This window comes from Streptomyces prunicolor NBRC 13075 (assembly GCF_000367365.1).
Lineage (GTDB): Bacteria > Actinomycetota > Actinomycetes > Streptomycetales > Streptomycetaceae > Streptomyces > Streptomyces prunicolor.
The window spans coordinates 1-55809 of sequence record NZ_BARF01000092.1; the positions used below are offsets into that span (position 1 = coordinate 1).

Consider the following 55809-nt stretch of genomic DNA (forward strand, 5'->3'; position numbering starts at 1 on the left):
TCCAGCGCTGCGGATCTCGCCGCGAAGGCCGTCGACGAGACCACCGCCATCGATCTCAACGCCGGTTGGTTCCGGGACAACTACGAACTCCTGCTGCCCATCGGGCTGGCGCTGACCGTCGGCACGTTCTGCATCCAGTTGATGTCCGCGGCCTGGCGGCGGGACGAACGTGCCCTCGCTCAGGCGGCGATCGGCACGATGACGGGGGTCCTGTTCTCCTTCTGTGCCGTCGCCTTCACCTCCGTCGCGATCACCGTGGTCGACGCGCTGTCCGACGGTCTGTTCCAAGCGGCCAACACCTCGGTCGACGACGCGGTCCGGCGTGTGGTGAAGGTCAGTGAACTGGGGGCGATGTACAGCCTGGGCTGGGGCGTCCCATCCCTGGTCGCCCTCGGATGTGCGATCGGCGCGTTCATGTACTGGGGAGTGATGGTCGCCCGGAAGGTCGGCGTCCTGGTCCTGGTCGCGCTCGCCGTGTTCGCCGGATCCGGCGGCGGCTGGGAGGTCGCCAAGCGATGGCGGCGCGGCTGGATCGAGGCCACCGCCACGCTGGTCGTCTCGAAACTCCTGATGACCGTCGTCTTCCTCATCGGCGTCTCGGCCATGGGCAAGTCGGACACCCACGACGGCATGGCCGCACTGTCCGACGCGATGGCGGGCATCGTCGTGATGGTGCTAGTCCTGCTGTGCCCGTACGCCACCTACAAGTTCGTCCACTGGGCCAGCGACGGCGGCGGCCACGACGACGTACACCGCACCGGCGTCGCCGGCCTGGCGGTCGCCGCCGGAGCCGCGAAGACCGCGGGCAGCCTCGCGATGCAGACCCGGACCGGCGCCCCTGCTCCGCAGGGTCCCAGTCAGGTCCCCGGCGCGGGCAGCGACGGTGTCGCCTCCGGGATCAACCCCTCTGGCGGCAACCTCAGCAAGGAGGGCATCGACGGCGGAACGCCCAAGCCGCAGACCCGGTTCCGGTACGGCGAGGACTCGAACGCCTCCGGCGACAAGGGTCGGGCCCTGATCCAGCGCCCCGGCATCCCGCCGCTCGTCACCCGGCCCGGCGAGGGCGAATCGGGAGGTTCCGAACGGGAGGCCCAGGGTGGGCAGTTCGCCGGTGCTTCGGCTCCGGGCGGCAGTGTAACCCGCGCTGGTACCGCAGCATCCGAGAGCGCCAGCGGTCCTGCCACGCCGTCGGCAGCCGGTTCCCCGACGCCGACAAGCTGGGTGTTCCCCACCCAGCCGCCTTCGGAGTCCTGACCAACTCCCGGGCAGGGGGCGGGCTGCACCCGCAGCCCGCCCTCTGTCCCCCCGCACCACCGATCACCACAGACGGAGGCCCGCAGTGACTTCCAGAAGAGCGCCACACGCCTCGCCCTCCGCCCGCACCCACTGTCTGGAACCACCATGCCCGACAAGCCCCAAGTCACCACGGCCACCGTGAAGTTCCCGCACCGCAGCAGGCGCGGCATCCTGCTCGGACTGGCCGCCCCGCAACTGATCGCCGTCACTCTCACCGGCGTCCTCCTGCTCGCCGTGATCCTCACCCGCGGTGTGGCCGGTGCTCTCGAACTCGTCCCCCTCTGGGCCGCCATCGCCCTGTTCGTCTTCGTCCGTCACCGAGGCCGCGCCCTGGCCGACTGGGCTCCGATCGCAACCCGCTACGTCCTGCGCCGGATGCGCGGCCAGCTTGTCTGGCTCACCCGTCCCTCCCGCCGCCCGGTCCGCGAAGGACTCCTCCACCTGCCCGGCACCGCGGCCAGCCTGCGGGTGGTCACCGCCCCCGACCGCCGCTACGGCGCGGTCCACAACCCGCACACCGGCACCCTGACCGCCGTCGTCAAGGTCTCCTCCCGCGCCTACGCGCTGCTCGACCCGGGCACCCAGAACGCCAACGTCACCGGCTGGGGCCGTGCCCTCGCGGCGCTCGCCCGCACCGGCCACATCGCCCGGATCCAGGTGATCGAGCGCACCGTCCCGGACTCCGGCGACGCCCTGCGCCGCTACTGGGAGGACCACGGCCGCCCCAACGCCCCCGTCGCAGGCTCGATCTACGGCGAGCTGATCCAGAGCGCGGGCCCGGCGGCAGCACCGCACGAGGCCTACGTCGCGATCTCGCTGGATGCGAAGGCCGCGCGGCGTCTGATCAACCAGGCCGGAGGCGGTCTGACCGGGTCCTTCAGCGTCCTGGCGCAGTTGACCTCGACCTTCGACCAGGCCGCGCGCACGGCCGGGCTCAACCCCACCGGCTGGCTCACCGCCCGCGAGATCGCGGCCGTCGTACGCACGGCGTACGACCCCAAGTCCCTTGCAGCCCTTGACCGTTGGTCCACCGCCGGGCGTCCCGAGGCAGAGCCCGCCGCTGCCGGACCCGTCGTGGTCGTCGAGAAGGCGGACCACATCGCGACCGACTCGGCCCTCCACGCCACGTACTGGGTGGAGAACTGGCCCCGCACCGAGACCTCGGCAGGCTTCCTTCACCAGCTCCTGTTCACAGCCGGGAATCCGGCGCACGCTSTCSCTGTCGTACGARCCGAAGGGACTGGACGCCGCCCTGCGCGACGTCCAGCGCAAGAAGGCCAGCGTCATCGCGGATGCCGCCGAGCGCGCCCGGCGCGGCCAGGTCGACTCCGAGGCCGACTCGATCGAGTACCAGGACATCAAGTCCCGCGAGCGCCAGCTCATCGCGGGCCACGCGGATGTCGCCCTGACCGGCCTGCTGACCGTCTCGGCCGACAGCGAGGAGGAACTGCGTTCCGCCTGCGCGGTCGTGGAGACCGCGGCCGTCGGCGCCCAGCTCGACCTGAGGCCGCTCACCTGGCAGCAGGCCGAAGCGTTCACCGCCGCCGCCATGCCGCTCGCCCTCGCCGCCTGACGCAGGCCGATCTCCCGCCGAAAGAGCACCCTCATGTCCCGCACTCCCAGCCCGACGCCGCAGGACTTCGTGCCCTTCGCCACCGCCGCGCTCGACTTCCACCGCGCGCTCAACATCCCGGGCGGCCCCCTGGTCACCACGCGCGCCGAGTTGGACGCCCTGCACTCCCATCTCGTCTCACTGCACGGTCTGCTCGACGCCCATACCGGCCGCACCGGACACCTCGCCCCGGCCGAGGGCGACCACCTCCACGCCGCCCGCACGCGGATCTGGCAGGCCGCCGACCACATCCACTCCGCCTACCACGCGGCACCCCGCCCGGACTCCGACGAGGTGCCCGGCCGCGAGGCGTGCCAGGCACAACTGCCCGAAGGCGCACCGGAGTTGACGATCTGCCAGCGCCATCAGCGAACCGCGCACCTGGTGCGCCGCCGCACCACCCCGGCTGACCTGTACGCGCCGTTCACCGGCCTCGTCCGTCGCTGACCCGCCTTTTCTGTCTGGAGAACTGTTCATGCCCCGCACCCGCGCCAGTGCCTCTCCCCTGTTCGTCCCCCGCAAGACATCCCGCGCCGAGCAGCGGGCCGCTCGCGCCGGTTTCGCCGCAGCCCGCCACAAGGCCCGCCGCGCCACCGCCCCGCCGAAGCACCGCGCCGAGCAGGCCCTCGACCCGCAACTGCGGCCGGCCTACCCGCTGTCCGGACGCCCCGGCCCCTCCTCCGCTCGGGGCGGCAAACTCAGCCTGCCCGCCCACCGGATGACCACCGCCACCGTCTCCGGGGCCTACCCCTTCCTCGCCGAGGGCGGCCTCGGCGCGGAGGGCATCTTCATCGGCAGGGACGTACACGCCGAAGCCGCCTTCTGCTACGACCCGTTCTCCCTCTACAGCAGCGGCCGGATCGAGGGCTTCACCAACCCCAACGCCGTCCTGGCCGGGATCATCGGCATGGGCAAGAGTGCGCTGGCCAAGTCCATCGCCACCCGGGCGATCGCCCACGGCTACCGGGTCTACGTTCCCTGCGATCCCAAGGGAGAGTGGACGCCCGTCGCCCAGGCCCTCGGCGGCTACAGCATCGCGCTCGGCCCGGGACTCCCCGGCAGGCTCAACCCCCTGGACGCACCGGCGCGACCTGCCTCGGTGAGCGAAGGCGATTGGTCGACCGAGGTCCGCAAGCGCCGCCTCCTGCTCCTGGCAGCCCTGGCCCGCACCGTGCTGAAGCGCGATCTGATGCCGATGGAGCACACCGCCCTGGACCTCGCGCTCGACTTGGTCGTCGCCGAGGCCGACGCCGACGGCACGGTGCCGCTGCTCGGCGACATCGCGCACGCCCTCGGCTCCCCCGAGCGTCTCGACCGCGCCCTTGGCGACCAAGCCGGACGCATGGGGCCCGCCGCACAGGACCTCGCTCACGCCCTGCGCCGTCTCGTGCACGGCGACCTGAGCGGCATGTTCGACGCCCCCTCGACCGTGGCCTTCGACCCGACCACCCCCATGCTGTCCATCGACCTCTCCCGCCTCGGCGGCTCCGGCGACGACACCGCCCTGGTCTTGGCGATGACCTGCGCGAGCGCGTGGATGGAGTCCGCGCTCGCCGACCCGGACGGCGGCCGACGGTGGGTGATCTACGACGAGGCCTGGCGGGTGATGCGGCACGTCGGCCTGCTGGAGCGCATGCAGTCCCAGTGGAAGCTCTCCCGTGGCCTCGGCATCGCCAACCTCATGGTCATCCACCGCCTCAGCGACCTGCTCAGCGCGGGCGACGCGGGCTCACGCGGCCGGGTACTGGCCGAGGGCCTCCTGGCCGACTGCTCCACCCGCATCATCTACCGCCAGGAACCCGACCAACTCGCCGCTGCCGCCTCGCTGTTGGGCCTGACCGGTGTCGAGACACAGGCGGTGTCCGCCCTGACCAAGGGCCGGGGCCTGTGGAAGGTCGCGGGCCGCAGCTTCATCACCCAGCACATCCTGCACCCGGCCGAACGCGAGCTGTTCGACACCGACGCCCGCATGGCCGCCTAGCCCATGCCTGCCATCGAAGGGAGTTGGGACATGGCGTCATCTGTATCGCGGGCAGACCAGCGAGTGCACAGGGAAGGCCAGGCCGTCAGCCCGGGCACCGCCGCTCCGGCCGTCGACTGGAACGACCGGCTCGCCACCGCCCGGCCCGAGGAGTTCTCCGAGCTGTTCCACCAGGCGATCACGGAGGACTTCGGCGCGGTGGCCCGGCTGCACCAGATGCTCGAAACCGCCTCTCAGTGGTGCCGCGCGAACGGCGCCCGCGGCAGTGCCGTCGAGCTGGACGTCCTCGCCGACCGCCTGACCGACCTCGGCGAAGAGCTGCACCTCGTGGGAGAGGCCGTGGGCCAGGAGATCCACGCCCGCTCGCGTCGAACGGCAGCAGCCGCCCGTCTCTCCCCCGCCGTGTCAGTCCGCGGGACTTTCGTCGGTCGGCAGAGCGAGGCTCCTGCTCCTCTCCCACCGAACACCCTCCGCTCACTGCCGCGTTCGCGGTGAACACCGGCACAGGAACGAGGACAACCGTGCCCACCCCTCCCGCTTCCCACGAAACCCAGCCGTCGGTGAGCACCGACCCCCTGGCGTGGCGCCGGCACATCCCGGCTCTGGCCTCCGCCGCTGCCGGCATCAGGCAAGCCTCCAATGCCTGGGACGCGGTCTCGGACTCCTTCTGCGACCACGACGGCTGGCCCACCTACGAGGAGGACTATGCGGACGGCAAGGTGACACGCGACGCCGAAGCGTGGAAACACGTCGAGGTCTTCCTCGCCCACGGCCCCGAGGTCCTGGCCGGTGTCCGCAACGCCGCCAGCGGCGCCGACTACGTCGAGGGACCAATCAGCAACGACCTCCGGCGGCTGCGCGGAATCGACACCACCCTCGAACGAGCAGGCCAGATTCAACACGAGTGGGACCAGGTCATGGCCCTTATGGAGGGCTCGCAACCCGGCTCACTGGAGCTCTATGAGAGCCGGGCCAAGGAGATCCGCAACTCCGAAGGCTGGCACCACGCGGACGAGCTGTCCTTCCAGGGCCCGGCGCTTGTTCGGGCTGCCGACTACCTGGCCAACCGGATGGATGCCGACCGGCTTTCGCAGACCGACCGCGTCCAGGTCGCCCTCGCTCGATCCGCCTCCGGCGACCGCGCGGTCCTGCCTGCTTCCCCGTCCGCGCCCGCAGTGCCGAACCCGCCGGTCCCTCGCCGGTCCCGCTGACGTTGTTAGCACCGATCTGCGGCGCGGCCCAACCGGCCGATCGCCGGATCCTCGTGGAACGCCACCACCTCGACCCGCCCCCCACTCCGCGCCTCACGCCCTCAACCGCTGGAGTACCCGGCCACGGAGAACACTCATGCACGCCGATCAACCCCTGGTCACCATCCAGCAGGAGGGCTCAGCCATCACCACGCGGACCAGCGGACCTCCACCCCAGCACGCCGCCGACTCTCCGGAACGAGAACACGGATACGGACACCTCACCGCGCTCCTGCGCCAACGCGGCCTGAAGTGCACCGTCGAGTACGGCCTCAGCGACTACATCGTCTATGCCCAACTCCCCGACGGCAGCTCGCTGTTGATCTCGCCGCCCCAGGAACCGCCTACCGATCACCCACCCGGGCACCCCGAGAGCTGGATGGTGACCCGCGCGCACCCCGACAACTCCGCAATTCACGAAGTGCTCTACGACTCGGAACCCGACGGCCCCCAAGCCCGGCACGGTGGCAGCGTCCCGAGCCTGCTCACCGCCATCGACGCGCGCCTGGATCAACTCGGTGTGCCTCGACGGGCGGAAGCTGCCTCACCGCGAGTGAGTGCTGCTCTCGCGCCCTCGCCGTCCGCCCAGCGCACGGTCCCAGCCCACCTTCCAGCGGCCCCGTCCGCCCGCCCGACGCTGCCGCCCACCCATCCCTCGTCCGCAGCCGCTCGCTGACCGCGTCCCGCCCAGGAGTCCTCCATGTCCCTCACCAGCAGAACCATCCCGGCCCTCGACCGCCCTGCTCCCCGAGCCCGCACAGGATGGATCAGCCATGCCCGCCCCCGATCACGACTCGCGTCCCGACGTCGCAGTCGGCCACCACCCCGACTACGGCATCGTCGCCGCGAACCCCAAGCAACTTGCCGCCAGCACATGGATGTTGAAGCGTCTCGACTTCCATCCCGTCCCGGGCCGGCCGACGCTGTACGCACTGACCGACCAACAGCGTGACGGACAGGAGCGTGCCACCCGGGCCGTCGCGCTGCTGCGCAAGGCCGACTACCACGTTGATGCGGACGCCGCGTTCGACCCCTCACTCGCCTCCGAGGCACCTGCCACCCGTCACCAGCTTCCGCACGCAGAAGCAGACATCGCGTTCGCCGAGCATCCACAACTCGGCATCGTCGCATCCGCCGGCCACCGCTTCTCCGCGACCGGCGGCCGACTCGCCCTGCTGGACGAGGGCTGGCGGCACGATCCGAACGCGGGCGTCTACACCCTGCCCACCGCCATCGGGCGCACCGAAGCCTTGAGGAAGGTCGCCGACGTCACGTCGTCGATGCACCGGGCCGGCCTCCGAGCCGTAGCGGAACCCCTCCTCGCCCAGGACCTGGCGCCCTATCGGCAACCTGCGTCCACGCCGGCCGCACCCCGCGAACGCGGCCAAGGGCCCACCACCGGCAAGTTCTCCATCAGCGTGGCCGCGCTCGCCGTCAGCCCAGCCCGCGACGGCCTCGCGGACAAGGCGCCGGGTCCCGCTCCCGCCACAGCTGCTCCCGCGTCCCGACCGGTCGACCCGCGCATCGCCTTCTCCCGCAACCGCTGACCCAACTCCCGTAAGGAGCAGTTCCCATGGCCGTGTTGGTACACCCGGCTATCAGAACGTGCGGAAAGGCGAGTCAGGTAGCTGCGGGGCGGTGAGGCCCGCCCTGGAGCATGTCGGCAGTCATTGCCCATCGTTCGTGGTCCAGCCACGCACCGTTGATGTGCTGGAAGTTCCGGGCCCGCCTCGCCTTCGCCCAACACCCCACCGCTTTCCCGCCACCACCGATAGGAGATCCGCCTTGCCCGAAGCACCAGCAGAGCCGTTCATGACGATCCGGCACGCCATCACCGGCGAGATCACCACCACCGGCTACAACGCCGCCGCCCGGCGGATCCTGCTCCAGGACGGCTTCGAAGAGACGCCAGGCTGCGCCTGCCGAGCGACGGAACCCGGTACGGAGCGGACGCACGGGCCTGCTCGGCAGCCAGCGAGCTGCTCGTCGCCGGCCATCCCCTGCACCTGGACCGAGCCCTCGGTCGGCCGGTGAGCGCCGACAATACGCCCCGGTTGGCCCGGTCGCCGATGTCGGCAAAGTCCGTGATCCGCTCCGAGAGCGGCCAGCCTCTTCAGCGCATCGCCAACCCCGCCCGCACCCGCACCTGTTGAAAGGGGCCTCGTTGTGACCACACCCGGAACGCGCAAGAGTTCAGCGCGCACCAAGGGCGGCGAACTACGGGCCAAGGTGGCCCGCCTGCTGGCCGACCGGCCGGCGGACACGCTCACCATCGGGGACATGGCCAGGCAGCTGGGCCACTCCCACGGCGCCGTCCGCAACGCCGCCCTCACCCTGGTGCGACGCGGCGAGGCCGACCAAGGCGGAAGGGGACAACCGGAGTTCCGCGCGAACGCGAAAACCGCCGCAGCCGCGCAGACCGCTGTGATCAGCCCACCGGGCACCCACTCTCCCCGCGCCCAGGCGGCCACGGCCCGCACGACCATTCCCGCAGCAGCCACGCCCAGGCAGACCGGCCCGATCCGCCGCGCGGGGGGCCAGGTCTACCACCCCCGGGAGCTGGCCGATCTGCCCGATGTCGAGGCGTTGAATCGCTTGCGCGACGCCGACGTGCCGGTGCTGCTCTACGGCCCTCCGGGCACCGGCAAGACGAGTCTGGTCGAGGCGGCGTTCGAGGACCTGCTCACCGTCGCCGGTGACGGCGACACCACGGTCGGCGACTTGATCGGCGAGTACACACAGGACGACGCGGGAGGCTACGTCTTCCAGTACGGTCCGCTGGTCACCGCGATGACCGAGGGCCGCGCCCTGCTGATCGACGATGCCACCTTGATCTCACCGAAGGTCCTGGCGGCGCTGTATCCCGCGATGGACGGGCGCAGGCAGATCCAGGTCAAGGCCCACAAGGGCGAGACCATCAAGGCCGAGCCGGGCTTCTACGTGGTGGCGGGCCACAATCCCGGCGTCCACGGTGCGGTTTTGACGGAGGCGCTCGCGAGCCGGTTCAGCGTGCAGATCCAGATCGGCACGGACTATGACCTCGCCCTGGCGCTGAGGATCGATGCCCGGGTGGTCCGGGTCGCCCGACACCTCGCCCACCAGGTCGAACTCGGCGAGCTGGGCTGGGCCCCCCAACTGCGAGAGCTGCTCAGCTACCAGAAGACCGAGGCCGTCCTCGGCACCAAAGCCGCGCTCGCGAACCTGGTCGGCATCGCTCCTCTGGAGGATCGCGACGCCGTCGCCGCCGCCGTCATCAAAGCTGCCGGCGTCAAGAAGATCGCGCCCCTCACCCTCGGCAAGCAGCTCTCCGCCCCGGCCGTCCGGCAGCCCCCGGGCAGCACCGGCTCCGCGCACCGGGGCCGCTCGCGATGAGCGCCCACCACCACGTCCAGTCCCCCGCCACCACGCCGGACGACGACGCCGACCTCGCGCGATGGGACGACGACGGCGCCCCGCCCGCGCAACCCCGTTCCTCCCCGGACGCGTGGCTGCGCGTGGGAGCCGAACTCGGCGATCGGCTGGTCGCCCTCTCCGGCCGCCCAGACCTCCTCGTCACCTGCCGCCCCGGCACGCGCAGCGGCGCACCGGCCGCGTTCTTCCCCACTCTGGGCGAGGTCGAGTTCGACGCCGGCCTGTTCGCCCCGCTCCAGCCCCACGAGATCCATCCGCGGATCGTGGGCGACGAGGAGCGGTATCCCGCCGCCTGGGGAGTGTTCGTCCACGAGGCCGCGCACGCCGCCCACTCCGTCTGGACGGCACCTGCCGGAGCGAACCCCCGTGTCGTCGAGGCCGCGCTCCTGCTGGAGGAGAGCCGCGTCGAAGGCGCACACCTGAACCGGCGGCCCACGGACCGCACCTATCTGCGCACCAGTGCCCGAACCCTGGTCATGCCCGACACCGCCCACCCCACCCTCCAGGGCATCGAGCACGCCGCCGCCGTGGCGGCCCTGGTCCTCGGCCGCCGTGACGTCGGCATCCTGGACGCCGGCGAGACCCGGGCCGTCGCCGATCTGTGCGAACAGGTGCTGGGCGCAAACCTGCTGGCCACACTCACCCGCATCTGGACCGCAGCCCACCAGTGCGCCGACCACGACGCCACGACCATGCTCGCGCACGCTCAACAATGGTGCGACGCTCTGGACACCGCGGCCCCCGCCCTGCCCGTGCCGGAGAACCTCACCGATCTGCTGTCCGGCGCCGTGGGGGTCGTCATGGACAGCACGGCAGCCACCGACACCGCCGACCTCGCGGCACAGGCCGCAGCGACCAACGCCATGGCCGCGCAGTCCAAGGCGCAGGCACAGGACCGCGCCCAGCGGGCCGGCCAGCGACGCAAAGCCGCCGCCACCGCCAAGTCGGTCTTCAACGCCCGTGGCACCACCGTCACCCCCGACGGCACACCGGCGCCCTACGGCAGCCCGGTCACCGGCACCCGCAGGCCCACCGCCGCCGAGCAGAGTGCCGCCGCGCGCCTGAGCCGCGCCCTGCGTGCCGCCGCCTACCGCGAGCGGACCGAGGAGCGGACCACCAGCCCCACCCCGCCCGGCCGCCTCAACATGCGCGCGGCCCTCGCCCGCGACGCTCAGCGCGCAGCCGGGTCGGTCCCCACCGCGGAACCGTTCACCCACACCCGCCGCCGCAACTCCCCCACCCCACCGCTGCGTGTGGGTATCGCCGTCGACGTCTCCGGCTCCATGCGTGCCGCCTGCGCGCCCGTCGCGTCCGCTGCCTGGATCGTGGCACGCGCAGCAGCCCTGACCGACCCCGACTCCCTCACCGCCACCATCGCCTACGACAAGCACCTGACCGCATTGACCCGACCCACCCACCGAGCACCAGAGCGCGTGACGACGTTCGATGCCAACGGCGGCCACCACAACCTCGGCGACGCCATCGACGCACTCGACCACGGCCTCGAACTCAGCCACCCCGGCGCCGGCCGCCTCCTCGTGATCGTCACCGACGCCCGGTACGGCAACGACGAAACCACTCAAGCCGTCACCCGCGTCAAGCAGCTCACGACCGCCGGCTGCGCCGTACTCCAGCTCACCCTCACCGCGAAGTCCCGCCACTTGCCGGGGACCACCTTGCTGCACCTGCCCCAACCCTCCAGCGCTCCCGTCGCCATCGCCACGGCGGCCACAGACGCCATCCGCAGGACACGCTGAGACGACGAGAAGGCGGAAGCGTCCCCGAGACCACCGCCAAGCACTCCAGACCACCTCCGTCCGCCGCATGAATCGCGCATCTGATGCACGGCCCTCCGCAACGACGCAGGCCACCACCCCAACCGCCAACGAAAGGCACTCGATTTGAAGCCCCAGACCAGCAGCCCGACCTCGAACGTAACGCCCATCAAACGGAATTCCCCGGGGGTCCCTCAGAAGTGGACTGTCGAGCACCGTTGCGGCCACGAGGTCGTCCATGATCTGTCCGACCGGCCCGCCGACCGGCGGGCCGGGTTCGCACGCTGGCTCGCCGAGCGCGACTGCTCTGTTAACTGCACCATCCTCGCCTCGTTGGTCACGGTGTTACATGCCGCGATCAGGGAGCAAGTGATGGATGTACGCGATGAGTTGATGGAGGGGCAGCGGGTCATTCCGCGCCTCGGACGAGTCGTCGAGGTGAGCCGGGCACATCCGCCGTACGCGGTGCTCGACCCGGTGGGAGCTGAGGTCGAGCCGGTCACGGCGTTTCTGCGGGACCTGGCGCTCGGGGATTCCAGCCCGCTGACCTGCCGGAGCTACGGCTACGGGATGCTGCGGTGGTTCCGCCTGCTTTGGCTGCTGGGCACTGGGTGGGACCGCGCGACGGAGTCCGAGGTCGCGGTGCTGACGGGTTGGCTTCGCTCGGCGGCCAACCCGCAGCGCCAGCGGCACAGGGCCAACGCGCCGGTGGCCGGGGCGGTCAATCTCCGCACGGGCAAGGCGTCTCTGGGGGCGGGGTACGCGCCACGCACGATCAACCATGCCCTGACGGTGATCAGCGGGTTCTACGAGTTCCACGCCCATCAGGGGCGAGGTCCGGTCGTGAACCCGGTGCCGCACTCGTCGCAGCGGCGCCGGGCTCTGGGGCACCGTAGTCCGCTGGAGCCTACGCCGTTGGTCGGACGGGCCCGGTTGCGGCAGCGGGTGCCCGACCGGCCGCCGCGCTCCATTCCCGACCGGCTGTGGGACGAGCTGTTCGCCGCGATGAACTGCGACCGGGACCGGGCGCTGCTGGAGATCTACGTCTCCAGCGGTGCCCGTGCCGAGGAACTCCTCGGCATCGCGGTCGGTGATATCGGCTGGTCCGGGCAGCGCATCTACGTGATCACCAAAGGCACGCGGGCCAGGGAAGCGGTGCCGGTCTCCCCGCAGGGGCTGTTCCGCCTGGCCCTCTATCTCGACACGGCGGGCACGCCCACCGGGGGTGCACCGGTCTGGCGGACCATCCGCGGACCCGAGCGTCCACTGACCTACTGGGCGATGCGCCGTGTCATGCAGCGGGCGAACACGCTGCTGGGCACGAACTGGTCCCTTCACGATCTGCGGCACACCGCCGCTTACCGCATGGCCAACAGCGGGAAACTCACACTCCCCGAAGTTCAGACGATCATGCGGCACTCCGACATCCACACCACCAGCCGCTATCTGGCCGTGCACATCGAGGAGCTCTTCGACAAGCTCACCGAGCACTACTCCGCGCCCCGGCCGCCACGGCACTACCCCGCGGGCTACGCCACGGCGGACATCGAGGCGGTCTTCGGTGGCTGACCTGACGCGCCCCACCACCGGAGTCAGCCGCCGCCACGTCCAGGTCAGCGACGAGCCCGGCTTCGCCGGCCGCTTCGTCGCAGGCCAGATCGAGGCCCGCCCGGCCTCCCCGACCACACGGCCCCGCCCCTTCGGTGACCTGTCCACCGCCTCGTCACAGCGCATCGGCGAACTCGCGCACGACGTCTGTACAGCAGCTGCCGCGCAGACCGCCGATCAGCACCGGGCTTCAACCCGGCGTGTCCTGGCCTACCTTGACCGGTTCGAGGGCAGCACCTGGCAGCGCCGCTGGGACGCCAGCCCACTGGGCCGGGGCGATATCAACGCCGCTGACCTGGGCACCAACCGGTACGGGCAGAACTACAGCATCGGCATCAAGACGCTGTTCTGCCTGCGGATCGTCCAGCCCACGCTGCTGGTGATGAAGAAGCACAACTTCAACGGGTTCGCCGACCAGTTCATCGCTGCCCAGAAGGACCCGCTGCTGGAGAAGTACGCCGAACACGTCACCGCCCATGACATGTCCTGGCCGCACAAACGTGAAGCGCTCTTCGACGTGTGCTGTCTGCTCGCGGTCCAGGGCATCGGCTTCGCGGATCTCACCCCTGCGGCCCTGCTTCACCACGCCCACGAATCGCGGAAGGCCAAAGCCGTCCTGCGGCCGGGCAAGAAGGACGCCAACGTGTTCTCCGGTCGCGCTTCCTGGAACGTCCTCCACGCGATGGGGCACTTCTCGCCCAGCACACCCGCCACCATGCGTCAGGCCCTGCACCGCGGCCAGCTCACCCTCGAGGAACTCGTCGACCGTCACACCATCCGCAACCAGAGCGTCCGCCGGCTCCTGCTCGACTACTTCCACCGCCGCAAGGCCGACACCGACTACGCCTCCCTGGTCAATATCGTCCGACACCTCGCCCACGACTTCTGGGCCGGCATCGAAGAGATCAACCCCGAGCAAGCCGATCTGAGCATCCCGGCTGACCTCTACAGCGCCTGGCGCAAGAAGATCGGCATCCGCAAGGACGGCAAGCCCCGCATCGGCGTCGACGCCATCGTCATCGCCGTCCGCAGTTTCTACTACGACCTGCACACCTGGGCCGCCGACGACCCCGACCGCTGGGCCCCCTGGGTCGCCTCGTGTCCTGTCTCGCCCAGCGAACTGCGCGGACTGGCAAAGCGCCGCCGCCGGATCAACGAGCGGTCCGCCGACCGAACCCGACAGCGCCAGCCGCTCCTGCCACTTCTCGTCCGACACGTCGAAGAGCGCTACGACCACACCCGCACTCTCCTGGAACAGGCATCAGCATCAGCCGGCAACGCGCCCTTCACTCACGTCGGCCGCACCTACCGCCGCGTCCTGACCGAGGAGGATCTCACGCTCGCCCGCGGCGGCCACCGCACGCCTGTCCGTGTCCGGGACGACACCGGGCAGCTGATCCAGATCGAAGCAGAGGAGGAGACAGCCTTCTGGGACTGGGCCGCGGTCGAGACCTTGCGCCACTCGGGCGTCCGCATCGAGGAGATGTGCGAAATCAGTCACCTCAGCATCCGTCACTACCAGCGCAGCAGCGGCGAGATGATCGCCCTCCTGGTCGTCAGCCCGTCCAAGACCGACCGTGAGCGCGTCATCCCGATGTCCGCCGAGCTGTTCCACGTCATCGCCTCCGTCATCCGACGGCACACGCGCGACGGAAACCCCGTCCCGCTCCTGCGCCGCTTCGACCCGCACGACAAGGTCTGGAGCCCTCCGATGCCGTTCCTGTTCCAGCGCAAGATCGGCTCCACCCGCAGCGTGATCAGCCCCGTAACCGTCCTGAGCATGCTCGAACGACGCGGCAAGGACCTCGCTGAACGCCATCCCGCGTTCCGCTCAGTCAAGTTCACCCCGCACGACTTCCGAAGAATCTTCACCACCGAGCTCGTCAACAGCGGACTCCCCATCCACATCGGCGCCGCCCTGCTCGGCCACCTCAACATCCAGACAACACGTGGCTACGTCGCCGTCTTCGATGAAGACGTCGTCCGCCACTACCTCACCCACCTCAACGAACGTCGCCGGCTCCGCTCCGACGACGAATACCGCGACGTCACCAGCGACGAGTGGGACGAGTTCGAAGAGCACTTCGACAAGCGCAAGGTAGAACTCGGCGCATGCGGACGCCCCTATGGCACCCCCTGCCAGCACGAACACGCCTGCATCCGCTGCCCCATGCTCCAAGTCAGCCCGAAGATGATCAGCCGACTCGACGACCTCGAAACCGACCTCATCACCCGCCGAGCCCGCGCCAAAGCCGAGGGCTGGGCCGGCGAGATCGAAGGACTCGACCTCACCCTCCAGATCCTCCGCACCAAACGGGACGACACCCGCCGCCGCACCCACCGCCCCACCGTCGACCTCGGTATCCCCGTCCCCCGAACACCGGCAGACCCGGATGGCGGATCGGCGTAGGGGGAAGTCCTGTGGCGTCCGATGGCCATTTCGTTGAAGAGGGCAGCTGGCTGACTGCCCCCTTCAACGCGTTAGCTGGCGGTTGTGCCTTCTGGGGTCAGACGGTCAGTTGATCGAGGATGCTGGTCACCTCCGACGGTTTGAGCAGAAACCCGACGTGGCTGGTGACCAGGGTGTGCACGTCGTATGGGTTGTCGGGCGTCAGGGCGTCGGCTTCGGCGATCAGACGGTTCTGCATGGCCACGGGAAGCGACCGGTCGTCGGTGAGACGGATGTAGGTGCGGGCGATGGTGCCCCAGGTTGCGGCGTGGCCGCGTGCGTCGGACATCATCACCGCCAGGGACTCGTCCGGCTGGAGGATGTTGAGGAAGGCCCGGAACTGTTCATCGGTACCGTCCGCCATGATCGCCGCCTTGAGTGCGGCGAGCAGGGTCGGGTCGGCGGTGCGGTAGTTGGCCCGGCCGACGCCGAGTTCGCCGGGGTCGCCGACGTTCAGCGCGGCCAGTGGAGCCAGCAGGTTTTCGCCGAACTCGGGCTCCTGCATGTACTCGATGGGGTTCGCGCGCTGCACGCACGACCACGCGGAGATGTAGACGAGTCGGCTCACCTGGTCAGGGATCGTGTTGCCCACCCCGGTGATGGTGGTGCCGCCGAGACTGGCGCCCACGAGTACCACCGGCCCGTGCTCGGCCACTCGTCGGACGACGTCGGCGACCATGTCGATGTTGTCCTGCAGGGTGACCCCAGCCAGTGTCGACGGTTCGGCCGCCCACGTGTCGAGGTCCTGCGGGGCCTGGTAGGCGGCCGGGTACTGGGCGTCGAAGCCGTGCCCCGGCAGGTCGACGGCAAAGCTGCGATGGCCGAGCAGCGCCAGTTCACGCTGGACGGGAGCCCACATCAGCGAGCTGGAGCAAGAGCCGTGCACGAGTACGAAAGTGGGATTCGCGTCGCGGGCCTGCTGCGGAGAGGAGGAGTTGGTGGAGAGGGATGTCATACGGGGCAGTCCAATGTCCGGTGGGCGGCACGGCGGGCATGCCGGATGGGCTGATGCCGGCCGGTGAGCCGCCGAAGCTAAAGCAGAATGGGCGCGCCTGTCACCAGACGCAGCGCGGTTCAGTGGCCAGGCGCACACAGGCCGGTAGCTACGGTCAACCAGCGCGTGCCAGCCGGTCAGGGACAGCACAGGGCGTGGAAGCACTTACCGGCAACGATGCGCGACGGCGGACAGGGCCGAGCGATACCCGCAGGGCGGTGCCGTGAGACCGCGGTGGTCTCCTGCGGGTTCCTCGACTGACACCGGTCGCTGAGCGACTGCGGCGGCAGACGTCTTAGGCGGTCCGAACGCGGACGAAGATGTAGGACATGACAAAACCCTATCTGATCACGGGTTGCTGCCGAAGCCCAATGATGACCTCGGTGGTGCACCGCCGTGATCCGCAGTCAGGCGATGCTCACGAACTTCGAGGGCTCTGAGGTGCTTGCCCATTCGGCACACGTCACAGACTGGGCCGACCCATGATCGCAACGTGTGCGCGAGTCACTACCGCATTCTTTGCGACAGCGCCGTCAACACTGTCGTGGAGCGTGAACAAGACCACGCCTCTCGTTCCGAGCAGACCCAGTGATCCACAGCGCAGCCCGATCGAGTGAAGTGCAGAGAAGCACCGACTGCTGGCGGGCCGCGAAGGAAGGCGACGAGCAGGACAAGGCCGCTTGGCTGGAGGCCAAGCGGGCCGAAGAGCAGGCCGAATCCGAAGCCTGGTCGGAGCAGTACCGGATGGCGCCGCTGGAGGGAAGCGAGCGGGCCGTCGCCTGGGGCGTGCGCTGTCGCCACCAGGTCCTGGCCGCCGCCTACACCGCCCTGGTTCTCGAAGGTGAGACCAGCGAGACGGAGTGGGTGGCAATCGAGGAGACCGCTCGCACCATCACCCGCGCCGGGTGGTGGATCGACCAGCGCTCCTCCGAACCCGGCGACCTCACCGAGCTGCTCCAGGCCGCCACCGAGACCGACCGGCCCACCGAGGACCCCTACTTGTGACCGCCCGGTGCCCGCTTCTGCGGGCACCGACTCTCCCCTCCCCGTCCAGTGATTTGAAGACCCTCCTCGCCTGGGGACGATGAGGAGCTGCTCGCCGACGTGCGCGACCGACCGGTGGATCGCGCTGTGACCCCTCGTAGGGGCGAGAACGGTCGGGGCAGTACGAGCGCGTAGGCATGTACTCCGGGGTGCCCCCTCGCAGGGGCCCGGTCGGCCTGCAGATGCCCATGGCTCAGCGTTGGGATTTCGCGCCCGGCAGCCCCGTGACGCCGTGTGCCCTGCAGGTGGACTTCTCCCCTATGTCCCGCTGCCAACGCGCAGCCCTGCGAACAGACTGACCGCCCGGGCGTTTGGGAACCCTTCGGAGGGCAGCCGACGCAGGATCGTCTGCCAGACGTCGGTCGGAAGGGAGGAGGGCGGCCGTTCCCGGGCGGTCTGCAACTCCAGCAGGACCGTCTTGCCCATGTCTGCGAGGGTGAAGTCCTGCTTGCCGGCGTGGCTTTCGTCGGTGTCGCCGCGGAACCTCGTGAGTTCCAGGGACAGCCCGAACACCGGGTCGAGGAGGGCGGAGATGATGTGGTGCGGCCCCGGTCCTTGGTCGGGTACCTGCGAACACCGGAGAACCAGTCGCGCCACGTCGAATGCGGCACGCCTGTAGCCGTCGACGAGGAAGGTGTTGGCGACGGTGTGCAGCAGGGCGATGCGACGGAGCAGGCCGCTGCCCAGCCACGCCCCGCGGCGCTGCACACGGACGAAACGGTCGTCCTCGTCGTCCCACATGGATTGGTGCTCGCGTTCGGCCTCAGTCCACCCCCGTGGTGAGGAGCGCCAGCAGTGCTGTACTCCGTCGAGCCACTCGTCGAGCATGCGTCTCTCGGCGCTGCGCCATACGGTCGAGGGCAGCCCGGTCAGCCGCAGGCGGGCCTGAGCACCGAGTACACGCAGCTCGATACCGGTCTGGGACCTCCGGACAATCCTCAGCCCGGGAACCCCGTATACCTCGCTGCCTGGCGTATAGGTGGGAAGGAGGTTGAAGAGGATCTCGGCGGCGCGTTCCTCGCTCTCGACGCACAAGTTGATCCGTGTGCGCTCCGGATGAACCGCCGTGATGCCGAGCGGGAAGCGCGTGTAGACGTTGCGGAACTCCAGGAGTCCGAGGAGAACGCGAGCCTCCAGCCGCTCCTGGGCCGGGGCCTGGGCGGATGGAAGAGGCACTGCTCCGGAGGGGAGTCGGCTGAGGGCGCGTTGAGCGTGCTGCCAGCTCTCGCCGGTGTAGAGACACCGCAGTTGGACGGTTTCCTGCGTGAACTCACTCATGGCTCTCCGCACATCTCGGCCCAGGATGTGGATGTGTGAGACCCATGGGGGTTGCTGTGTACATCGGTTGAGGTGACCGGTTCACCCGAGCGTGGAGACGAAGGGGCCGAGGAATCTCCGGGGAGCGGTGGTCGCGCCGCGCGTTCGACTCTAACTCACTGTGGTCAGCCTGCTTGTTGACAACGCCGCGCTGTCACCCGGAAGGGTGGGTGACGGGTCTGCCGGTACATGGCGACGACCGCCTCGGACTTGGCCATTCACCGGGAAGCCGTTGCAACTCCATGTTTCGGCATGCACTGTGACTACTTAAGCGTCAAGCTATACGCGTCGCGCCGCTGACGCCCACAGCACGCAGGACCCGCGCTTTGAGGCGCAGGCCCTGTGTGTGATCGGCAGCCGCGATCCTCTGGCGCCCCTTCCCGGACCTACCGAATCCGGGAAGGGGTCAGAGAAGGCTGACGAACTTGGTGGTCAGCGACGTCACGGCAGCACTAGCAGCGGCCATGCCCATCGCCTGGAACCAGCGGTTGTGGATGACACCCACAAGCCGCCGGCGTAACCGATCCGTCAACCCTTCATGGCCTGCCTGATCTTGTCGGCTTTCAGGCATATCTGCCTCTCTCGTGGTCTTGCGTGGAGTCCCGGCCGGATTGCCGAAACGCATGAGGAGAGAGTGTCGATATACCAGTGCGCCACCGGCCAGCATAGGAACCGTGCCGCCTTGAGGCAGTCGTTTCACGGGAATTGACGGTGTGCGGGTGCGGAATGCGGCGGCTGAACTTCAGGTGTTCGTATGCACGGCCCCGACATCCCGTGGCGAGGGCGAAGCCGACGTGCACAAACTGCCGCAGAGGACGACGTCGGACAAGACGGCTGCGAAGAAGGCGTCCACCAAGAGGACACCGCCGCGAAGACCCCGAGGATGGCGGCGCCGCGAAAGCCCCGGCGCCGCGCCTTACCCTGGCAAACGCCAAGCCGAGCGCCTGGGTAGCTACCAGAAGTGAGAGCGCGCAGCGGACACACGGTTCGCCCTGGCTACGCCAGCGGCCCGAGAGCGACATCCGCCCCGCACTCGGTACAGGGCACGGCGCCAGGACTGCGCAGGACCTCAAGCGCGGCGAATACGTCCAGCTCCTCAGCATCCCGGGGTGCCTCTTCGCAGTCCCAGACGTGCACGATGGGCGCGGCGGGTCGACATCCTATGGCCGGGGTCCACTGGATCTTCCACGCCCACCGGTCGACTGCCTGAGCTGTTGGCTCCTCGCGGCGCAGTGGGTAGGTGGGGACAGCGTCGTACCGGACGCCGTCGATTGGGTACGCCTGGCCAGGGGTGAGCCAGACGCGGTACTCGCGCGGCTCGACAGTCTCGGCGTCGGGGTTGTCGGCCCACATGGGCAGGGCTACCCAGTACATCCACCCCGCCCTGGCGAACTGTCCTCGCGCGTGTAGCCGACCTCGTAGCCCCTGCCCATCGGGCAGGAGCACCCGAACCTCCGGGGGCGGTGGTTCAGCGCTCGGCATGCGGGCCCACTAGCTCTTGGACCGGGAACCGCCGTCCGATCCCGTCCCGACGACGCGCCCCCGCTCCCAGGCCATAAGTACACGTTCGTTCCCGTCAGCGTCCTCGGTCAGGCGGATGACGACCTTCTCGTCGCTGCCGTAGAGCCCGACCCAGTCCCACCAGGTTCGACGGGCTGTCGCACCGTCGGCCCACACCCCGGAAACCGCCGGCCCGCCGGTCGCGAACTGGAGTCGGACCAGGTGTGTCACTGCAGCCGCCCCAGTGCGCGAGCCTGCCGCCGCAGCTCTACCCGTGCGCCGGGCAATCGACGGGGGCTGGACCAGTACGGGTGAAACAGCAACTGACCGGACAGCGCATACAGGCGGCGGCGCAGTGCGGTTACGTGCACGGGGCGCGGCACGGCGAGCGCTGCGTATGTGCGCTGCCAGTCCGCCTGGAGTTCGATCAGGTCGGGCGGGAGAGGGGCATGCTCCATGACAGCTATTAGGCCACATGTTCGATTATCTCGCCAAGCTGACGCGCTTGACCTCTGGGCCCCCTCTGTCCTGCCGCCGTGTGACGCCGAGCCCTTCGGCGAGGCGCGGTGAATCGGGCCTCTACCAGTGATCTCCGGCCGGGCCAAATCGCGGATTGTGCGGATCCTCTCCCTCACGGCCCGAACCTCCGGGCTCCGGTTCGCCACTCCCCTTCGAGGTTGACGCCGTGATCGCCCACCTGCAGCGCACCAGCAACACCTCCGGCCTGCTCACGTACCTGTACGGGCCGGGCGAGCGGGGTACCCACACCAGTCCTCGGCTGGTCGCGGGCGACGGCCACGGAGCCCCGATCGAACTGCTCGCCGAGCCTGAGTCGCTGCCCTATCTGGCCCAGGCCCTCGACGCACCCGTCGAGCGCCTCGGGGTCCGAGCACCCGAACGGCCGGTGTGGGTCTGCTCGGTCCGCTCCGACCCCCGCCGGTCGGACCCCACCGACTCGCAGTGGGCCGCCGTCGCCCGCCGCCTGGTGGTCGCCACAGGGATCGCGCCGGAAGGCGATCCGGACGCCTGCCGCTGGATCGCCCTGCGCAACCAGCCCCGGCAGGTGCACGTCGTGGCCACCCTCGCCCGTGAGGACGGCAGCCTCCACAACGCCTACCGCGACGCCTACCGCCTACAGACCGAGTGCCACCGCCTCGCAGTCGAACTGGGCCACCTGCCCACCGCTCCACACCCGATACCCCGCGCCCAGGAGACCCACGTGCCTGCCCGCTCCATCACCATCACCGCCGAACCCAGCGGCAGCGTCTCGGCGAAGGGCGCCGGCGACGACCTCTCCGCCACGCTCCTCAAGCACGCCGGCTTCCAGCAGATCGAGGACTGGTACGGCCGACGCCACCGCCTTCCCACCACCACCCCGGCCGCTGACCGCGCCGCCATCGCCTCCCACGCGGCCGAGATGCTCCGCGCCGCCCGCTACGGAGTCGACCTTGACCCCTCCCTCGACACCACCCGGATCAGCACCGCGGCGAACCCGCTCGGGCCCTACACCGCCGGAGCCGAACTCCTCCGTCTCACCGACCGGATCAGGTCTGCCGGGAACGGTGCCGACCTTCGACAGGCGGTCGACCACCTCCTCCATCCCGAACACGGTGCGCTGGAACGTCTCCGGGAGGCGCTGGAGGCTGCGGGCGAGCAGATCACCGACCTCGACGACGAGGCGTACCAGCTCGCCGACCGGTTCGATGTCGCTGCGGAGTTCGTCAGCTCGGCGCAGTCCGAACTCGTCGGCTCGGGCGGCGAGTTGGGCCGTATCGGCAACGCGCAGCGGTCCGGGACCGAGGCGTGGGAGCGGTCCTCGGCACTCTCCGGCCCGCGAAGCGCCGCGCTGGCCACGTCGCCCGCAGCGGCCAAGGTCACCTCGGTCCTCGGCTCTGGAACAGCGGATGCGAGCGTGGCCGTACGTCCGTCGCAGGCACCCGATCCCCGGACGCGGTGACCCGGATGATCTCTTCACCCACGCCCCGTTCCGGTCTGCCGCGCACCTACGTCATGCGGGCCGCCGATGCTCTGGCCAGTGCGACGGCCACCTACGCCATCCCGCTCCTGGTCCTGCTCACCACCGGGTCCACCGCGCTGACGGGTGTTGCGTTTCTCCTCGAATGGGCGCCTCGTCTGGCTGCCTTCGCGTTCGCCGGGTCGCTGGTCGACCGGTGGAGTGCTGGCCGTGTCTTCCGGATGGCCAATCTGGTGCGTACCGCCGTGGTGGTCCTGGCGGGTGCGGTGCTGCTCGTCCTGCCCAGCGCCGGGCCGATGACGACCTGTGTGGTTCTGACCTTCGGTGCTGTCTCCGGGCTGTTTGCGGAGGTCTCCTTCGTCGCGGTGGAGACTCTCGGGGCTGAAGCGGGCTGCCGGTTGGGCATGGCGGCCCACCGTGTGCAGGCCGCGCAGACCGGGATCGACCAGGGTGCGATGCTCGTCGGTCCGCTCCTGGGTGGCCTGCTGCTGATGGCCGGCCCCGCCGTACTGCTGACCGTGGTCGCGCTGTTGGCTTTGACCGCCGCCGCGACCGCGTCCGGCGATGTCGGCGGCACGGATCACCGTCCGGTGTCGAGCAGTCTTCTGACTGGGTGGGCAACTCTGCGCCGTACGCCCGCACTTGGCTGGCTGGTGGGCGGTCTGGTCGTCTCGAATCTGACCCTCGGCGTGCTGCAGGCCGCCGCCCCGATCACGGTCATCCACCACTTCCACTACTCCACCGTCGCCGTGGGGTCGGTCTGGAGCATGGCAGCCGTTGCCTCCCTGCTTGTCGTGTGGGCCACTCGCCGTGCGATCGACCGTTTCGGCATCTGGTCGGTCGGTGCAGCGGCGGCCACGGTCTCGACCGCGGCATGCCTGGCGACCGCCCTGGCGCTGAGCTTCACCGCATACACCGTGGCGGTGGCGGTGGTCATGGCCGGCGATGGCGCGTTGACCGTCGTCCTGCGCACGCTGCGGTCCCGTCTCATCCCGGTGCAGGCGTTCGGCTCCACCCTGGCGGTGACGATCATCCTGGTGCTGCTGCCGTTTCCGCTGGCCGGAGCCCTGATCGCGGTCGTTCCCACTGCTGAGATCCCGCACCTGCTGCTGGCGTGCGCCGCGCTCCAGGGCGTAGCGCTGAGTGCGTGCTTCGCCGGCCTACGGCGGCACCGGACCGCCTGCGAACTACCCCACTCGCAGGTCCCCGCACTCCACAACGAGCCCGTCCAGCCTGCGGATGCGCGGTGACGAGCCGCTGAACTGCCCCGCCCTTCCTGCCCCTTCCCGCCGTTGCCGTCCGGAGGTCCTCCCATGTCCCGATCCACTCGCCCGCTGCTGATCGTCGTCGGCGGAACCGATCCCGCTTATCGCGGCTACTGCGTCGAGCAGGCCGCCGCCGCTTACCCGATCGCGCTGATCGACGCCAAGCCGCCGTCCTGGCAGCAGCATCTGGTGGTCGATCACGAGGTCGCCGACACTCACGATCCGGCGGCCGTGGTCGCTGCCGGCCTGGCCCTGGCCGCGCGGCACCCCATCGCCGGAGTCGTCACCTGGGACGAGTACACGCTCGTGCCGACCGCCGAACTCGCCGGCCGCCTCGGCCTGCCCGGCGACAGCGTGGTGGCGATGACCGCCTGCCGGGACAAGGCGACCAGCCGCCGTCTGTTCGCCGAGCACCACGTGCCCTCGGCCACCTCCACCCGCGTCGACACCCTGGACGAGGCGACGGCCGCCGCGCTCCGCACGGGCTTCCCGGTGGTCCTCAAGCCCTCCTCGCACGCGGGCAGCATCGGTGTCATCCGCGTCGATACCCCTGAACTCCTGCCTGCCGCCTGGGAGTTCGCTGCCGCCGGAGCCGGTGAGCAGGGCCCGGAAGGCAGCGGTGTGCTGGTCGAGGAGTACCTGTACGGCCCGGAGATATCGGTGGAGTGCGTCACCCAGCACGGCGCCACCACCGCTCTGGCCGTCAGCCGCAAGGAGGTCGCCTTCCCTCCGTACTTCCAGGAGGTCGGCCACACCGTGGACGCCGACGACCCGCTGCTGCCCGAGGTCGCCCCCGTTGCGGTCCAGGCCGTGCGAGCGCTGGGCGTCACCGATGGCGTCCAGCACGTGGAGATACGCCTCACCCCCTCCGGTCCGCGGATCATCGAGGTCAACGCCCGGATCGGCGGCGACCTGATCGGCAAGCTCGTCCGCCTTGCCACCGGCCTCGATCTCCCCCGGATCGCTGCCGACGTCGCCTGCGGAAGGACTCCCGACCTGACGCCCACGGCACGCGCCACCGCCGCGATCAAGATCCTCTATACCCCGGCCACTGGCACCCTCACCGGCCGAAGTCTGGCCGCCGTCCCTGGCCCGGAGTATCCGTGGCTGCACCAGGTGACGTGGCTCCGGGATGTCGGAGAGCGGGTCGTGCTGCCGCCGGAGGGCACCTTCAGCACCGGCCGGGTCGGCTTCGTCATCGTCTCCGCCGCCAGTCCCGAAGCAGCCCGGGACCGGCTCTCGTCCCTCGTCGACGATCTGGCCCTGTCGGTCACGCCGTGAACCTGTCCCGCTGGCCTCCTCCGGCGCCTCGCGCACCCCGCACCCGATGACCCCGGTCGCCATCCCGCTTCCCGAACAGGAGTTGCCTCGATGACCAGCAGAAGAGCGCCGCGTGCCCCGCCCCCATCACTCGCCTGCGCTCATTCCCAGGACCCACTGTGCCCGCACCGCGTACCAGCGCGCCGTCGACCACTACAGGGTCGGACGCGCTCCTCTACTTCCTCTTCGGCATGCTCGGCATGGCGCTCGCCTTCGGTTCGCTGGCGTGGCTGTCCGGCAGTGTCACCAACTCCCTTTCCGGTACTGGCCCTTGGGCGCCGTTCAGTGCCACCGACGCACTACTTCACCCCAGGGCGCTGTGGCCGCACTTGAGCCCCCTGGCGCTGCTGATCGGCGCGCGGATCATCCCCGGCCTGCTGTCCGCCTTCCTCACCGCGCTCGCTCTCGTGCTGTGGATGCGGCTGCGCGGCGGCACGAAGAACGGCCTCGCCCGGAAGGCCGACCTCGCCCCGCTGCTGGACAAGGAGATCACCGCCAAGGCGAGGAGCCTGCGGCCGTCCCTGAGCGGCCGGGAGGGTAAAAGAGGTCGCGCCTGCTGACCGCGGCATCCTGCTCGGCGCCCTCTCTCCGGGCCGGGCCGACGTCCGTGCGTCCTGGGAGGACGTGATCGTGGCGATCATGGCCCCGCGGAGCGGGAAGACCTCCGGACTGGCGATCCCCGCGATCCTCGCGGCTCCTGGCCCGGTGTTGCTGACCTCCAACAAGGCGGCGAACGATGCCTTCACCGCGACGGTGGACGCCCGCGCCGAGGTCGGCACGGTCTGGGCCCTCGACCCCCAGCAGATCGCCCACCATCCGCGCGAGATGTGGTGGGACATCCTGGCCGACGCCCGCGACCTGGCCGGGGCGAAACGTCTCGCCGGGCACTTCGTCGCCGCCAGCGTGGACGAGTCGAACGGCTCCGACTTCTGGTCCACCGCCGCCAGCAACACCCTCGGCGCGCTGTTCCTCGCCGCTGCCAGCAACCGGCGTCCGATCACCGACGTCCTGGCCTGGCTCGCCTCCCCCGCCGACCGGACCCCGGTCGACCTGCTCACCGACGCCGGCCACGACGCGGTCGCCGCCCAGCTCCAGGGCACCGTCAGCGGAGCTACCGAGACGCGGGACGGAATCTACGAGACCGCGCGGCAGTACGCGAGCTGTCTCCTCGACCCGGACGTCGCGGCCTGGGTCACGCCCAGCAAGGACCTCCCCGAGTTCAAGCCGTTCACGTTCGCCACGTCCCGCGACACCCTGTACCTGCTGAGCAAGGACGGCGGCGGCAGCGCGAGCGCCATCATCGCGGCAGCGGCCGACGCCGTGATGCGCGCGGCCGTGGTCGTCGCCGAGCGCTCCGGCGGGCGGCTCGACCCGCCCGCGCTTTGCGTCCTCGACGAGGCCGCGAACGTCTGCAAGATCTCCGATCTCCCCGACCTGTACAGCCACTTGGGCAGCCGGGGCGTCATCCCGATGACGATCCTGCAGTCCTACCGGCAGGGCCAGCGCTGCTGGGGCGAGGCCGGAATGGACGCCCTCTGGTCCGCCGCCACCATCAAGATCATCGGAAGCGGTATCGACGACGCCGACTTCGCCGACCGACTCAGCAGGCAGGTCGGTGACCACGACGTCCAGACCACCTCGGTCTCGACCAGTGAGAGCGGCAAGTCCACCTCGGTCAGCATGCGCACCGAGCGGATCCTGCCCCCGGACGCGATCCGCGCGCTCCCCAAGGGCAAGGCGCTGCTGCTCGCCACCGGCATCCGGGTCGCCATGCTCGACCTGCGGCCCTGGTACAAAGAGCCGTCCGCCAAGGTCGTCGGCCCGGCCTCGGCCCGCGCGACGAAGGCCATCACCGAGCGGGCCCTCGCCAAGTCCCTGGGCCGCGACAATTTCGGGCTGTCGGCATGAGCGCGCCCACGCCGCGTCCCGGGCGGCTCGTATGCTCGCCGGCCATTCGGCGCGACGGCCAGTGGCGGTTGGTCAGCGGGGCCGGCTCGATTCTCGCCACCGATCCCACGTTCACCAGCATGCTGGACGGCTTCGCCCAGGCGATGACGGCTGCCGATCAGGCGGTCGCCGACCTCCGTGTCCGGCAGAGCGGGTCCTCCGCTTCCCGCGCTGGGGGTAAGCGATGAACCCACTGCTGCGCGCCGAACAGGCGGTCCTCGGGTCGGTGCTGCTCGACCCCGGCCAGCTCGCGCACCTCGACTGGCTCGCCCCGGATCACTTCTACCGGCCAATCCACCAAGCGCTGTTCGCCGCCCTGCGCAAGCTGCGAAACGACGGCCACCCCGCGCTGGCCGCCGAGACATCCGTACCGCCGCTGTCCTGGGTGACCGACGCGGTCGACGAGGCCAGTCGCCACGTCCGGGGGCTGACCGCCGCCTACCCCCACACCCTGATCTCGGCCTGCCCTCGCTCCGAACACGCCCCGGTCTACGGCCGCATGGTGCTGGAGGGCGCGATCCACCGCAGCATCACGGAACACGCGATCCGCCTCCACCAAGCAGCCCGTGCCGACGCCCTGCGGGGCGAGGTCGAGGGAGCCCTGCATTCCGCGGAGGTACTGACCGGCGTCCTCAACGATCTCGCACGGCGTTGGGGCACCGAACCGCGCCCCGTCGCGCCAACTCTCCCGCCCTCCACCACCACCGTCGTCCCGGCGCCGGTCCGAGCCGACCAGGTCGCCGAGGACGAGCGGTTCCTTCTGGCCGTCCTTGCTGAGCGTCCGGGGGCCATGGAGGAGGTGGTCGGCTGGCTGCGGCCGGGCGACTTCGTCGTCCCGGCCCACGGGCAGCTCTACCGCTGTCTCGGCGCACTGCACCATCGGGGCGAGCCCATCGACCGGATCACCCTGCTCTGGGAAGCCCAGCAGCGCGGGCTCCTGGCCGACGGCAACCTCACCGACGACCAAGTCACCGCCATCTGCGACGGTGTGGGCGCGGGCAGCGCCGAGTGGCTCGGCGAGCAGGTCATGCGCTCCTCGGTCACCCGCACCGCCGCCGCCTCCGCACACGCCGTCCGGTCGTTGGCGGAGAACCAGACGCTGGCCCCCGGGCGGCTCATCAACCACGCCCTGCACGCACTCGCCCCGCTCGACGACGTGCGTACCCGCTGGCAGGCCGCGAACGGCCGCCCCGCTCCGCCGCCGACGGCCCCTGCTCTCGCACCGACCGGGACTCCGCCTGCGCAGGTGCGTGCCGCGCTCTCCCGCAGCACACCGCGGGCATCGCCGCCGCCCTCGGCGCGGCCCGGTTCGGCGCCCATCCCGGCCGCCGCGCGACCGCCTTCACGCGGCCACAGATAGCCCCCTCAGCCCATCGCTCGTCCCCTCCAATGGAATTCACCGTGAACAACACCCCCATCGCCGACGCTCTGGCTCTGCGTGCCACGGCCTCAGTCTTCGACGCCCAGCGCAGGAAACTGCCAGGCCCCGGAGGCCTTCACCGTTCGCCCGACAGCGTCGCCGTCGCCAAGCAGATCTCCGAACTCGGCCAGCTGATAACCGACTTGGGCGACGAGGTCCTCTTCCGGGCTGCCGCCCAGGGCCAGGAGGCCCACGCTGCGCGGGTCATCACCAGCTTCGCCGCCGCTGTACGGCCTGCCGGCGAAGCGGCATCCGCTCTCGGAGCAGTAGCCCACCAGCTCTCCTTCCTGCACCAGACCGAGCACCTCGGCAACCAGCCCGACGCCCGGGATGCCCGGGAAGCAGCGGCACGGGTGATGGACGACGCACTCGGTGCGGCGGACACCGCCCTTCGCGAAGCCGCCGACTCCCTTCGCGCCGCATCGGCGACGGTTACGCCTCCGGCCGTGCGGCTCCAGGCCGCCCGCCACCGGTCTACGACCGCAACTCCCGCTCCACCTTCCGCTGATGCCCCGGCCATAGCACTCGCCCCGGCCCGGACGACGCGGAGCCGGTGACATGCAGAACACCATCACGGGCCCGCCGATGATCGGCTCGCTCTGCTCGGGTTATGGCGGGCTGGATCTCGGGGTGCAGTCCGCCCTCGGCGGCACGCTGGCCTGGCACGCAGAGGTCAATCGGGACGCCGCACGCATCCTGGCCCGGCACTGGCCCACCGTGCCCAACCTGGGCGACATCACGGCCGTCGACTGGTCCACCGTCCCGCGGGTGTGCGTCCTGACGGCGGGCTTCCCCTGTCAAAGACGTCTCGGTCGCCGGCCGACGGGCCGGACTCAACGCCCACACCCGCTCGGGGCTGTGGCTGCACGTCGCCCGTGCGGTCGAAGCCCTCCGCCCCTGCCTGGTGGTGATCGAAAATGTCCGCGGACTCCTCACGTCGCCCGCCGGCTCCCCTGGCGACGTGGAATTCTGCCCGTGGTGCCTGGGAGACGACCCAACCCAGCCTCCTCTGCGGGCACTTGGTGCCGTACTCGGATCCCTGGCCGACCTCCGGTACGACGCACGGTGGCTCGTGCTTCGCGCCTCCGACATCGGAGCACCACACCGCCGCGAACGGACCTTCCTCACCGCCTGGCCCGCCAACCACCCTGCTCAAGACGCCGACCAGCAACATCGGCAAGAACGGCGGCTCCCAGCACCCCACCAAGAGGAAGAGCGGGGGCCACGGCCCGAACCTGGCCGACGAGGTGGAGTGGCTCCTGCCCACCCCGAAGGCATCGGACGGGACCAAGGGCTCGCCCAACCAGCGCCACGGCAACGGGGACATGACCCTGCCGAGCGCCGCAGCATCGCTGCTCCCCGCCAGGAAGGCGAACGGCACCGGCACCCGGGGCCGGCATCCGGGCAAGGGCTCGCGCCCGCCTCTGTCGGCGGAGGTCCTGCCGCTGTGGGCGGAGACGCCCCCGGAATCCGACGAAGCGACGGGCGATGGGGAGCGTACGCCGCCGCCATCACCCGATGGGAGACGCTCACCCGTCCCGCGCCGCCGCCCACCGACGCGGCCGGACGGCTCCGTGCCGACTTCGTGGAGTGGATGCAGGGCCTGGAGCCCGGCTGGGTCACCGCCACCCCGGGGCTCGGACGACCGGCTCAGCTCACAGCGCTCGGCAACGGCGTCGTACCTCAACAGGCCACCCGCGCCATGCAGTTGCTCGCCCCACCCTTCCCCCGGTGTCCTCGCTGCACGACGACATAGCGCTCTCTACAGGGATTGCCCGGCCGCACCAAATCGCGGTTTCTGCGGACCCTCGTCGGCATGTCGCCGTCCCACAGATGGAGCACGCCCACATGTCCGACAGCAGCAAGACCACCCCCGCCCCGGAGCCGTTCCGCGTCCCCGACGAGGACCTCGACGACCTCGCCAGCACCCTCGCCAAGACCATGGCCGAGGTCAGGCAGCACGGTGTCATCCTCGACCGCCTGGGCTCCGAACCCGATCCCGAGCCCGCAGCATCCCGGCCGGAGGACGGCGCCCCGACAGCAGAGACGGCCAACTCCGAGCAAGTGGACGGCCCCGCCTCGGTGTTCATCCTCGCGCTGGGCGGCGAGGCGTACACCGTCGAACTCGCCGCCCTCAGCGACTGGGTGAACTACCTCTTCCTCCCGGTGTACGGCAGGGAGATCAGCACGAGCCGCCCGTGGTGCGCGCAGTGGCACGAACACCCCGAGGCCGTCGCCCGGCTGCACGCCCTCTGGCTCGCGTGGCAGCAGCTCACGGATGCCGAGGCCGGCTTGTCCGGTCCTTCGGTGTGGCACCGCGACCACCTCGACCAAACGCTCGTCCATCTCCGTGCTCCCGACGGCCCCTTCGCCGCCTGCACGACGAGCCCGACCCGGCCCAACCACCGCGTGCTGGCCACCCCCGCACCCGAGCAACTGGGACTGGCGGCATGAGCAACGAACCCGCCTTCGGCCCCTACGACTTCGGTCCCTACGAATTCGAGCCCAACGACGCGGGCTCCAAGGACACGGAGCAAGGGTTTTGGCCCGGCGACTTCATGGCCGACGAACTCGACTTCCGTCTCGACGATTTGGAGCCCGCCGACGCGGCCTCCGAACGCGCCGAGCAAGGGCTCTGGCCCGGTGACCTGACGGTCCTGGCCCAACACCACACCACGCCCAACGGCTCGCACAGCTTCGTCGTCGCCCACGACCGATCCATCACCTGGGGCATCCCGGGCGAACCGCAGGTAGCGGCGATCATGGTCGCGCGGGATCTCAGCCTGAACACGTTCACGTTCGAGTCGAGCTATCACGCCACCTTGGCCTTCGCCCAGAACTGGCTGATCGAACGCGGCTGCCCACCCGAATCGATCACTCAGGTCGGCGGGGACTTCATGAAGCCCGCCGACGAGCTCACTGTCCGGATCGAGCAGCAGATCCGGGAGTCGGCCGCCCGCTACGAGGTCCTCGACAGCCAGACCTCGGACTTCGACCCGTGTGAAACGTGGACGCTGACACGGGACTCCAGTGCTGCTCAGGCACCGATTCGGGTCTTCCTCGAAGAGGGCGACACGGACGCCCACACGTACACGATGCGCGAGGGCGCCTTCGCCGACGAGGACGCCGCCCGCAACTGGCTGGACGACCGCACCGGTCCTCTGCCGCAGCCGCCGGAATACCGCGACGAGGCAGCCGCCCTCCGAGCCGGTGCTGCCCTCACCCGGTCGGCCGGTGTGTCCGCGCTCCCGAAGGCCGGCCTCGATGCCCACCACGTGCCGCCGACAGAAACGGCCCGGCAGCAGGGTTCTCGGAGGTCGATGTGAGCCGCGCCCGCTTCGCCTTCGCCGCACACCCGGACGCCATCACGGACCTGCGTGAACTCCCCGACAAGATAAGGGACTTGGCGCTGCTGGAACTGCAGAATCTGGTCCACGGAAGCGACGACTGCCTGCCGCTGAAGGGCCGCCTCGCAGGTTTCCACAAAGTCTACGTCGACCCGTCCGTCTCCTACCGGATGGTCATCCAGTTCCGTCCGGCCCCGCCCACCTCGACCCACAAGCGCGAGATCTATCTCGTCGCCGCCGGCAGCCGACAGGACTACGAGGTCTACCGCTCGGCCCACCTCCGAACCGACCCCCTCCAGGACACTGCGACGGCCTCCGCCGCCGAGGCCCGCGTCCAGGCCGCTCGATCCCGCTCTCCCCACGCGGTCGATCAGCCGACGGCTGTCGCTCCATCTCGTCCAACGGCGGCTCAGCCCGCTGCCTCCGCGTCCCGAAAGGCTCCCCAGCGATGACCGCCACCCGCGCCCCCATGGCCTGTAGCGAACTGGCGGGCCTCCTCACCGATGCCGCACAGAGCGTCTCCGGGATCCTCACCACCGAGTACCCGACGGCCGTCAGCCGCTCCTACCTGCACCCCGTGTTGGGTGCGTTGTCCGCCGGGCCTCGGGTGGTCTGCGAGCTGAACGACCGGTTCGAAGGCTTCGTGGCCGACGCGCCGCTCCCCACCACACCCGCAGGTCTCTTCACCCTGGCCTCCTACGCCTCCGCGCTGGGATGGCTCACCGAATCCCTCGCCGAACTGACCACCTCGGTCGACCAGATCTGCACGCGCGTGGGCATCCCCGCGCAACCGCCGGAACGGGCCTCGACAGCGCCCGCAGGCATTAGGGCTGACAGCGAGTCCGAATTCGCCTTCAACGCAATGGAGTTGGCCGCAATTCGCACCGCCGCCGAAGCTGCCGGTCTGCCGCCGGGCGACTACGTCGAGGTGCTCTCCGAGTCCCTGCTCGCGGCCTCCCGGATCACCGACGCCTGCATGGAGATCTCCAGCGGTCTCCTCGACGACGCCGCGTACGTCCTCGGCGAGGCGACCGCCCACGTCCGGATCGGTGACGGCCCCGACAGCCTTCCCACCCTGGTCCGTTCGCTGCTCGCCCGGATGGAGGCCGCCGAATGAACCCCCACGACGCGACCAAACGGCCCGGCGCCCACCTCGTCGCCGAGATGCTCGGCGTCGAGGACCCCTGGACCCTCAACGTCCGCTATCGGCCGAGTGATCCGCTGTACCGCGCCTCAACGCTCGTCATCGGGACCGCCCACGAACTCGACGAACTGCACGGCCGGGTGACTCGCGCGACCCAGGCCGCTCTCGGAGTGCTCGAACCCGTCGGGCGAGGCGAATTCAACGGTTCACCCAGCTCGTACGAACCGGTGCGGTCTGCGGTCCAGCAGATCGGCCGACTCGTCTCGGCGCAGAACGCGACCTACGAGCGGCTCGTGCAGTCGATCGTCGCGTACCGTCGTCTCCTCCCCGAGCCGAACCCTGCTCCGCCCTCACACACCGAGGCCCGCGACCAGGACAACGGACAGGTCTCCGGCCGCGACGATGACTGGGCCGTGTCCGCTGATCTCCGGCTCAGGGCCCTGGAAGCCGTCGAGGCCGGCGGACTGCGGTTCCACCAGAGCGGGGTCTACGGCTACATCTCTCTCTCGGACGCGCGCGGCGAGCGCCTCGCCGACAGGGTCTGGCCCGAAACCGTCCAACGACTGATCGCCGCCGGGCTGTTGGACCGGGACACCAGCGAGGGACTGTACCGGCCGGGACAACTCATCTCCCTCACCCCGAAAGGCGAGGCAGCCCTGCGAGACGCGGGCACGGCCACGCCGCGCGTCTCCGCCGCCCTCAACCGCAGCAACACCACGACGCTCCCCGGCACCACCGCCGACCCAGCTGTCGTACCCGCACCAGGCGCGGCCACCAAGCCCTCCCGTTCCCGCTGATCCCCCTCCCCCCAGAAAGAACGTCCCCCATGCCCACCCCCGTACAGTCCTCCGCCTCCTCGATCGGCTCGGTCGACGCTCAGCGCGTAGAGGACGCGTTCTTCCTCATAGCGCCGAAGTGGACGACCTGGTCAGCGCAGACCCTGGCGCAGCACGGTCGCCCAATGCGTGTGCGTGACGTCGCCGCCGGGCTCCCCTTCGTCAGCGAGCAGCTCGTCAGCAAGCGGCTGGCCCAGATGCACACGGACGGGCTGGTCACCCGAACCAACGACGGCCACGGTGCCCCGTACCAGCTCAGCGCCTTCGGCGAATCCCTGGCACCGGTGCACCGCGCCCTGGCGGACTGGTCCCAGACCAACCTCTCACTCGGCAACGTAGCCGGAGCAGAACGCGCCGAGAACGCCGTACGACGTCTGTTCCTTCGGCATTCAACCACCGTGATCCAGATCCTCGACGCGGGCACCACGCGGTTGGGCCACATCGCCGAAGCGGCTGGCCTAGACAGCGGCACAACCCGCCAACGACTCAGCCGACTTGAGGCCGACGGCCTGGTCGCCCGCACCGGACCGCGCCACGGCGACCCCTACGTCCTGACCGACGCCGGACGAGCACTGGGCCCCGTCTACGCAGCCGTCGAACACTGGAGCACCCCCTTCTCGTCGCCAAGGCACCCGTCGCCCCCGGCCCCCGCAGCCACCCGGACCCACACCGGCGTGCCGCTCGGGGCGGACGGCAACCGGACCACAGCGGCCCTGCGCCGGAGCACCGCCGCGCCGAGCGCCTTCTTCAGCCACGCACCGCAGCCGCAACCGCGGGTGCCGGCGTCCGTCACCGCGCGGTCGGCCGTCTCCCGAGCCCGGTGATCCGCGTGGCACCGAGAACCAGCCGCGCCTCCCCGTTGCCACGGCGCCCACGTGCAGTCCAGCAGCCCTCCCTCTGCGCGAAGGCGCGTCCCCCTCCTACGCCCCGGAACCCGACCATGAGCACCCAACTGCCCTACGATCAGCGCGACTTCCCGGATGTACTGGTCAGCCCCCGGTACCTGGCCGGCTCCAACGGGTCCGGAGAAGCCGGCTTCGCCCCCGTCGCCCACTGGCCCCACCACCACCTCGACGAGGGCCCCTGCCAGCTCCTCGTCACCTCGCCCGACCAGCGGATCCGTATCGGCTGGTTCGGCGACGACTTCGAGCTGTGGAAGATCACGGCATCCCCGGAGGCCGTCTCCGCGCCCCGCTGGACGGCGACCTTCAACCATGTCACCCCGGCCGAGATCGTCGCAGGTCTCACCACCGCCCTGGCAAACGACTACGCCGAAGCCGACCCCTACGAGGGCAACGGGCGTTTTCTGGCGAACCCCTCGCTGTACTGGGCCGACGCCGTCCGACCGCTGACCGAAGCCGGCTGGCGCCGTGAGGCGGCCGAGCGCGGCACTGTCGAGATCGTCGCCCCCGACGGGCAGGCAGGCGTCCTGATCGACAACCGCCTCTCCACCTGGGACGACGAAACCGTCACGCTGTGGGCTGGTCCACCGGGCTGGCGCACACGCGCTGAGGCCGTCTTCACCGCCCGCACCCCGTCCCACCTGATAGCCGCGACGGCAGCCGCCATGACCGATCCAGCCCAGGTGATCCGCGAGCGGCACCAACTCGCCCGTGAGGTCCAGCACTTGGTCACGCTCACCCCCGTCGGCCCGGCCGTCCCCCAGGTCTCTCGCGCTCCGACCCCACTCGACGTGCGCCGTACCCCTGTCGCCCAGGCCGTCCACCGCGCCGCATGCACCCCGCAGACAGCCGCCGACCTCCGGATCATGGCCGCCCGCAGCCGCACGGCGACGTCGACTCAGATCCGGTCGAGCAAGTCCGCGCACAGCCCCGGGGCCCTGCCGCCGGCCATCTCGCCCGCCCAGCGCCACAGCCGCTGATCCTCAGGGCTCCGAGGCCACCTCTGACCGAAACAACACCCCCGAATGCCGGGAGTTCCGCCATGCCCGACGCCACCGCGCTCGACCAAGCGACCGCCATGATCGAGAAAGCCTGGGGCCGCCCCATCGACGACCTCGAAGCCCTCGCGGTCCGCCGCCCCAACAACGACCCTCTCCTGCGCTCGGCCATGCACATCCGCTCGGCCCTGGTCATCACCAACAACGCCGTGGCCGTGCACCAGGACCGTCTGCACGCCCTTACCCGGCCCGGCCACGTGCCGGCCTTCTACGAGCTGGAACGGATCACCAGCACGGCGGCGGACCTTCGCGTCGCCCAAGCGGAGAGCCGTACGTCCCTGCAGGCCATCAGCCACGTGATCGAAGCGCGTGAAGCCGCCGCGACCGCGGACCGGGCCCCAGCAGTCCGCCTGGCCCAGGCCGCTGTCGCCCGCTCCGCGCACGCTCCACGCGCCCTGGGCCAGGCGCCCAATCAACTCGCGCCTTCAGCCGTTGTCGGCCCGTCGGTGGCCGGACTGGGGCCGCACCGCTGACCGGTCAGGCGCCGTCCTCGTCACGGTGGGCATCCCCGATACGGGAGCCCACCACGCGGGCCAGCTCCTCCAACGTCAACTCGACGCGACGCCCGTCCGCGATCCGGTGCTCCAACTCCCCGCCCTCGTCCCGCTGTCCGTCGGACTGCGCACCGACAGCCCACTGTCCGTCGGCGACCATCACGATGTCGCCCACCGTCCACGGCCTCCCGGCGGCGCGGATCTTGCGCTCCAGCCCGGCGCCGTCCCAGTGTCTGCTCGCCACCCCTGCTCCTCCTCGTTCTGCGCGACCTGTCGCCGCAACCGACGTACGACAACTGCGTGCGCCGATCCATTCCCGGGTCGCCGACCAACTGCTGGCGGCTGCCAGTTCGCCCACGGCAGACGTCGCACCCCGGGAAACGACTACGCGCTTCGGCATACCGCGTGTCAACGTACGGGTGCTGGAAAAACCGCAGGTCAACGAAGGGATCGTCCAACCGTGACCGCCTCCGCCACCCACCTGCCCGCCGTCGTCCGCCCTGCCATGGAAGAACGCTGCCGGCTCGTCTCCGACCACTGCGCGGACCCGGTACTCGAACTCCTCCACGCCCTCGGCTGGGCCGTCGTCGACACCCCGCAGGCCAACGTCCACGCGACGAGCCCCGACGGCCGTGTCTACGTCGGCTGGCTCCCCGAAGACCCCACCGCCTGGCAGCGCGGCATCGTCTGGCAGGTCCAGGTCCAACCCACCGAAGGCGAGCCGTGGGTCCAGGAGTTCGGCCGCCACACCCCCTCCGAAGCCGTCGCCGGTTTCCTCACCGCGCTCATCGCCACCCCCAGCCGCTGACCGCACTACCGCCCCCTCCCGGAAGGACCCCTTGGCACACCGCGCTCCGCTCACCAACCACCACGCCGACGGCACTCTGTGCCCGGCGAACCACAAACACACCAGCTCCGGCAAGCCGCTCCACCCCGACTGCCCCGGCCGCGCGTACACACAGGCGATCTGCTCGTGCGGCGAGTGGGAGATGAAGCAGCCCGGCAAGGGCTACGTCAACGAGAACCGCAAGCGACACCTCGCCAGCCATACCCAGGGACCGAAGGTCCTTCGCGATCTGCTTCGCCTCGACGGTTGCTGACGCACCATCACCAGCTCCGCCCTACCATCCCGTACCGCCCCCGGAGGTTCCATGCCCCACTACCTGACCGTCGGCCACCTGCTCCGACAGCTCCAGAACCTCGACCCCAATCTGCCGATCCGCCTCGCCATCAACCCCGACTTCCCCTTCACCCACTACGTGGGAGCCGAGGTCGTCGTCCGGGACGGCAAAGCGTTCATCGCCGACGACGGCCAGGAGGACTACCTCCCGATAGCGGTCAGCGATGCCCTCACCTGGGCCTGACCAGGCCCACCAACACACACCGGAGACCCCTATCCCTTCGCAATCCTGCCCATCACGTCTCCTTCCGCTGCACCGCCTCGCCATACAACCCATCCCAAGCGGCGTACGCGGCGCGCTGGTCCAGCGAGTCTCCGCCCTCCCCGACGGACCACTCGACGTCACATGGCTCCCCGCCGAAACCCCGAGACTCCCCCTCGGCCACATTCGCCTGCACTGGGAAGCAGCCTCCCTCGCAGGCTGGAACGTCACCGCCCACCTGGGCCTGGCCACCACCGAGGTACATCTCGCCTCCTGGCCCACCGCCCCGGACGACTGGCCACGCCTCGTCCGCCCCACCCTCCACGAGGTGCTCGGCCTCTGCGCCGCCCTCGCAGTCGCGACCGCAGCCCTCGACCTCTCCAATCGACTCGCCCAGGTCTGACCGAAACCACAGAAGGCCGCCCCACGCCGATCAGGCAGGGGCGGCCCTGCCGTACGCCCAACCGCGCGCGCCGATCTCAGGACGCCGCGAACAACCGCGCCGTCCCTCACCGGCTACGAGAATCGCTCCAACACTCCGTCGATACTCCCGCCAGAGAGTCTGGGCTTCACTCTGCTGCGGTCCAACTCAGCATCCACCGCCTGACTCGCTCCAGCGGGCTTCCTCCGGTGGCCGATTCCGCTGGATGACGGCCCATTGGCCCCTAGGCTCAGGACATGACCGACTCGCCGATGCCGTCGCCGCCATTTCCCTCGCCGGACAACGGCGTGCTCCGAGTGATCGTCGGCAACGCCATCGCCTCGGTCCGCAACGGCGAAGCCTCGGTGGAGGAGGCGATCCTGCACGCGGCCGTCCACGGTTGGTACGAAGGTCATATCCAGGGCGAGGACGCGTGCCCCGGCTGCGACTTCCGAGGTGGGCTGCCGAAGAACGGCAACCGTAGCTGACCACACCAAACGCCGAGGGGTGCCACCGACATGTCGGTGGCACCCCTCGGCGTTTGGTACTTCGCTCGCCTAGTCCAGGTAGGTGCCGGCGAAAGCCCCATCGAAGCCGAGCGCTGCGAGACCTTGCTCGACGCTGGGGTAGGTCGTCCCGTCCGGGATAGCGATCAGGGCGTCGAAGTCGGCGCGACTGATCTCAGGTTCGAGCCACTGGTTGCTGCACCGGCAGACGATCCAGACGTTGCGGCCGTGGTTGATGAGCAGCCAGTCGCGCCGGGCCCTGCAACCCGTGCACATCACGGGGATTCCCCCCAGGGCCAGCGAGCGCGGGTGGCTGAGGCAGCGCGTCGCGCCGGGGCCGCTGGGCGGCTGCGTCTCGTACTCGAATTGCAGCAGGGGATCGGTGCCGACGGGGAGGACGGGCAACGCAGGTGTCGGCGCTGCGGGGCGGTGGGTGGTTCTGGGCACGAGCGTCATCTCCCGGTCGAGGTCCTTCCGTTTCCATCCGTAACAGCCGGTGGATTCGGTTGTCCAGGGGTTTCGTGGAGTTGGGCAGGCCGGTGACCGGTCTGCCCAACTCTGGTCAGCGGTGCGGTGGCCGGTTATACAGTTCGGAAGCGGCGTGGCGGGCGACATCCGTGGGTGCCGCCTGCGTGCTGGTGCGGTTGGCCGAGGTCCTGGGCCGGCCGGTGCCTGTCTGCGGGCGGCGAGTCGCTTCGCCAGGGTGAGCGGGGAGTTGGGCGAGGCGGCGCAGTCGCCAGACCAGGACGTCGTTCACGTCGTCGGCGGTGTCGAGTTCGCGCAGGTCGATGGCTTGCTGCAAGAGGGCCTTGGGGTCGCGGCCTGCTTGCTCGGCCTGGGCAAGGGTGGCGGCCAGAGCGTCGGTCTTCGTCAACGCACTATCTGCTCGTAGTCCTTGTTCCGTCAGGGCTGCGTGGATGGTGGCCTCGTGGGTTCGGCGTTCGGCTTCGGGCAGGGCGCGGCCTTGGTCGCGCAGTGTCTGCATGGGTGTGGCAGCGATTTGGCGGTAGGCGGCTCGTAGGTGCTCGGCGGTCTGTCGGGAAGCGTGGGCCTGCTGGGCATGGCCGCGAGCGGAGTGCCAGCGGGCTGCGGCGAGAGCGACCAGGACCAGGATGGAGACGAGCATGGCGGTGGTACCGCCGTCCTCACCACGGCCGAGAGCGTTGCCGGCCTGGATGATCCCTCGGGCTGCCGAGCGGATGGCTCGGGTATCGGCGTACTCCGCTCGGATGTGACTGCGGGTGGCGCGCTCGAAGGCGCGGGCGGCAGCGCCCAGTTCGGCGCGGGTGGCGGCCGCGGAGGTCTGTGCGACCGCGTCCAGGAGTTCACCAACGCCTACGAGTTGAGTTGTGGCTTCGTCGTCGTCGCTGTCAAGGAGGATGGCGGCGCGTTCGGCGATGCTGGTGGCGTTGCGTCGTTCCCGGGCGGGCTGCGACCAGTCCGGTCGACCGCTGGTGGATGCCGAGGGCGTCGTACGGTCGGAGGTGGCGTCGGCTAGGCGACGGCGGATCTTCGGCAGGGACAGGTCGGGGGCCAGGGTGGAGCCCGCGAACCAGATGGGCTCGCGGTCGCGGTTGCGGTCGCCGGGGAGTGCGACGTTGTAGCCGAGGGCGTCACCGGACGGGGCGTATCGCATCTTCACGCGCAGGCCCGCCTCGCGCAGCCGGGTGAAGAACTCCTCCTCGGTGGCGGCTCCAGCGAGGGATTGACGGACGGCTTCGCGGAGCGTTTCGCGTGGAGCCTCGGGGCGGCCGGTGCGTTCGGCCTTGAAGCGTTCGGCGCTGGTGGGGGTTTTGGCTCCGGTGCCGTCGCCGGGCTTGAGCTGGCGCAGGCCCATCTCCTTCTCGATGCGGCGGCATTCGGCCTGAGCCTTCTTGAAGTCGTAGTTCATCCTGGGGCGGCGCAGGTCGCCCCGGACCATGGTGGCCAGGATGTGGATGTGATCGTCCGCGTGCCGTACGGCGACCCAGCGGCAGCCGTCCGGATCGCCTTCGGGGGCGAGGTTGACGGCGTGGACCAGGCTGCGGGCGATGGTGTTCCATTCGGCGTCGGTCAGGGTCCGGTCGCCGGGGTCGGTGCGGACCGAGCAGTGCCAGACGTGCTGGGCAGGGGCCTTGTCGCCGAGCTGGTTGACGCGCAGGTCCAGTGCGGCGGTGAGGCGGGCGAGGGTGACCTTGGGGTCGGGGTCGGGGCTGGTGTCGCGTCCGGGGTCGGGGGCGAAGCCGTCCCAACTCCCCACCAGGTGGGGGTCGATGTGTTCGTCGCGTTTGCCGGGGCCGTACAGGTAGACGAGCAGGCCGTGGGTGCGTGAGCCGCGCCGGATCTTGGGGACCATCAGAGTCGCTTCTTCACCAGGGCTTCGGCCGTGTCGTCGATGCGGGCCAGGAGGCGGGTCAACGTCGTGAAGGCGTGGGCGAGTTCGCCGGGGCGGGGCTGTCCGCCGGCGTTGTAGGTGTAGGCGATCTGGTTGATGTTGTTGCCGATGCGGGAGAGGGCGGTGCGCAGGGCGGCCAACTCGTCGATGGCGGTGTCGAGTTGCTCGTTGGTGTGGAGAGTGGTGGAACCGCGGGCAGTGGCGAGGGCGGCTGCGGCGAGGAATCGGGCGACGGTGACGCCGCGCTGCGTAGCTGCGGCGACGATCTCGGCCTTCTCGATGTCGGAGAGGCGGGTGGTCGTCTTGCGGGTGCGCTCGCTCGGGTTGCGGCTGCGGCGGCGGGGTTTGCGGTCGGGGAAGGCGGGCGTGCTCGGGCTCGGCGGCTCGCGCTGGTCGGCTTCTCCCCCTGTGACCGGTGCCCCCTGGTGCCGGTCGTCTGGTGGGTCCCCGTGCGCCCTCGCTCGGGGACCCACCGGACTCCCCCCGCCCTCCTGGGCAGGGGCAAGTGCGTACGACGGGCCGTAGGACCGTCGTAGGCGACAACTTGCTCCGCCTGGAGCCGTGTTGGGGTCACGCTGCTGTCCGTCCGTGGTGGCCACCGGGTCGTTGGCGGTCATCGGCGTGTCTCCGGGTTCTCCTGCCGGATGTCGCGGACGAGTTCCTCGATCCAGTCCATGGCCAGGACCGGGTGGTGCAGGGTCCAGGGGCGGCTGTCCCGGGTTCGTTGCACGGTCCAGGTGGTGTCGGGGCCGGACTGGGCGCGGTGAAGGTGGCCGTGCTGGTGCAGGACGGTCAGCCAGGAGTCGACCTCGGCGGGTGTGGCCGGGTGGGTGCGCATGCGGTGTGCTCCGGTTCGCTTCTGGATGATGTGGGGCGTGTGTCCGGGAGCGGGTGACCGGCGAGAGTGTGCGGCTCGGTCACCCGCTTCGCGGTGTCCGGTCAGTCCCGGGCGGAGGTGACCGGCTGTCCGTGCTGCTCGCGGAGCTGGGCCATGAGGGCAGTCAAGGTGTCGCTGGACAGGGGGATCTGCTGACCTCGGATCGCCTGGGCGACCACCTTGCGGGTCAGCTTGTCCTCGGCCCTGACCGCCGACCGGGCGATCTTCAACAGCTCCTCGGTGTCCGGGTCGGACCTCCGGTCACTCGTTGTCCGGGTGTCCCGGTCAGTGACCGGCGACGGGGTGACCGGGCGGTCAGTGAGCGGCACGAGGGTGTCCTGGTTGCCGGTGACCGGCGTGGTTCCGATCGGGCTGTCGGTGACCGACGGCGCGGTGTCCGGCTGTCCGGGCTGGTCAGCGGCCTCGTGCGACTGACCGTTCTCGCCGGTGACCTGGTTGCCGTTGACCGCCGTGGCGCTGTCCCCGATCGGTGACCGGCGCCCCAGGGTCTGCTTGTCCAGGGACAGTCGCGGCCGGTCGGTCAGGGCAGTGACCGGCTGCCCGGCGCTGACCTGACCGGCCTGCGGCTCGTGCTGACCGACTCGGTCGGTCCGGGTGACCGCGATGCCCTCGGGCTGGTCAGCCTGACCGAGGACTTCGCGGTCACTGCCCTTGACCGGGCCCCGGGCGATGAGGATGTAGAGGTGGACCGCGCCGGCCAGCGCGAGCGGGGCGATGGTGGACAGCACCGCGACCACCGTGTCCCCGAGCCGGAGCCCGGTGGCCGAGCCCGCTTCCTCGTTGAGGCGCACCGCGTGGAGCGCGTTGGCCCAGATGCTGGCGGCGGTGGCCGTGCCGAAAAGCGTCCAGACGTAGAGCCGGGCACGCAGGGGCGCGTCGCGCAGGACCAGGAGCGCCCGTATGCCGTAGGCGATGAAGCCGTCGATCACCAGCGGGAAGAGGTAGGTCAGGAGCCCGCGGACGTGGATGGCGACGGCCATCTGCTGAAGGGCGTCGTACGACAGCGCGCACCCCGCGCCGCCCAGGGCGATGACGACCGCGCGGTCCCAGCCGGTGATGTGCGCCGTCCTCGGCGCACTCGTGTCGGTCACGCCGCCGTCCCGAAGTCGTCGCGGCCCAGGCGGTCGTCGTCGGTCTCGGGGGGCGGGGTGGTCGTGGGGGTCTTCTCCAGGCCCCGGTTGCGCAAGGCGCGGCGAATCTCGCGGTACTGCTTCTGGGCGTGCTCCTCGGTGATCTTCAGGAGCCAGGCCAGGCGCTGCTCGGTCACTCCGTGGTGGTAAGCGGCGAGGACGACCGCAGTGCGCTCGTCCCTCGTGAGGTGGACGTCGCGCCCGGCGATGGTGGCATTGACGCGGCTGTAGTCGAGGCGGTGGGCGAGCTTCGCGTGCAGCGACTTGCGCTCCTCCTCGGTCAGTCCGCCACGGATGCCGTCGGTGTCACCGTTTTCGAGGGCGGCGTCCAGGCAGGTGCGGCGCACCGGGCACTGGCCGCACAGCGACTTCGCGGCGGTGATCTTGTCGGTCTCGTCGGGCTCGGGGAAGAAGATCTCGAGGTCCACCGGGTTGTACTCGGTGCTCTGGCAGACGGCCTGGTCCTGCCAGGTGTGGTCGCCGAGCGACCGGTGGCGGGCAGGGCTGATCGTCGTGGTGGTCATGCGGGTTGCTCCGATCGCTCTCCGCGCAGGGACGTCGGCGGAGGCGTGCGCTGGGTCGGGAGGTGCATGGGGCGGCGCGCTGAAGGCGCGGCCTGCGGCGGGTCAGGCTGTGGTGCGGAGGCGTCTGCGGTCGACCGGTTCGAACTCGACCCGGGTGGTCATCTGCGCGAGCCGGGAGGTGACGCGGTCGCCGAGGTAGGCCCGGAGGTCCTTGATCGCCAGGTTGGTGGTGACCAGGGTCGGGAGCATGTGGTTGTAGCGGCGGTTGATCAGCCGGTACGTCACTTCCTCCACCCACTCGGACGCCTTCGCCGCGCCGAGGTCGTCGATGATCAGCAGCGGGCAGCGGCTGACGGCCGCCAGCTCCCGCTCGCTGTCGGCCCCGGGCCGGGGCCGCAGGTCGGCGAAGAGGTCGGCGGCGGTGGTCGCGCGCCAGCGGACGCCGACTCCGCTCTGCACCAGCCGTCGGACCGCGCCGTACGCCTGGTGCGTCTTGCCCGCGCCGACGACCCCGGCCATCAGGAGGCTGGGGCCGGTGGTGACCTGTCGGCGGGCCCCCGGGCTGGGAGCTACGGCCGCTTCGGCGACGTCCCGGGCCCAGGTCAGGACCTGGGGGTGGTCGGCGACGGCGGCCCGGTAGCGCGGGGGCATCCCCGCCAGGAGGGCGTCCAGCGGGGAGTACGGCTCGGGCTCGTCGACCAGGTCAGTGACGGCGGCCGGGTCGATGTTGCGGGCGGCCAGGATCCGCGCCAGCCGGTCCACGGTGCCCGTGCCGCCGAGGGGCTGCGGTTCGCGGTTACGTGTGCGCATCACAGCTCCTCGGCGTAGGCGGCGGCAACGTCGGCCGGGTTGGTCCACGCCCGGTGAGCGGGCACGGTAGGCCGGATCCCCGGCCGGGCCAAACCGCCCGGGCGGGCGTTCATGGCCTCGTTGACCATGCTGGTCAGCACGCTCGGGTGCTTGGGATTGGCGGCGAAGTTCCGCAGCCCGGCCCGGATGTGCTCCGGCGCGATGCCCTCGCCCAGGAGCTTCTTGGTGATCCGCCCGAGGTGTCCGAGCACGTCACTGGGCGGACGCTCCTCGCAAGCGGCGATGTACTCGCCGACGAGCTGGTTGGCCGAGACGGTGGCTGCGGGCGCCACGCGCCCCGTAGGGAAAGAAGATCCAGGATCCAAGATCCTAGATCCAGGCGCCGAACCCTCTCCGACGCTTCGGGGAAGGCTCGGAGAATCCTCGGAGAATGCCGTCTGACCTGCTGCTTTCGTTTCCACCTGGTTAGGGGTGTCGGCCATGCTGTCGAGGGCGTCCTGCTGGGCGGCAGGGGCTCCGCCCGCGTGGCCGGGAGGCGTCGCAGCGGGCCGCGCGGGCAAATCGAGGGCCCGGGGAGCATTCGGCGAAGCCTCGGCGAGCCCTCGGGGAGAGGTGGGCGACTCCTCGATCCGCTTGGTGCAGATGCCCTTGCAGGCACCGCACCGGTCGCCGCCGTGGTGCTGCGGGCAGGAGGGCAGACGGGACTGGCTCGGCTTGTCGATCTTCTGGTGCGCGGACCAGGTCACGACATGGAGGTAGCGGCGGCCGTCGCAACCGGTGTACCGGCAGAGCAGACCGGCGTTCGCGAGCTGGTGGAGGTCGTCCTCGACGTGGACCGAGGTGTGCTCGGCGCGCAGCGGCCAGAGCAGCCCGGCGATGATCGCGGCGTTGTCGCGGTGACGCCCGTGGTCGTCGGCCTGGGTGAGCAGCCCGAAGAAGGTCCGCTCGGCCTCGACGCTCACCTCGGCGAGCGACTCGGAGACGAAGGCCTCCGGCTTGACGGTTCGGATCCGCGCCATGTCAGCGGCCCCGACGGGCGGCGAGCAGGTCACTGCGGGTGAGGGTCGCGTCGGTGAGGTCGAAGGTGTGAGGCCGGGTCCAGTCCGCCTCCGGCCAAACCCGCAGAATCCAGCGGGCCGCGACCCTGGCGGCGATCCGGCCCAGCTGGATGGTCTGACCGGCCTCGTCCTTGACGATGACGTGCGGGTGAGGCCAGGTCTCCTTCGGGTCGCTGAGACTGACCCGGATGGTGGCCGCGCCCGGGATCATGTCGGCGAGCTGGGCGGCGAGACGGTGCGGGCGATCGTCCGGGCAGGCCGAAGTTCCGCTCGGCGTGACGAGCATGCGATACTCCGTGATTCGTAGGAGCGCGGTGCGGCGGTTCTCGTGCAGAGGCCCCGCCGCCCGCGAGATGTGAATCGGCGCTCTTCGGGGTGCCGGCCCGGCGCTTGGGAGTTAGTAGCTCCCGGGCGCCGGTCTCATTTCCCCGGGCGGGTTTCATGGCCCGCGTGCGTGCATCGCCCCTCCCCTTCTGGTCCGTCCCCAGCCGGTGATCTTTTGTGCGGGGACCAGGACCATATGGCGACCCGTGGCACAAGTCCAGCCTCTTCACACCGGCCCTGACCAGGCATGGAACACCAAGCTGGACGGCCCGGGGAGGCTTCACAAGGCATCCGCGACGCCTCCCGTATGGCCATCTCCGCAGGCGCCACCCAGCAGCTCCGCACCGGGGTACAACCCGAAGACGCAGACCGTCCAGGCACGGGCCCGCTTCTTCGACGTGCCCCTGGTCTACCTCTTCCACGAGGTGGAGGCCGAGCGGCGGCATGAGGGGATCCAGGTGGTTGCCGCCATACGCGACCAGGGCGTGCCGGATCGCCGTGTACGCCGACGGGCTCAGCGCGTCGGGCCTGGACATGCCAAACGCCGCGATCGACCAGGCCCATCGACTGGAAGGCATGTTGGGCGAGTCGGGCGACCCCGCACTGCTCGACGACGCGGGGAGTTCATCCCCGCCCGAATCACGGCGCGCGTCGGCCCCCTGGCTCGATCAAACACTGCCGGTTCGACCGTCTTCCATCCGCACGATCACTCTGCGACAGTCGCTACGCATGGCGGTTGCAAGGCGACGATTCGAACAGCGACTTCCCGGCCCCGGTGATACGGAAGCCTGAGCCGACGAAGGTCACCGTCGGAGTGTTCGGCCATCTCGCGGCGGTCCCGCAACGTCATCTTCCGCGCGGCCGGAGATCCGGCGTGGACATCCCGCTCCAGTTGCCGAAGGTTGGACTGATCTGCCCGCGTCGACGTGGGTGCCGTACGACGACGCAAACGGTCGGCGTCGAGGAGTCAGTGCCCCATGGAGATGCCGCCGCCGACCGGCACCCTGCCGCCGGCGTCGAGGGCGGCTTCCTCACTGGCCAGGAAGGCGATGGCCGAGGCGATCTCCTCCGGATTCCCGATCCGGCCCAGAGGAACGTCATCGGCCATGGCTGTGCCGGCCGGGCCCGGGCTCACGATATTCACGGTGATCCCGCTTGAGCCGAACTCCCTGGCCAGCGAGCGACCGAACTCGACAAGACCCGCCGTGGAGGCCGCGTCGTCGGTCTGAGTCTCGCCCTTGAGGGCGACGGCCGAGGGCACGAGGATGATCCGGCCACGCTTGGCCTTCAGCATTCCGCGGGCGGCCCACTTGACCAACTGGCAAGAGGCCGTGAGGTTCGTGTCCAGGACCACGGCGAAGTCCTCCTCGGGCGTGCGGGGCGGGTTGTCCCGGGTGATGCCGGCGTTGACCACCAAAACCTCGACCGGCCCCTGGTCGGCCTCGACCTCCTTGAAGGCGCTCTCGACCTGTTCGGGGTCGGTGATGTCGCAGTACACGGGCAGGGCTCCGTCGTGCACGAGATCGAAGGAGGCGCTTTCGGTGTAGTGGGTGAACGCGACGTGATCGCCGCGCTGGGTGAATGCGCGGACCGCGGCGTGCCCGATTCCACGATTTCCGCCGGTGATCAGAACAGAGCGCGACATGAAGATCCTTTACACGAGTCAGCTGGCTTGGTTCACCGTTGCGGAGATCGCCTCGCCGCGGCGGTGCCAGTGACAGTAGGACGTCGCTGTGTGATTCAAAGGGACGCAAAGGTTGCGCTTATCCTGGGGATGGGAACTGACAGTTCCCATTGCCCGATGAAGAGCCATTGCGTTCCGAATGCTGGACACGGTGCGCGATGTCAACTCCCTTACGTGCGGGCCGCAATGCGCTGAGCGGCCAACAGGGAAAGGGGACGCGAATACGCGGGCAATGTGACCTGAGTCTCAGCGCCTGTCGTTACGTAAGCGTTATGAATGAGAGTGAGATGCAGACCCCGATAGCCACCCGCATTCTGCAGCAAGCGCGGGCGCGCCGTGATATATCAGACATACCAGGCTTTGAAGCGGCTTTCGGGACGGGTCAACCCTCCGGAATCACGCAGGAACAGACGGCCCGCCTGGCCGGCGTCAGCCGTCGCTGGTACGGCAGTCTGGAGGCCGGGCGTCCCGCCAACTACAGCGACGCGTTCCTCCAGGCCGTGCGGCGCATCCTCGATCTGAACGACGAGGAATGGGGCATCGTCTACCGCGTCATCCGCGGCCATGCCCCTGCAGTCGCCCCTGTCAGCCACCTCGGCGCTCTGCTGCCAGACGCGTTCCGCGCCTTCGTCGAGGAGAGTCGCACCTGGGCCGTCTACCTGAATGACTACCGCTGGGACGTCCTGGCCTACAACGCCAAGGCCCTGGAGTACTTCCCGTGGATGCAGTACGGCCTCAACGTCATGGAGTGGGCCCTCGCCTGGCCTGAGGCGCGCACCCAGCTCGTCAACTGGGAAGAGGAGTGGGCCAAGCCCATGATGGCCCAGCTGCGCGTGCACGCCGAAGATTGGCGCACCGACGAGCGCATGCGGGCCGTGGTCGAAGCCGTCCGAGCCGACCCGACCGCACGCAAGCTCTGGGACGCACCCGACCTGCCCGCCATCACCCACCCGGCATCGGAACAACCCCGCCGCCTCTATTTGGCGGGCCGAGGGGACCAGGAGTTCGCCATCCGGTTCATCGCGAATAGACCCGACGAACTTCCATCATGCCGCCTCATGGTTGTCACGCCCGCAAAGGCCGTATCGAGCAACTAGGTCTTGGCCTCGGCGGTCTTGGTCCTCGACTGATTCATTCCGGAGCTGCGGATCGGCAGTCGAGGAAAATGTCAGGCGGCGTGGCTGGCAACAGTGCGCGAATATCTCGCACCTGTGCGGCGTTATTTCCGTCCCGACTCTGCTCTAAAACCTTTTCCGCCAGGGAGGGGTGACGGAGGATCAGCGCGATCAGGTGTGTGCCGTGGCCTAGGCTTGCAGGGAGTATTTTCTATCGCGCTGAAATCCCGTTGTTTCTCGGCTATTTCAGCGCCTTCGGCGCCAAACCGGGTTGCATCAGAGGCGTTTGTGAGACGAGAGGAACTGGCCGCGGTTCGCCTCGAACGGGTGTAACTCCACGAGGCTCACCGGTTCGTGCCCGGTCAATGTGTCCGGGCCAGGGCCAAGAACTGGTCGGCGGCACGCATCCAGGACGCCTCTGCGTTGTCCCCGTCGTGACCGGACTCGAGTTCGTCGAGAATCGCGGCGCCCTGTGCGTAACGGCCCACGGCGAGATCGAGCCACACCAGGCTGAGCCGGTCGTCCGCGATGGGATCGCGCAAGGCGGCCACCGTGTACGCCCCCCACGCGGCCCTCGCGAGATCGTCTCTTCGCGTCGGGAGACCTCCGCCGATCGCCCGCAGTTGGGCACTGGTGCGCTGCACGGCAGCATCCGATGCGGCGTCACCGAGTGCATGGGGGAACGCCGCCTGCAGCGCCATGAAGTCCGGCTCCACCAGCTCGTGCCACGGGCGCCACTGAGTTCGTAGCGATTCGCCGGCATCGAGTGACACCGGACCCGGAGTGCAGCCGTGGGCGAGGAACAGGTGAGCCCTCTCTGTGGCGACGGCGTGCGCGGTGGCCACCATGCCCAGCGGATACAGCCACGCAGCCCGAAGTCCCGTCTCCTCCGCGAGTTCTCGGCGTGCGGCGTCGACGGGTTCCTCGCCGTCGTCAACGGCGCCTCCAGGCAGATCGGTGATCTCCGTGTCGTGGAGGTAGTGGTGTTGGGTGACCATGGCCACCCGTCCGCGGTGGACGGCCAGGACTCGGACGGGGTCCGGCGCGGCCACGTGCGGATACTCCACCGTGACACCGTCGGGGCGCGTGGCATCGTCTACCTTCAGCCGGACACTGTCATGCGGGCCACCTGTGAAGAGGACGCGGCTGTCCCTGCGGTGCCATCGGCCGTCGCTGCTCATGCGCGGGACTTTACTGGCGTGACGGGCGGGGGGAATACTCGATCTTCGGCTCCGGCGAGGTGTACCGATAAATGCCTGCCAGAGCACACCTGGCTGGCCGCCATCGGGCTAATTGTCGGCAGGCCCGAGGTCAAAGGTGTTGATGCGGTCAGCGGTGTCCCTGTGCCGACGCGGCCTAGGACGTCAGTCTGCGGCCTACGGCCCGACGGCGGTGGAGGCCGCGGCTGTTCGTCGTGAAGGGGCGGTAGGACCGTGAGGGCCCACACTCGTCACGTCCGAGGTTGAAAAATACCTAGTAGGACCGGCGTTGGCGGCGCCCTCCTCCCGCTCGTACGGTAGCGGCCATGACCGAGACCTCGGACCAGAGCAGGTTGAGCGAGATTGCCCGCTCACTCAACCGCTACCACTGGCAGCCCACCGATGAGGAGGCCACGTGCGGCGCAGCCTTCTTCCAACTGGTGAAGAACATGGAGGAGAAGGATCACGGTTTCCCCCGGGGTACCGAGCCGTGGACGCCGCGCCTGCATACAGAGGATGTCGCCGTGCTGGCCGACGAAGTCACCGTGCTGCGGGAGGAGTTCTTGCCCGAGTGGCGCGAACGTCTTCCCGTTGGCTCGCCCATGGCCGAGCTGGTCGACATGTACATCCAAGGCGCGCAGCCGGTGGTGCGGCACGCGGACGCGGTACTGGCCGCCTGGCGCACGGCCGCCCTGCCGGAGCCGACCGCTGACGAAATCGCCTACCGCACCAGATATTCGGGCGCTCCGGCAGAGGACGTCGCTACCCAACTGCGGTTCGGGACCGCTGCCAGCTGGGAGGAGGAGCCTTCTCGGCGCTTGTTGTGGGAGGAGATGGGGCCTGCGTGGAACCATCTGGGGGCGGTGCGCTCTACCTTGATGGCCGCGACGAGTGGGGACGTTGAGTACTGACGGCTCGATACTGGCCCGGCCGGTCAGGTGCGTGAAGGCCGGCTGGGGAACGTGGGCTGTGTGATGTGGTTTCGTCGGCGCACGGGCCCCGAGAGCGTACGTAGTCGCTTCAACTGCACGGCCGACCGCGGTCAGCCGAGGTGACCGGTGACGACGACCTTCGTGGCTGCGTTGTCCTGGGCCGGTAGCGTTTGCTGGAAGATCGGCACCGGGATTCCAGGGAGTTGGGATGACGACTGAGGCACAGGTCGCGCAGGCGCTGCGCGAGGCACGGGACGCAGCGGTCACTGAAGCACGCGAGCACGCGGCGTGCGCGGTCCAAGCGGTGGACGACGCTGACGCTCCACCGCTCAACTATGGAGGGCTGCTGGTGCAGATCCGAACCTCGGCTGAAGCGAAGTGGTGGCAGAAGGTGTTCGCCTCCCTCGGCCCGCTTACAGACCGGGCGCAGATCAATAGAGCACTTCTGCGGTCGGCGGAGGCACAGCAGATGGTTGACGAGCGCGAGGCCGTACCGCAGCCGAGCGGCGAGGACGTCGGGGATCTGTTCATCCATGCGGTCCGACAGGTGGAGGTCAAGGCTTACCGCCGGTTCATTGACGCCGTCGAGCGCGCTGTGGCACCGATCCTGACCGAGGTCTAGCCAATCGCCGCTCCCGGCCAAGGGGGGGGGAGCAGCACCGAACTCGCCGCTCGGCTTGGCGAGCTGATCCGGTTGGCAAGTACGCTCCGTGGCAGGGATGTTGACGAGCTGCTGAAGCAGTCGCGGGAGGCGTGGTTGCCTTCGACATGGGACGGGTGCCTTATGTGGGCCTCAGGTCTGGTCTCGTGGCATCTCGCCCAGCGGCCCTCGGTATGGGCACCGCTTCAACAGGTTCCGGAGCAGGGGGAGGGGAGTTGTACATCGACCGAACCCAAACCGGGCTCTACGAGAAAGAGGCGTCAGCCACTTCGCCGACCGACGCTACCCAGTGCAGGACAAAGCCGGCCGCGACGAAGTCGAGGGTGACCGGCGGCGACGCGCTCGCACGGATCGGGGACAGCCGGGTCGTCTCCTCAGGGAGGCGATGCGACACGATCTCGGAGCCGACAGCATGCCCAACTGGCAGGATGTACACCGGTGTTCGGGTGAACGATGCCCGCCCGTGGAGACCCAAGCGGTGAAGACAGCTGTGACCTTCGCTGCGGACGGGCCGGTACCGGGCTCATCAGCCTGGGCACCAGGGGCTCGCCATCATCGCCGACGGCCAACTCCTGTGCTGGCAGGCGCCGTTCGTAAGGTCCTCAGACCTGAGTGGTCCGCGGATCCGCGACGTGAGCCGTGCCGGGCGCCTGGGTGAGGACCACGGCGGTGGGCTCACCCGTGTCGGGGCATGGCCGGTAGATGACGTGGTACTCGCGGGCGAACCGGTTGGCTTCCGCCTCGGAGCAGGTGAGGCGGTACAGGTAGAGGCCGTAGGCGACCGAGGTGATCTGCTGCTGCGTCAGGCAGAGCCGCCAGCGGTTGTCCGTACGGCTGAAGTGCGCGGCGTGTACGCGTTCGGCGAGTCCGTCGGCGGGCGGGGTGGTCAGTTCGGCGGCAAGGGCGACGAATCGGCGCAGGGCGTCCATCTGCGCGGGGCGCAGGTGCACGCGCTGCTCACCGGGGGCGGGTTCATCCGGGTCCTGCACGGGAAGCGGCAGCGCACGTGCGTAGAGCAGAGCGTCGCGCCCATGCGGGGTCAGACGCGCCGCCCACCGTACGGGCCGCGAGGTGAGCGCGGAGAGTTCGGCACGGGTATCCCGGTCGGCCAGTTCAGCAAGTCCCTCACTCACCACTCGGTCGACGCCGTACTGAACCGTGGCGGAGGCCTGGTCGTCCAGGACCCAGCCGTGGCCGGCTGCCTGCTTGCCCGCGTCGAGCATTTCCAGTGCGGCGAGCCGCTTGTCCCTGATGCGCATGCACGGCCTCGTTCCCCTCCGGTCCACCACCTGATCGCCATTGTCGGGTTGGGCGGATCGGGCTGTCGCGGTAATCAGCACGGTTCGTCCGGAGCCCGACGCCTCCGGACCGCCCACGGACGAGTTCGATCTCCAGGTTGCTGATGCACCCGGCGGTGTGGCATGCGCTGATACCGTCGTTGAACACGCTGTTGGAGGAGGCGAGTTGTCGTGACCGATCTGATGAGTCAGCTGCCGCAGCCGATCGTGGAGCGGATGGGCCGGATGAGCGGCATGGCGATGCGCAGCATCATCGCGCTCATGGACGAACAGCCCGACACCTACGCCGCCCTGGTGGAGCGGATCGGCACCTGGGACGACGACCCGGGCCGCACTCCCTACCCCCGGCCGCGCTACGAATTCGCCCTCCAAGAAGCCCTGCGGATCGTCGGCGACGCGATGACCGCCATCTCGGAGCGGTCCCCTCTGCCCAACGAGCCGGTGGTGGAGGGCGCCCGCGACTATGTCGAGCGGTTCGCGCCCGCCCAGTTCCGCGATGAGGCGCTGGCCAAGCTGGACGCCATCCCGCCCGGCCACGAGCCGGTGGACTTCGGCGGCGAGGGTGGCGAGGGTGTCGGGCCGGTGGACTTCGTGGTCGCCACGGCAGTGGCCGGATGGCTGGTGAGCGGGGCCGGCGGACGCATGGCGACGCAGGAGAACATCCGGCTGATGCTGCTCAGGCAGGCCCGCAGCGCGGAGAGCACCGCGACCGGCGCCCCGGAGCGCGAACAGATCAACGAGGTCAGCGACGACGCCGCGCTCGCCCTGCTGGCCGACCTGTACGACGAGGACTACGCCGGGCTCATCCCCCCAGACCCGAAGCGCCGGGGACCGTGGGAGTGGGACATGCTCGCCGTCCTCAAAACGCACCTGCTGGAAACCCCGGCCGAGGCGACCACGGACGAGCAGCGCCAGACGCTGAAAGAAAAACTCCTCACCGTTTTGCAGGCCGCCGCAGCCACGCAGAAACCCAAACCAACGGTGCGACCGGTAGGCAAACGAAACCAGCCGAAGCGGAAGCCGCGGCGCAAACGCTAATACTCCAGCAGGACTTCAACGTTGTGGAGTAGGTGGGGCGGAGTGCTTGGGATGCAGCAGCAGACGCCAGGGGCAGACGGCTGGACGGGGACGGCCGTGGTCCGGGTCGAGGCGCGGCTTGTCGGCGGCCGGGATTCCGATGGTGTGCCGGCAGTCGATCTGAGCCGTCATGACCCGCGGTCCCTGCCGGAGCCGGACCCGGAGCTGTTCAACAACTTCCTGGTCGCCTTCGAACCGAGTGCGCAGGAAGACCCGTGGCACCAGGACATGTTCAGGCGTGGGGTCATGACGTCGGCAGCGGTGGCATCCCGGGGCGGAACCGACGAGGTGCCGGACATGGTCGTGGACCGGCTCTTCTGCACGCTGTCCGCGGACAGCGCGTGCGTGGCGGTAGCGATCGTGGATCGTCACACGTGCCGGGCGGGGCTGCGGCCCCGGATGCCGTGGGACCAGCGGCCCAGGATGCGATGGTTCACCGAGAGCCACGACGGCATGCTGCTGACCATGACCTGCCCGGACCCCGACGCGCCGGTGGAACTGTTTCCGGCCCTGCTCCACACCTGGGCCTCCTGGTCGTACCGGCGCGCACTCCGGCTGAGCGGGCCGGAGATCGAGAACCGGGAAGTGCCGCAGCCTCCCGCGCGCCTCGACCTGGTGGTCAAGGACCGCTGCTTCCCTGTCCAGCTGAGGGACTTCACGCCCCATACGTGGTTCACGCCCAACACATGGCGCTAGTCGCATCACACCACCCCGCCCCCACCGCCTGAAAGCGCCGGTCATACGTGCCAAGGCTTCGATGGCAGGATGCGGGAAGCACCAGGGCGGGTGACTGAGACCGAGGAGGAAGCGTGCCGAACCCGGCGGGGAGCGACGCCGCGCGGACGCTGCTGGCAGGAATCACGCTGCCGGCGCCCCCCGTTGTGATTCCCCGGCAGATCGGGCACGACGCGGCAGCCGCCGTGCCGGTCGAGCACCTCGCCGCGCTGGAGAAAGCCGCTGCCGGGGCCTCGGTCGTGGCGGTGCAGATGGCCGACCGGGAAGCCCGGCGCGCGCTGTTGGCCGATTGGGTGTACCGCAACGCCGCCCAATTCCCTGGCGGGCAGCTGTACTTCGTGTCGGCGATCGCGTTTTTCCCCAGCTTGAGTGGTTTGAGCACTTTGTTATTCCTCATCCTGAATTCTCCTAATTGGCCATGGGTACGGCGGAGTTCGGGATCGAGGGACCTGGTCATCGCGGAGTTCGCGTGAGCGGCCCTCGACCTGTGGTTGGGAAGGCCGATGGGCAGCCCGGATGGCGAGGAGAACGTTCGTCGTGGTCGATGTCACCGAGATCTACGTCCACTGGTACGCGGGCCGCTCGAAGAGCGCGCTGGCCGCGTCGCTGGGCGTGGACCGCAAGACGGTCAGGAAGTATCTGGCGCCGGCGGAGGCGGCCGGAATCACTCCGGGCGGCCCTCCGATGAGCGAGGCCGACTGGGCCGGACTGTTCAAGGACTGGTTCCCGGAACTGGCCAACTCCCGTCTGAGGCAGATCACTTGGGCGGACATCGACCAGCACCGTGACTACATCGAGAGCCTGCTGGGGACGGTGACGGTCACCACGATCCACCAGCGGCTGCGGGACGAACACAAGCTTCAGGTGTCGATCTCTGCGTTCCGCCGCTGGGTGCACGCCACACTGCCCGACGAAGTGAAGAGGTCGCAGGTCACCGTCCTGCGCGAGGACATCGAGCCGGGCGAGGAGGCCCAGATCGACTACGGCTTCCTGGGACAGTGGATCAACCCGCGCACCGGCAAACGGCACCGGATCTGGGCATTCGTGATGGTGCTGCCGTGCTCGCGGCACATGTTCGTCCGCCCCGTCCTCAACCTCCACCAGCACGCCTGGACGGAAGCGCACGTCGCGGCCTTCCGCTACTTCGGCGGGGTCCCGCGCCGGCTGGTGCCGGACAACCTGAAGACCGGCGTCGACAAGCCCGACCTCTACGACCCGAAAATCAACAAGGCTTACGCCGAACTCGCCACCCACTACGGGGCGTTGGTGGATCCGGCTCGCGCTCTGAAGCCAAAAGACAAGCCCAGAGTGGAACGGCCCATGCCCTATATCCGGGACTCGTTCTGGCGCGGGCGGGAGTTCACCTCGATCGAGCACATGCAGACCGAGGCCGTCACCTGGGCCCAGAACGTCGCAGGCCAGCGGCCCTGTCGGCCGCTGGGCGGAGCCGCCCCGATGGCGGTCTTCGGGGCCCTGGAGGCGGAGACGCTGCTGCCGCTGCCGCCCACGCCGTTCGTGCTGGCCCGCTGGTCGACCGCGACGGTCGGCCCGGACATCCACATCAAGGTCGGCCGCACCCTCTACTCGGTGCCCTGGAAACTGATCGGCCGCCGGGTCGACGTCCGCTTGACCGCCACGATGGTCCAGATCTTCCTCGACGGTGAACTGGTCAAGACTCACGCGGCACTTGAGCAGGGCAAACGCACTGACAGGAGCGACTACCCGCCGGAGAAGAT

At 69.8% G+C, this 55809-nt stretch carries 57 protein-coding genes and 4 pseudogenes (1 of these 61 only partly in view); 42 read left to right on the forward strand and 19 right to left on the reverse strand.

From position 1 onward, the window contains the following. The 13 genes and pseudogenes from SPR02S_RS38670 to SPR02S_RS38740 form a co-directional block, all read left to right on the forward strand. Positions 1-1254 (forward strand): SCO6881 family protein (locus SPR02S_RS38670; protein WP_019062393.1); only part of this gene is annotated, 1254 nt, incomplete at its 5' end. Between the two features lie 147 nt (positions 1255-1401). Further along, positions 1402-2869 (forward strand): annotated as a pseudogene (locus SPR02S_RS57295) (SCO6880 family protein). Positions 2870-2902: 33 nt separating this feature from the next. Further along, a complete protein-coding gene (locus tag SPR02S_RS38690; RefSeq protein ID WP_019062395.1) occupies positions 2903-3355 on the forward strand; it encodes a DUF6238 family protein in 453 nt (150 codons plus the stop codon). Between the two features lie 28 nt (positions 3356-3383). Then, positions 3384-4889 carry a putative type IV secretion/conjugal transfer ATPase gene (locus tag SPR02S_RS38695; RefSeq protein WP_019062396.1) on the forward strand — a complete coding sequence of 502 codons (1506 nt, stop codon included), beginning with the start codon at positions 3384-3386 and terminating at the stop codon, positions 4887-4889. Positions 4890-4919: 30 nt separating this feature from the next. Then, the gene (locus tag SPR02S_RS38700; protein ID WP_106437103.1) at positions 4920-5384 is read left to right on the forward strand and encodes a hypothetical protein; all 465 of its coding nucleotides are present in this window, start codon (positions 4920-4922) and stop codon (positions 5382-5384) included. A 65-nt stretch (positions 5385-5449) separates the two neighbouring features. Continuing rightward, entirely contained in the window at positions 5450-6100 is a 651-nt protein-coding gene (locus tag SPR02S_RS38705; protein ID WP_019062398.1) for a hypothetical protein, read from the forward strand. A 136-nt stretch (positions 6101-6236) separates the two neighbouring features. Then, the gene (locus SPR02S_RS38710; protein ID WP_019062399.1) at positions 6237-6815 is read left to right on the forward strand and encodes a hypothetical protein; all 579 of its coding nucleotides are present in this window, start codon (positions 6237-6239) and stop codon (positions 6813-6815) included. Between the two features lie 97 nt (positions 6816-6912). Further along, complete coding sequence (locus SPR02S_RS38715; RefSeq protein ID WP_026151241.1) at positions 6913-7686, forward strand: hypothetical protein; 774 nt, start codon at positions 6913-6915, stop codon at positions 7684-7686. A 265-nt stretch (positions 7687-7951) separates the two neighbouring features. Continuing rightward, positions 7952-8173, forward strand: coding sequence for a hypothetical protein (locus SPR02S_RS38720; protein ID WP_019062400.1), 222 nt, complete (start codon positions 7952-7954; stop codon positions 8171-8173). Between the two features lie 195 nt (positions 8174-8368). Further along, positions 8369-9511, forward strand: a complete 1143-nt coding sequence (locus SPR02S_RS38725) for an AAA family ATPase (protein ID WP_026151242.1) — start codon at positions 8369-8371, stop codon at positions 9509-9511. Further along, on the forward strand, positions 9508-11307 hold the full coding sequence (locus SPR02S_RS38730; protein ID WP_019062402.1) for a vWA domain-containing protein: 1800 nt from the start codon (positions 9508-9510) through the stop codon (positions 11305-11307). Before SPR02S_RS38725 ends, SPR02S_RS38730 begins: the two co-directional genes overlap by 4 nt. A 390-nt stretch (positions 11308-11697) precedes the next feature. Then, entirely contained in the window at positions 11698-12894 is a 1197-nt protein-coding gene (locus SPR02S_RS38735) for a tyrosine-type recombinase/integrase (RefSeq protein ID WP_019062403.1), read from the forward strand. Next, positions 12887-15343, forward strand: a complete 2457-nt coding sequence (locus SPR02S_RS38740; protein ID WP_019062404.1) for a tyrosine-type recombinase/integrase — start codon at positions 12887-12889, stop codon at positions 15341-15343. Before SPR02S_RS38735 ends, SPR02S_RS38740 begins: the two co-directional genes overlap by 8 nt. A 97-nt stretch (positions 15344-15440) precedes the next feature. On the opposite strand, the gene SPR02S_RS38745 is transcribed toward SPR02S_RS38740, so the two are convergent. Beyond that, positions 15441-16337 (reverse strand): alpha/beta fold hydrolase, encoded by an 897-nt coding sequence (locus SPR02S_RS38745; RefSeq protein WP_019062405.1) that lies wholly within the window; start codon positions 16335-16337, stop codon positions 15441-15443. 657 nt (positions 16338-16994) lie between these two features. Between SPR02S_RS38745 and SPR02S_RS38750 the strand changes: the two genes are divergently transcribed. Next, positions 16995-17381 (forward strand): hypothetical protein, encoded by a 387-nt coding sequence (locus tag SPR02S_RS38750; RefSeq protein WP_019062406.1) that lies wholly within the window; start codon positions 16995-16997, stop codon positions 17379-17381. 297 nt (positions 17382-17678) lie between these two features. On the opposite strand, the gene SPR02S_RS38755 is transcribed toward SPR02S_RS38750, so the two are convergent. From SPR02S_RS38755 to SPR02S_RS60880, 5 genes are all read right to left on the reverse strand, one after another. Then, positions 17679-18698, reverse strand: coding sequence for a hypothetical protein (locus SPR02S_RS38755; protein ID WP_019062407.1), 1020 nt, complete (start codon positions 18696-18698; stop codon positions 17679-17681). A 445-nt stretch (positions 18699-19143) separates the two neighbouring features. After that, positions 19144-19362, reverse strand: a complete 219-nt coding sequence (locus SPR02S_RS63555; RefSeq protein ID WP_158697954.1) for a hypothetical protein — start codon at positions 19360-19362, stop codon at positions 19144-19146. A 371-nt stretch (positions 19363-19733) separates the two neighbouring features. Beyond that, a complete protein-coding gene (locus tag SPR02S_RS38765; protein WP_019062409.1) occupies positions 19734-20111 on the reverse strand; it encodes a DUF6233 domain-containing protein in 378 nt (125 codons plus the stop codon). 117 nt (positions 20112-20228) lie between these two features. Beyond that, positions 20229-20468 carry a hypothetical protein gene (locus tag SPR02S_RS38770; RefSeq protein WP_019062410.1) on the reverse strand — a complete coding sequence of 80 codons (240 nt, stop codon included), beginning with the start codon at positions 20466-20468 and terminating at the stop codon, positions 20229-20231. Next, on the reverse strand, positions 20465-20695 hold the full coding sequence (locus SPR02S_RS60880; RefSeq protein WP_078623128.1) for a DUF8825 domain-containing protein: 231 nt from the start codon (positions 20693-20695) through the stop codon (positions 20465-20467). Before SPR02S_RS60880 ends, SPR02S_RS38770 begins: the two co-directional genes overlap by 4 nt. Before the next feature lie 227 nt (positions 20696-20922). Between SPR02S_RS60880 and SPR02S_RS65220 the strand changes: the two genes are divergently transcribed. The 16 genes and pseudogenes from SPR02S_RS65220 (at position 20923) to SPR02S_RS38860 (ending at position 35924) form a co-directional block, all read left to right on the forward strand. Then, on the forward strand, positions 20923-22194 hold the full coding sequence (locus tag SPR02S_RS65220) for a hypothetical protein (RefSeq protein WP_019062412.1): 1272 nt from the start codon (positions 20923-20925) through the stop codon (positions 22192-22194). 5 nt (positions 22195-22199) lie between these two features. Further along, entirely contained in the window at positions 22200-23462 is a 1263-nt protein-coding gene (locus SPR02S_RS38785) for an MFS transporter (RefSeq protein WP_043258788.1), read from the forward strand. A 63-nt stretch (positions 23463-23525) separates the two neighbouring features. Beyond that, positions 23526-24758, forward strand: a complete 1233-nt coding sequence (locus SPR02S_RS38790; RefSeq protein WP_019062414.1) for an ATP-grasp domain-containing protein — start codon at positions 23526-23528, stop codon at positions 24756-24758. A 158-nt stretch (positions 24759-24916) separates the two neighbouring features. Next, positions 24917-26705: pseudogene (locus tag SPR02S_RS38800) on the forward strand (type IV secretory system conjugative DNA transfer family protein). 223 nt (positions 26706-26928) lie between these two features. Beyond that, positions 26929-28104: a DnaB-like helicase N-terminal domain-containing protein gene (locus SPR02S_RS38810; RefSeq protein ID WP_019062416.1), complete on the forward strand. Its 1176-nt coding sequence runs from the start codon at positions 26929-26931 to the stop codon at positions 28102-28104. 41 nt (positions 28105-28145) lie between these two features. Beyond that, positions 28146-28721 (forward strand): hypothetical protein, encoded by a 576-nt coding sequence (locus tag SPR02S_RS60885; protein WP_078623129.1) that lies wholly within the window; start codon positions 28146-28148, stop codon positions 28719-28721. Positions 28722-28749: 28 nt separating this feature from the next. Further along, positions 28750-28896 (forward strand): annotated as a pseudogene (locus tag SPR02S_RS65840) (DNA cytosine methyltransferase); the annotation flags it as partial. Between the two features lie 121 nt (positions 28897-29017). Next, positions 29018-29920: pseudogene (locus SPR02S_RS66565) on the forward strand (DNA cytosine methyltransferase); the annotation flags it as partial. A 92-nt stretch (positions 29921-30012) separates the two neighbouring features. Beyond that, positions 30013-30618 carry a DUF4913 domain-containing protein gene (locus tag SPR02S_RS38825; RefSeq protein WP_019062418.1) on the forward strand — a complete coding sequence of 202 codons (606 nt, stop codon included), beginning with the start codon at positions 30013-30015 and terminating at the stop codon, positions 30616-30618. Continuing rightward, positions 30615-31490: a hypothetical protein gene (locus tag SPR02S_RS57305; RefSeq protein WP_019062419.1), complete on the forward strand. Its 876-nt coding sequence runs from the start codon at positions 30615-30617 to the stop codon at positions 31488-31490. The genes SPR02S_RS38825 and SPR02S_RS57305 overlap by 4 nt, the downstream gene beginning before the upstream one ends. Then, positions 31487-31963: a hypothetical protein gene (locus tag SPR02S_RS38835; protein ID WP_019062420.1), complete on the forward strand. Its 477-nt coding sequence runs from the start codon at positions 31487-31489 to the stop codon at positions 31961-31963. The genes SPR02S_RS57305 and SPR02S_RS38835 overlap by 4 nt, the downstream gene beginning before the upstream one ends. After that, entirely contained in the window at positions 31960-32628 is a 669-nt protein-coding gene (locus tag SPR02S_RS38840) for a hypothetical protein (RefSeq protein ID WP_019062421.1), read from the forward strand. Before SPR02S_RS38835 ends, SPR02S_RS38840 begins: the two co-directional genes overlap by 4 nt. Then, positions 32625-33452 carry a hypothetical protein gene (locus SPR02S_RS57310; protein WP_019062422.1) on the forward strand — a complete coding sequence of 276 codons (828 nt, stop codon included), beginning with the start codon at positions 32625-32627 and terminating at the stop codon, positions 33450-33452. The genes SPR02S_RS38840 and SPR02S_RS57310 overlap by 4 nt, the downstream gene beginning before the upstream one ends. 29 nt (positions 33453-33481) lie before the next feature. After that, positions 33482-34315 (forward strand): winged helix-turn-helix transcriptional regulator, encoded by an 834-nt coding sequence (locus SPR02S_RS38850; RefSeq protein WP_019062423.1) that lies wholly within the window; start codon positions 33482-33484, stop codon positions 34313-34315. A gap of 116 nt (positions 34316-34431) precedes the next feature. Next, the gene (locus tag SPR02S_RS38855) at positions 34432-35373 is read left to right on the forward strand and encodes an SPDY domain-containing protein (protein ID WP_019062424.1); all 942 of its coding nucleotides are present in this window, start codon (positions 34432-34434) and stop codon (positions 35371-35373) included. A gap of 62 nt (positions 35374-35435) precedes the next feature. Beyond that, complete coding sequence (locus tag SPR02S_RS38860; protein ID WP_019062425.1) at positions 35436-35924, forward strand: hypothetical protein; 489 nt, start codon at positions 35436-35438, stop codon at positions 35922-35924. 4 nt (positions 35925-35928) lie between these two features. Here the strand turns inward: SPR02S_RS38860 and SPR02S_RS38865 are convergent, their stop codons facing one another. Beyond that, positions 35929-36189, reverse strand: coding sequence for a hypothetical protein (locus SPR02S_RS38865; protein ID WP_019062426.1), 261 nt, complete (start codon positions 36187-36189; stop codon positions 35929-35931). A 216-nt stretch (positions 36190-36405) separates the two neighbouring features. On the opposite strand from SPR02S_RS38865, the gene SPR02S_RS38870 reads away from it, so the two are divergent. The 5 genes from SPR02S_RS38870 (at position 36406) to SPR02S_RS38890 (ending at position 38236) form a co-directional block, all read left to right on the forward strand. Then, positions 36406-36753 carry an SPDY domain-containing protein gene (locus tag SPR02S_RS38870; RefSeq protein ID WP_019062427.1) on the forward strand — a complete coding sequence of 116 codons (348 nt, stop codon included), beginning with the start codon at positions 36406-36408 and terminating at the stop codon, positions 36751-36753. A 31-nt stretch (positions 36754-36784) separates the two neighbouring features. Then, positions 36785-37045: a hypothetical protein gene (locus tag SPR02S_RS38875; RefSeq protein ID WP_019062428.1), complete on the forward strand. Its 261-nt coding sequence runs from the start codon at positions 36785-36787 to the stop codon at positions 37043-37045. A 51-nt stretch (positions 37046-37096) separates the two neighbouring features. Further along, on the forward strand, positions 37097-37309 hold the full coding sequence (locus tag SPR02S_RS38880) for a hypothetical protein (RefSeq protein WP_019062429.1): 213 nt from the start codon (positions 37097-37099) through the stop codon (positions 37307-37309). Beyond that, positions 37290-37730 carry an esterase gene (locus SPR02S_RS60895; RefSeq protein ID WP_245607689.1) on the forward strand — a complete coding sequence of 147 codons (441 nt, stop codon included), beginning with the start codon at positions 37290-37292 and terminating at the stop codon, positions 37728-37730. The genes SPR02S_RS38880 and SPR02S_RS60895 overlap by 20 nt, the downstream gene beginning before the upstream one ends. Before the next feature lie 275 nt (positions 37731-38005). Then, complete coding sequence (locus SPR02S_RS38890) at positions 38006-38236, forward strand: hypothetical protein (protein ID WP_019062431.1); 231 nt, start codon at positions 38006-38008, stop codon at positions 38234-38236. 69 nt (positions 38237-38305) lie between these two features. On the opposite strand, the gene SPR02S_RS38895 is transcribed toward SPR02S_RS38890, so the two are convergent. The 10 genes from SPR02S_RS38895 to SPR02S_RS38940 all read right to left on the reverse strand — a co-directional run bounded on the left by SPR02S_RS38895 (position 38306) and on the right by SPR02S_RS38940 (position 47017). Beyond that, complete coding sequence (locus SPR02S_RS38895; RefSeq protein WP_019062432.1) at positions 38306-38710, reverse strand: hypothetical protein; 405 nt, start codon at positions 38708-38710, stop codon at positions 38306-38308. Between the two features lie 106 nt (positions 38711-38816). Continuing rightward, on the reverse strand, positions 38817-40589 hold the full coding sequence (locus tag SPR02S_RS38900; RefSeq protein ID WP_019062433.1) for a relaxase/mobilization nuclease domain-containing protein: 1773 nt from the start codon (positions 40587-40589) through the stop codon (positions 38817-38819). Next, on the reverse strand, positions 40589-41245 hold the full coding sequence (locus SPR02S_RS38905) for a MobC family plasmid mobilization relaxosome protein (RefSeq protein WP_026151248.1): 657 nt from the start codon (positions 41243-41245) through the stop codon (positions 40589-40591). The genes SPR02S_RS38900 and SPR02S_RS38905 overlap by 1 nt, the downstream gene beginning before the upstream one ends. Continuing rightward, complete coding sequence (locus tag SPR02S_RS38910; RefSeq protein ID WP_019062435.1) at positions 41242-41466, reverse strand: hypothetical protein; 225 nt, start codon at positions 41464-41466, stop codon at positions 41242-41244. The genes SPR02S_RS38905 and SPR02S_RS38910 overlap by 4 nt, the downstream gene beginning before the upstream one ends. 101 nt (positions 41467-41567) lie before the next feature. Beyond that, a complete protein-coding gene (locus SPR02S_RS38915; protein ID WP_019062436.1) occupies positions 41568-42617 on the reverse strand; it encodes a DUF2637 domain-containing protein in 1050 nt (349 codons plus the stop codon). Then, positions 42614-43180 (reverse strand): WhiB family transcriptional regulator, encoded by a 567-nt coding sequence (locus SPR02S_RS38920; RefSeq protein ID WP_019062437.1) that lies wholly within the window; start codon positions 43178-43180, stop codon positions 42614-42616. Before SPR02S_RS38920 ends, SPR02S_RS38915 begins: the two co-directional genes overlap by 4 nt. Before the next feature lie 102 nt (positions 43181-43282). Then, on the reverse strand, positions 43283-43990 hold the full coding sequence (locus SPR02S_RS38925) for an ATP-binding protein (RefSeq protein WP_019062438.1): 708 nt from the start codon (positions 43988-43990) through the stop codon (positions 43283-43285). Next, a complete protein-coding gene (locus SPR02S_RS38930) occupies positions 43990-45009 on the reverse strand; it encodes a hypothetical protein (RefSeq protein ID WP_026151249.1) in 1020 nt (339 codons plus the stop codon). The genes SPR02S_RS38925 and SPR02S_RS38930 overlap by 1 nt, the downstream gene beginning before the upstream one ends. 1 nt (position 45010) lies before the next feature. After that, complete coding sequence (locus tag SPR02S_RS38935; protein WP_019062440.1) at positions 45011-45334, reverse strand: hypothetical protein; 324 nt, start codon at positions 45332-45334, stop codon at positions 45011-45013. 1005 nt (positions 45335-46339) lie between these two features. Further along, positions 46340-47017, reverse strand: coding sequence for an SDR family oxidoreductase (locus tag SPR02S_RS38940; RefSeq protein WP_019062441.1), 678 nt, complete (start codon positions 47015-47017; stop codon positions 46340-46342). 326 nt (positions 47018-47343) lie between these two features. Between SPR02S_RS38940 and SPR02S_RS38945 the strand changes: the two genes are divergently transcribed. Then, complete coding sequence (locus SPR02S_RS38945; protein ID WP_019062442.1) at positions 47344-48153, forward strand: MmyB family transcriptional regulator; 810 nt, start codon at positions 47344-47346, stop codon at positions 48151-48153. A 380-nt stretch (positions 48154-48533) separates the two neighbouring features. Here the strand turns inward: SPR02S_RS38945 and SPR02S_RS38950 are convergent, their stop codons facing one another. Beyond that, positions 48534-49352, reverse strand: a complete 819-nt coding sequence (locus SPR02S_RS38950; RefSeq protein ID WP_019062443.1) for an NUDIX domain-containing protein — start codon at positions 49350-49352, stop codon at positions 48534-48536. Positions 49353-49696: 344 nt separating this feature from the next. On the opposite strand from SPR02S_RS38950, the gene SPR02S_RS38955 reads away from it, so the two are divergent. Together SPR02S_RS38955 and SPR02S_RS38960 are read left to right on the forward strand one after the other, a co-directional pair. Continuing rightward, positions 49697-50281 carry a hypothetical protein gene (locus tag SPR02S_RS38955; protein WP_019062444.1) on the forward strand — a complete coding sequence of 195 codons (585 nt, stop codon included), beginning with the start codon at positions 49697-49699 and terminating at the stop codon, positions 50279-50281. Positions 50282-50510: 229 nt separating this feature from the next. After that, positions 50511-50924, forward strand: a complete 414-nt coding sequence (locus SPR02S_RS38960; RefSeq protein WP_019062445.1) for a hypothetical protein — start codon at positions 50511-50513, stop codon at positions 50922-50924. 641 nt (positions 50925-51565) lie between these two features. Here SPR02S_RS38960 and SPR02S_RS59230 read toward each other — a convergent pair. After that, on the reverse strand, positions 51566-52222 hold the full coding sequence (locus SPR02S_RS59230) for a DUF6417 family protein (RefSeq protein WP_019062447.1): 657 nt from the start codon (positions 52220-52222) through the stop codon (positions 51566-51568). Positions 52223-52432: 210 nt separating this feature from the next. Between SPR02S_RS59230 and SPR02S_RS38975 the strand changes: the two genes are divergently transcribed. The 4 genes from SPR02S_RS38975 to istA all read left to right on the forward strand — a co-directional run. Beyond that, positions 52433-53299, forward strand: coding sequence for a hypothetical protein (locus SPR02S_RS38975; protein ID WP_019062448.1), 867 nt, complete (start codon positions 52433-52435; stop codon positions 53297-53299). A 51-nt stretch (positions 53300-53350) separates the two neighbouring features. Beyond that, on the forward strand, positions 53351-54034 hold the full coding sequence (locus SPR02S_RS38980) for a hypothetical protein (RefSeq protein WP_019062449.1): 684 nt from the start codon (positions 53351-53353) through the stop codon (positions 54032-54034). A 113-nt stretch (positions 54035-54147) separates the two neighbouring features. Beyond that, positions 54148-54546, forward strand: coding sequence for a hypothetical protein (locus SPR02S_RS38985; RefSeq protein ID WP_019062450.1), 399 nt, complete (start codon positions 54148-54150; stop codon positions 54544-54546). 64 nt (positions 54547-54610) lie between these two features. Beyond that, on the forward strand, positions 54611-55809 hold the 5' portion of the coding sequence (gene istA, locus SPR02S_RS38990) for an IS21 family transposase (RefSeq protein WP_019062451.1). Its footprint extends 397 nt past the window's final position; the window shows 1199 of its 1596 coding nt (coding positions 1-1199); it begins with the start codon at positions 54611-54613; the stop codon falls past the right edge of the window.

Coding starts and splice junctions, on each gene's coding strand:
- SPR02S_RS38890 (WP_019062431.1), top strand. CDS start 38,006: ATGACCGACTCGCCGATGCCGTCGCCGCCATTTCCCTCGCCGGACAAC.
- SPR02S_RS38960 (WP_019062445.1), top strand. CDS start 50,511: ATGACGACTGAGGCACAGGTCGCGCAGGCGCTGCGCGAGGCACGGGAC.
- SPR02S_RS38935 (WP_019062440.1), bottom strand. CDS start 45,334: ATGCTCGTCACGCCGAGCGGAACTTCGGCCTGCCCGGACGATCGCCCG.
- SPR02S_RS57310 (WP_019062422.1), top strand. CDS start 32,625: ATGAACCCCCACGACGCGACCAAACGGCCCGGCGCCCACCTCGTCGCC.
- SPR02S_RS38980 (WP_019062449.1), top strand. CDS start 53,351: ATGCAGCAGCAGACGCCAGGGGCAGACGGCTGGACGGGGACGGCCGTG.
- SPR02S_RS57305 (WP_019062419.1), top strand. CDS start 30,615: ATGAGCAACGAACCCGCCTTCGGCCCCTACGACTTCGGTCCCTACGAA.
- SPR02S_RS38840 (WP_019062421.1), top strand. CDS start 31,960: ATGACCGCCACCCGCGCCCCCATGGCCTGTAGCGAACTGGCGGGCCTC.
- SPR02S_RS38925 (WP_019062438.1), bottom strand. CDS start 43,990: ATGCGCACACGTAACCGCGAACCGCAGCCCCTCGGCGGCACGGGCACC.
- SPR02S_RS38955 (WP_019062444.1), top strand. CDS start 49,697: ATGACCGAGACCTCGGACCAGAGCAGGTTGAGCGAGATTGCCCGCTCA.
- SPR02S_RS38920 (WP_019062437.1), bottom strand. CDS start 43,180: ATGACCACCACGACGATCAGCCCTGCCCGCCACCGGTCGCTCGGCGAC.
- SPR02S_RS38755 (WP_019062407.1), bottom strand. CDS start 18,698: ATGAGTGAGTTCACGCAGGAAACCGTCCAACTGCGGTGTCTCTACACC.
- SPR02S_RS38745 (WP_019062405.1), bottom strand. CDS start 16,337: ATGACATCCCTCTCCACCAACTCCTCCTCTCCGCAGCAGGCCCGCGAC.
- SPR02S_RS38900 (WP_019062433.1), bottom strand. CDS start 40,589: ATGGTCCCCAAGATCCGGCGCGGCTCACGCACCCACGGCCTGCTCGTC.
- SPR02S_RS38785 (WP_043258788.1), top strand. CDS start 22,200: ATGATCTCTTCACCCACGCCCCGTTCCGGTCTGCCGCGCACCTACGTC.
- SPR02S_RS60880 (WP_078623128.1), bottom strand. CDS start 20,695: ATGGAGCATGCCCCTCTCCCGCCCGACCTGATCGAACTCCAGGCGGAC.
- SPR02S_RS38710 (WP_019062399.1), top strand. CDS start 6,237: ATGCACGCCGATCAACCCCTGGTCACCATCCAGCAGGAGGGCTCAGCC.
- SPR02S_RS38700 (WP_106437103.1), top strand. CDS start 4,920: ATGGCGTCATCTGTATCGCGGGCAGACCAGCGAGTGCACAGGGAAGGC.
- SPR02S_RS38715 (WP_026151241.1), top strand. CDS start 6,913: ATGCCCGCCCCCGATCACGACTCGCGTCCCGACGTCGCAGTCGGCCAC.
- SPR02S_RS38850 (WP_019062423.1), top strand. CDS start 33,482: ATGCCCACCCCCGTACAGTCCTCCGCCTCCTCGATCGGCTCGGTCGAC.
- SPR02S_RS38895 (WP_019062432.1), bottom strand. CDS start 38,710: ATGACGCTCGTGCCCAGAACCACCCACCGCCCCGCAGCGCCGACACCT.
- SPR02S_RS38905 (WP_026151248.1), bottom strand. CDS start 41,245: ATGACCGCCAACGACCCGGTGGCCACCACGGACGGACAGCAGCGTGAC.
- SPR02S_RS38810 (WP_019062416.1), top strand. CDS start 26,929: ATGAACCCACTGCTGCGCGCCGAACAGGCGGTCCTCGGGTCGGTGCTG.
- SPR02S_RS38855 (WP_019062424.1), top strand. CDS start 34,432: ATGAGCACCCAACTGCCCTACGATCAGCGCGACTTCCCGGATGTACTG.
- SPR02S_RS38880 (WP_019062429.1), top strand. CDS start 37,097: ATGCCCCACTACCTGACCGTCGGCCACCTGCTCCGACAGCTCCAGAAC.
- SPR02S_RS38735 (WP_019062403.1), top strand. CDS start 11,698: ATGGATGTACGCGATGAGTTGATGGAGGGGCAGCGGGTCATTCCGCGC.
- SPR02S_RS38945 (WP_019062442.1), top strand. CDS start 47,344: ATGCAGACCCCGATAGCCACCCGCATTCTGCAGCAAGCGCGGGCGCGC.
- SPR02S_RS38825 (WP_019062418.1), top strand. CDS start 30,013: ATGTCCGACAGCAGCAAGACCACCCCCGCCCCGGAGCCGTTCCGCGTC.
- SPR02S_RS38950 (WP_019062443.1), bottom strand. CDS start 49,352: ATGAGCAGCGACGGCCGATGGCACCGCAGGGACAGCCGCGTCCTCTTC.
- SPR02S_RS38790 (WP_019062414.1), top strand. CDS start 23,526: ATGTCCCGATCCACTCGCCCGCTGCTGATCGTCGTCGGCGGAACCGAT.
- SPR02S_RS38690 (WP_019062395.1), top strand. CDS start 2,903: ATGTCCCGCACTCCCAGCCCGACGCCGCAGGACTTCGTGCCCTTCGCC.
- SPR02S_RS38860 (WP_019062425.1), top strand. CDS start 35,436: ATGCCCGACGCCACCGCGCTCGACCAAGCGACCGCCATGATCGAGAAA.
- SPR02S_RS38720 (WP_019062400.1), top strand. CDS start 7,952: ATGACGATCCGGCACGCCATCACCGGCGAGATCACCACCACCGGCTAC.
- SPR02S_RS38765 (WP_019062409.1), bottom strand. CDS start 20,111: ATGTACTGGGTAGCCCTGCCCATGTGGGCCGACAACCCCGACGCCGAG.
- SPR02S_RS38940 (WP_019062441.1), bottom strand. CDS start 47,017: ATGTCGCGCTCTGTTCTGATCACCGGCGGAAATCGTGGAATCGGGCAC.
- SPR02S_RS59230 (WP_019062447.1), bottom strand. CDS start 52,222: ATGCGCATCAGGGACAAGCGGCTCGCCGCACTGGAAATGCTCGACGCG.
- SPR02S_RS63555 (WP_158697954.1), bottom strand. CDS start 19,362: ATGCGTTTCGGCAATCCGGCCGGGACTCCACGCAAGACCACGAGAGAG.
- SPR02S_RS38910 (WP_019062435.1), bottom strand. CDS start 41,466: ATGCGCACCCACCCGGCCACACCCGCCGAGGTCGACTCCTGGCTGACC.
- SPR02S_RS38730 (WP_019062402.1), top strand. CDS start 9,508: ATGAGCGCCCACCACCACGTCCAGTCCCCCGCCACCACGCCGGACGAC.
- SPR02S_RS38695 (WP_019062396.1), top strand. CDS start 3,384: ATGCCCCGCACCCGCGCCAGTGCCTCTCCCCTGTTCGTCCCCCGCAAG.
- SPR02S_RS60895 (WP_245607689.1), top strand. CDS start 37,290: ATGCCCTCACCTGGGCCTGACCAGGCCCACCAACACACACCGGAGACC.
- SPR02S_RS38930 (WP_026151249.1), bottom strand. CDS start 45,009: ATGGCGCGGATCCGAACCGTCAAGCCGGAGGCCTTCGTCTCCGAGTCG.